We start from the raw sequence: 57,671 nt of genomic DNA on the forward strand, positions 1-57,671 counted from the left end.
GATTTCATGCCACTGCCCCCGCCCCCCAGCCGCAAGGCCGATCGCGTCGATCTCAAAAAATCCCCCCGCGCCACTTCGGCCCAACCGCCCGAGCCCACGGCGGACACCGTTGCACCAGCCGTCGCGCCCTCACCCTCGCCCGCGGCCGCCAGCGCTGCCATTCCCGCCGCCTCGCCCCCATCGCGCAGCCGACGCACCGGGCAGCGCAAAGGCGCGGCCCCCGCCCCCGTGACCGAGGCGCCTGCGGCCGCCGCGCCGACCCCGGCCACCGCAGCGGCAAAGCCCACGCCGCGGCGCCGGTCCACGCACACCGGCCAAAAGCGCCTGTTCGTGCTCGACACCAACGTGCTGATGCACGACCCCAGTTGCCTGTTCCGCTTCGAGGAGCACGACATCTTCCTGCCGATGATCGTGCTGGAAGAGCTGGACAACAACAAAAAGGGCATGAGCGAGGTCGCGCGCAACGCGCGTCAAGCCAGCCGCACCCTCGACGCCCTGGCCGCCAGCGCCAACGGGGACATCCGCCAAGGACTCACCCTCGCCGCCCTGGGCAACGGCGAAGCCAGCGGCACCCTGTTCTTCCAGACCGAGCTGCTGCCGCATGCGCTGCCCGACGACCTGCCGCAGGGCAAGGCCGACAACCAAATCCTGTCGGTGGTGCAGGCCCTCAAGGCCCGCCACCCGGACCGCGACGTCGTGTTGGTGTCCAAGGACATCAACATGCGCATCAAGGCGCGCGCGCTGGGCCTGGCCGCCGAGGACTACGAAAACGACAAAACCCTCGACGACGCCGACATGCTCTACACGGGGGCGTTGGCGCTGCCGCCGGACTTCTGGACGCGACAGAACAAAACCGTGGAGAGCTGGCAGCAGGGCGGCCACACCTTCTACCGGATCGGCGGCGCCATCGTCGAGCAGTTGCTGCTCAACCAGTTTGTGTATTACGAGGCGCCGGGCGAGCCGCCGCTGTACGCCCGCGTCGTCGAGCTGCGCGGCAAGACCGCCGTGCTGCGCACGCTCAAGGACTACACGCACCTGAAGAACGCCGTCTGGGGCGTGGCCGCGCGCAACCGCGAGCAGAACTTTGCGCTCAACCTGCTGATGGACCCGGACATCGACTTCGTCACGCTGGCCGGCACCGCCGGCACCGGCAAGACGCTGATGGCGCTGGCCGCGGGCCTCACGCAGGTGCTGGACGAGCGCCGCTACGGCGAGATCATCATGACGCGCGCCACCGTCAGCGTCGGCGAGGACATCGGCTTCCTGCCCGGCACGGAGGAAGAGAAGATGGGCCCGTGGATGGGCGCGCTGGACGACAACCTGGAGTTCCTGGCCCAGGGCGCGCGCAACAGCGCCGGCGAATGGGGCCGCGCCGCCACCAACGACCTCATCCGCAGCCGCGTCAAGATCAAGAGCATGAACTTCATGCGCGGCCGAACCTTCCTGAACAAGTACGTCATCATCGACGAGGCGCAGAACCTCACGCCCAAGCAGATGAAGACGCTGATCACCCGCGCCGGCCCCGGCACCAAGCTGGTCTGCATGGGCAACCTGGCGCAGATCGACACCCCGTACCTGACCGAGGGCTCCTCCGGCCTGACCTACGTGGTGGACCGCTTCAAGGGCTGGCCGCACGGCGGCCACGTCACGCTGGCGCGCGGCGAGCGGTCACGGCTGGCGGATTTTGCGAGTGAGGTGTTGTGAAAGAGCAAAGGTCCGTGTCGCTCGAAAACAATCGTCCGGGATATGACATGTAGTGCAAACCAGGACGATCAGGCAGCCCCTCCTTCCACCACCGTCCGATCCGGCCCCGGCACGCGCCGGCGGGCCAGCAGCAGGTACATCGTCGGCACGACGAAGATGGTCAGCAGCGTGCCCACGCTCATGCCGCCGACGATGACCCAGCCGATCTGCTGGCGGCTCTCCGCCCCGGCGCCGGTGGCCAGGGCGAGCGGGATCGCGCCCAGCACCATCGCGCCGGTGGTCATCAGGATCGGGCGCAGGCGCAGCTCGGCGGCACGGCGCACCGCGGCCAGCGTCTCCAGGCCCTGCTGGCGCAGCTGGTTGGCGAATTCGACGATCAGGATGCCGTGCTTGGTGATCAGGCCCACCAGCGTGACCAGGCCAATCTGGCTGAAGACGTTGAGCGTGCCGCCGCTCCATTTGAGCGCCGCCAGCGCCCCGAGCATCGACAGCGGCACCGACAGCATGATGACGAAGGGGTCGAGGAAGCTTTCGAACTGCGCCGCCAGCACCAGGTAGATGAACAGCAGCGCCAGCACGAACACCAGCGCCAGCGCGCCGGAGGCGGCGCGGAATTCGCGGCTCTGGCCGTTGAGGTCGGTGGTGTAGCCCTCCGGCAGCACCTCGCGCGCGATCTGGTCCATCGTCGCCAGCGCCTCGCCGAGCCCGAAGTCCGGCGCCAGGTTGGCGGAGAGGGAAGCACTGCGCCGCTGCGCGAAGTGGTTCAGCTCGCGCGGCGCCACCACCTCCTGCACCTTGACCAGGGCCGACAGCGGCACCATCGCGTTGTTGCGCCCGCGCACGTAGAGCCGCTCGATGTCCTGCGGCACGCTGCGATCGCTGGCCGCGGTCTGCACGATGACGTCGTACTGCTCGCCCTCGCGCTTGTAGCGGCCGACCACGCGGCCGCCCAGCATCGTCTCCACCGTGCGCGCCACCGCGTCGACGCTGACGCCCAGCGCCGCGGCGCGCTCGCGGTCCACCTCCAGCCGCAGCTCGGGCTTGTTCATGCGCAGGTCGGTGTCCACCTGCAGGAAGCCCGGAACCTGCGCCATGCGGCGCTGGAACTCGCCGACCACGCGCGCCAGGTTGGCGTAGCTGTCGTTGGTGGTGATGACGTAATTGACCGGCCGCTCGCGAAAGCCCTGCCCCAGCGACGGCGGCGTGATCGGAAACGCCGTCACGCCCGGCAGGCCGGCGACCTTCGGCGCGATCTCGCGCGCCAGCTCCAGCGTCGAGCGCTGGCGCTCCTCCCACGGCTTGGCGCGGAAAAAGACGGTCGCCTGCGACACGGTGGGGTTGCCGACCAGCGCGAAGATGCGGTCGAACTCCTCGTACTGCGCGCCGATGCGCTCGATGGCGGCGGCGTAGCGCGAGGTGTAGGCGGCGGTGGCGCCGTCCGGCGCGTTGACGATGGTGAGGATGACGCCGCGGTCCTCCAGCGGCGCGAGTTCCTGCTTGGTGGTGCGCAGCAGCCAGACGCTTGCCGCCGCGCTGGCCAGCATCACCCCCACCACGGCCCAGCGCCAGCGCAGCGCCACCGCCAGCGCCGCGCCGTAGCCGCGAGTGAGCGCCTGCAGCGCTCGCTCCATCGTGCGGTCGAACCAGCCCGGCTGCGCCTGATGGCGCAGCAGCTTGGCGCACATCATCGGGGAGAGCGTCAGCGCCACGAACCCCGACACCAGCACCGCCCCGGCGAGCGCCAGCGCGAACTCCGCGAACAGCCGCCCGGTGCGCCCCGGCGTGAAGGCCAGCGGCGCGTACACCGCCGCCAGCGTCAGCGTCATCGCCACCACCGCGAACGCGATCTCGCGCGAGCCCTTGATCGCCGCGGCCAGCGGCGTCATGCCCTCCTCGATGTGGCGGTGGATGTTCTCCAGCACGACGATGGCGTCGTCCACCACCAGCCCGATGGCCAGCACCAGCGCCAGCAGCGTCAGCGTGTTGATGGTGAAGCCGAACAGCGCCATCAGCGCGAACGCCCCGATCAAGCTCACCGGAATCGTCACCAGCGGGATGATGGAGGCGCGCGCGCTGCGCAGGAACACCACGATGACCAGGGTCACCAGCACCACCGCCTCCAGGATCGTCGCGTAGACGGCCTTGATCGAGCGGTCGATGAACACCGAGTTGTCGTTGGCGACCTGCACGTCGATGCCGGGGGGCAGGTCGGCGCGCACCTTGTCCAGCAGCGCACGCACCGCGGCCGACATCTCCAGCGGGTTGGCCGTGGCCTGGCGGATGACGCCGAGCGACACGGTGTCGCGGCCGTTGAGGCGCACGAAGGAGCGCTCGTCGGCCGCGCCCTGCTCGACGCGCGCCACATCGCCGACGCGAATCGGCAGGCCACCCACTTCGCGGATCACCACCGCGCGGAACTGCTCCGGCGTCTGCAGGTCGGTGGCGGCGGTGACGTTGAATTCGCGCAGGCGGCTTTCGACGCGGCCGGCCGGCACCTCCAGATTGGCGCGACGCAGCGCGTCCTCCAGATCCTGCACCGTCAGGCCGTAGGCCGCCAGGCGATCCGGGTCCGGCCACAGCCGCATCGAGAAGCGCCGCTCGCCGAAGATGCGCACCTCGGCCACGCCGGTGGCGGTCTGCAGCACCGGCTTGGCGATGCGGTTGGCCAGATCCGTCAGCTCCAGCGGGCTGTAGCGATCGGACGACAGCGCGATCCAGATGACCGGAAAGGCATCCGCCTCCACCTTGGCCACCACCGGCTCGTCCACCGTCTGCGGCAAGCGGCCGCGCACGCGCGCGACCTTGTCGCGCACCTCGGCGGCGGCGGCGTCGGGGTCGCGCTCCAGCCGGAAGCGCACCGTGATCTGGCTCTGCTCCGGCCGGCTGATCGAGGTGATGACGTCCACCCCCTCGATGCCGGCCAGCGAATCCTCCAGCGGCTTGGTGACGGTGGATTCGATCACCTCGCTGGAGGCGCCGGCCAGCCGCGTGGTGACGGTGACGACCGGCTCGTCGATCTTCGGGTACTCGCGCACCGCGAGCTGCTGGAACGAGACCCAGCCGACCAGCACGATCAGCAGCGACAGCACGGTGGCGAACACCGGGCGGCGAATGGCGATTTCGGGCAACTGCATGGGGCCGCTCCTCGCGCCGCGTCAGGCGCTAGGCCGCGCGGGGGCGCCGCCGCCGGGCTGACCAGCGCCGGGTTTGCCGCCGCCTGAGGCCCCCGCCGGCCCGCCCGGCCCGGGGCGGTTCGGGTCGACGACGCGCACCGGCGTGCCGTCGCGCTGCAGGCGCTGCTGGCCGGCGATGACGATGGTGTCACCGGCCTGCAGGCCTTGGGTGACCTGTACCTGGCCGTCACGGCGCAGTCCCAGCCGCACGGCGACGCGCTCGACCTCCGGCGGAGCTTCCCCTGCCGCCGGGCGCAGCCGCCAGACGAAGAACTGCTGCCCCTGCGGCACGATGGCCTCCTCCGGCACCAGCAGCGCCGCGTCGTCGCGGCCCAGCTCCAGCGCCACGCGCACGAACATGCCGGGCTGCAGGCCGTGGCGGCCGCCGTCCAGCGCCGCGCGCACCACCAGCGCCCGCCCGTCGGCGTCCAGCGCCGGGTCGATGGCGACGATGCGCGCCGGCACCGTCTGCCCGGGGCGCGCGTCCACCTGCAGCCGCAGCGGCTGGCCGACGCGCACGCGCGGCTGCAGCCGCTCGGGCAGGCGAAAGTCCACCACCAGCTGCGACAGATCCTCCAGATGCACGAGCTCCGCGCCGTCCTTGACGTACTCGCCGACGTGCACGGCGCGGATGCCGGCCACGCCGTCGAACGGCGCCACGATGCGCATGCGGGCCAGCCGCGCCTGCGCCAGGTCCACCTGCGCCTGGGCCACCTGCACGGCGGCGCGGCTTTCGTCCAGCACACGCTGCGCGACGAAGCCCTGTGCCACCAGCTCCTCGTGGCGGCGCAGGTTGGCCTGCTGCACCGTCAGCTGCGCCTGCGCCTGGGCCAGCTCTGCGCGTTGCAGCGCATCGTCCAACTGCACCAGCAGCTGCCCCTTGCGCACCGGGGCACCGTCACCAAAACCAATCGCGACGATGCGCCCGGCCACCTCCGGCCGCACGACGACGCGCTGGCGCGCCATCAACGTGCCCACGGCCTGCGACTCCTCCACGATCGGGGCGGTCTCGACCGGCGCCACTTCCACCGCCGGCGGGCCACCGCGGCCGGGGCCGCCCGGTCCCGCCGCGCTGGGACTTCCCGAGCGTCCACCGGGCGCCCCGCCCGACGGGGCCGCCGCCGGACTGCCCGGCGCACCAGTGGCGGCCACGGCGGAAGCAGGCCCTGGGTCAGCGCCCGCCGGCGCCGGCCGCTGCCACCACCAGGCGCCCGCGGCCAAGGCGATCAATGCGGCCCCCGCCAGCGATGCCACCGGTCTGTTGCCTAAAGCCATGCCGTGTTCCCGTCGTGGTCGTCAATGGACATGCACTGTAGCGGAAGCGCGTTTCCGCCGTGTAAACGCGTGGGACGGCCCCGCCGCGGATTAGCGCCCGGGGACGCCGCGGTTGGCCAGCGCGTCGGCACGCTCGTTACCGGGGTCGCCGCTGTGGCCGCGCACCCAGTGCCAGTGGACCTCGTGGCCGCGGCCGTGCACCAGTTCGTCCAGCCGGCGCCACAGGTCGTCGTTTTTGACCGGTTTGCGCTCGGCGGTCTTCCAGCCGCGCGCCTTCCACCCGGGCAGCCATTCGGTGATGCCCTTGCGCACATATTCGCTGTCCAGGTACAGGTGCACGCGGCACGGGCGCTTGAGCGCCGCCAGCGCCTCGATCACCGCGGTCAGCTCCATGCGGTTGTTGGTGGTCTGCGGCTCACCGCCCCAGAGTTCTTTTTCGGCCTGGCCCGCGCGCAGCAGCGCGCCCCAGCCGCCGGGCCCGGGGTTGCCCTTGCAGGCCCCGTCGGTGTAGATGGTGACGTCGGTCATGGTCGGGAGGGGTCGCCGTCGCGGCGCGCCACGACGGCCGGGGCGGCGGCGGCGCGCGTCGGCCGCCACGCCGGCCCGAGCAGATGCATGCCGCGCACGCGCTTGACGGCAACGATGAAATACACGGCACCCAACGGTGCCCAGGCCCACGGGCCCCAGCGGTCCATCCAGGCCCAGCGCTGCAGCCAGCGTTCGCTGCGCACGGTGGGGCGGTAGCAGCCGTAGGCCAGCTGCTCGACTTCCAGGCTCAGCAGCCGCAGCCAGTCCTGCAGCCGCCACGGCCCGATGAAGGCGCCGGCCTCTGGCAGGTACAGCCGCGCCAGCCGCGTCCGCCCAAGGCCGATGCGCGCCATCCAGTGCGCGCGGTGTTGGCGCAGCCCCCACCAACTGGCGGGGTTGAGGCCGGTGATGACCACCCGCCCGTTGGGCACGAGCACACGCTCCACCTCGCGCAAGACGGCATGCGGATCGGCGCTCAGCTCCAGCGTGTGGGGCAGCAGCACCAAATCCAGGCTGGCGGCAGGAAACGGCAGCGCCGCCGCATGGCTCACAAGGTCCACCCGCCGCCCTAGAGGGGTGAGCGCGAGGGGCAATGCGGCGTTGGACGTGCCCGGTGAATCAGGCGCATGAGGCGAGCCTGGCACCTCGGGCAGGGCCAGCCAGCGGTGCGGCATGCGGTTGCCCGCCAGGGCATCGAGTTGGGGCAACCCCAACTGCAGGGCGTGGTAGCCAAAGGCGTCGGCGACGGCTTCGGCAAACCGCGTCCGCTCCCAGTCCAGCAAATACCGGCCCGGCGGGGTCTGGAACCACGCGGCCAGCTCCCACCCCAGGGTGGAGGGGGCCCGTGCGGGGGCGTCGGTGGATGGGGCGCCGTGCAGCGGTCCGCTCACGATCGGGGGCGATCAATCCGGGGCCACATCCACCGCAGCGGGTGCTGGGGCCTCGCCCAGGACGGTGGCGCGCACCATTTCGCGCATCAGGCGCTTTTCCGGGAAGCTCAGGTTGCGGCCCAGCTCGCGCCGGATCTGCATCAGGATGCGCCGGTCGGTCTCCGGCGGCACGCCGTGCTGGCTGCGCATGGCATCGGCCAAATCCAAGCGGTCGTCTTCCGGCTCGTCGGCCCACCAGTCCTGGATGATGCGGCCGACCTGCGCGCGCCATTGCTCGTCGGGTTCGGCCTGCGCATCGGCGGGCGGTGCCCCCGCGCCGTCCGGCTCGTCACCCTCGGGTTGGCCGGCGCGCTGGGCATAGTAACCGGCGCCCGGCGTGGTCAGCGAGTCCCACGCCCCCACTGGCACGGCCACGCGCCGGTCGGCCTGCATCAGCAGGCGGGCCCAGCTCGGGTCGTCGGCGGCCAGCCGGCTAAAGTCGTGCACCGCGTCGTCGGCCACCAACACCACGCGCGCGCCACGCGCCTGGGCCTCGTCGATGTAGGGGATCAACCGCTCGTCGTCGCTGGCCACGAGCAGCCAGGCGGCCCCGTGGCGGGCCAGTTGGATCAACTCCTGGCCCAGGGCGCGGACCAAGCTCAGGCCGCCATCCGTGGCATGCGGCGGCACCAGGCGCAGCACCACATCGTCGTACAGATCGGTCGGCGCGGCATCGGTGTAGAGCACCGTGCGCAGCAGCGGGGATTCGGCCCCGGCCAATCGCGCCAGATGGGCCAGCACCGCCGCCAACGGGGCGCGCTGGATGGCCGTGCGCGGATTGCCGGTGACCTGCGAGGCCAGCCACGCCAGATAACGTTCGTCGACCAGCGCGACGACGGATCCGCCCCCCGACTGGGGCTGCGCGCCCGCGCTGCTATGACGGCCAGAGGAACGTTTGTTGAGGTGAAATTTGGTTTTCATAAACGGGGATACTCCGGCTAAAGGCCGGGGGCGGCCAGGGCTGCCCCAAAGTCGATGCGGTAAGAAGGTGTCCGTGCCCACATTGTGCCGCAAGCGCGCGGACCGTCACGGCGTGCCCGTGGCAGCCGGCCCCAACACCCAGTCCAGCCGGCGCCGGGCGCGCGTGGCGGCTTCGGTGTCACCGGCGGCCTCGGCCAATCGCGCCTGCACGCCCAGCCACACCGCGAGTGGCCGCCGCCACCCCTGCTGCGATGCGGTGTCGACCATCAGCGACACGCCCGCGGCATCCAGACGGCCTGCCTGCCAGACCACCCCGCCGGCCACCAGCCGCGCCAGGGGATCGTCGATGGCCGCGAGCAGCCGCGCCAGCTCGGCCGGCGTGGCACCGGCTTCCAGCGCGCGGGCAATGGCTTGATGCGGGCCGGGCAGGTCGCTGGCCGTCGGACGGGCGGGGGATACGCCCCCCTCGCCCGCCTGCGCGAGCCCCAGGTAGGCGGCATACGCCCGTTCTTGGGGGCCGGCATCGGCCAGATAGGGCTGGGCCGCCGCGCAGGCATCGCGCGTCAAGGCGGCCTGCTCCACGGCACAGCGCGCCAGCGCGACACGCGCCAGCACGTCGGCCCGACCGGCGCTGGCCGCGGCCTCGTGCGCGGTGCGCCACTGCTGTTGGGCCGCGCGGCTGCGGCCGGTGAGCGTGGAAGTCACCGCCTGCTCGACGGCACGGCTGGCCTCGATGCGCCAGACCGGCACGGCTGGCGCGGCGCATCCGGACAGGACTGCCGCCACGGCGGCCAAGGCCACCATTGAGGCGATCCGAAACGCCATGGATGCCGCCGCGGACACCCCCTCGGACGACCGCTCGGCCCCGCCTCCCCATGAGAACCTCCCGTGTCGGCTCATGGCAGCTTCACCTCGGCGTCGCGGCTGAAGGGCCAACGGCGCTGGATGTCGAGGATCATGCCGTCGACGCGGCGCAGCGTCGCTTCCACTTCGACGCGCAGGGCGTCGAGGTCCTGCGTCGCGGACCGGGTGTTGACCGCGATGCCATGCACCTCCGCCAGCACGCCGTCCACCCGCTGCAGGGTCGCGCGCAGGCCAACCAGCAGGTCACGGGCCTCGCGTGCGCTGGCCTGCACATCGTCGGCCAGCCCTTGCGCGCCAAACACGCGCTGGTCGGTGCGCTGGACCAGCGCATCGGCACGGTCGGCCACGCCCTGCAGGCGCTGCAGCAGGCGGCGCACATCGTCCAGCGCGGCCGTGACGCGCGTCCGGTCGGCCTCGTTGCCCATGAGCACACCGAGCACGCCGTCGCGCCCGTTGGCCTTTTGCAGGAGCTGGCGCACCTCGCGCAGGCTGGCGTTGAGCGGGGCGTCAGGGTCGGTCATGGCCTTGAGCTGCTCCAGCAGCTCGCGCGCGGCGTTGACCATGCGCGGCAAATCCGCCAGCGCGTCGCCGCGCAGCACCTGGCGCTGGGCACCATCGGGCAGCAGCGGCCCCTCCAACACGCCGGTGTAGGCGCGCAAGCGGGTGCCGCCGACCAAGCCCCGCTCCATGGTGAAGACGCTGCTTTCGCGCAGCCAGTGGGCGTCGCGCCGCGCCACATCCACCAGGATGCGGGCGTAGCCGTCCCCGCCCAGCTCGATGCGCCGCACACGCCCGATGGGAAAACCGGAAAACGTCAAATCCATACCGACGCTCACCCCTTCGGCGTCGTCGGCCACCAGCACCAGGGTCTGCGTAGGCTCGAACACCCCACGGGCGTACAGCAGATAGGCGGCCGAGGCGACCAGCAGCCCGGCCAGCAGCACCAGCAGCCAGCGGGCGCGGCGCTCCACACCGGACGCACTGGCCTCGGCAGCCTCGGGGGGAAGATCGGACGCGTTGCGCATGCCTCAATAGTAGTTGCCAATGAGGGACGCGAGTTCCACGAGCAGCAGCACCGCCGCGGTGCGCACCAGGGCCCGGAGCTCGCCCTGCGGTACGGGCTCGAAGGCGGCGGCCATCGGCACGAGCGAGACGGCCAGCGCACACCCCAGGGTCTTGAGGGCAAAGATCAATGTGACTGCCGGGTCGAAGATCTGCCCCACGGCACGCGTATAGCTCCCCAGCGCCCACGGGGTGAAGCCGTACAGATTGAGATACGCGAGAACCAGCGCCAGCACGCAGCTCAGTGCCACCAGCAACAGCGTCGCGAACACCCCGGCCAACACGCGGGGCAGCGCCAGTTCGCGCATGGGGTCGCCACCCGCCCGGCGCACGTCGTCGAAAGCGCCCTCGTCACGCAGCCGCTGCAGGGCCAGGCCGTGCCCCAGGGTGACCCGCAGCAGCACGAACAACGCGGCGGTCAGCGGGATCAGCTCCAGCACCAGCACGCGCACCACCATCTCGACCGCGTACTGGGTGAGCCCATAGCCGATGGCGGTGACGACGACGATGCGTATCAGCACCTGCCCGAACAGGGCGGACAGCACCGCGTACCACCAGACGGCCGGGACGGCGGCGGCCACGAGCTGCTCGGCCAGTGCCCGCCAGCGCGCGCCGCGGTAGCTGGAGCGCATGCAGGCCCATGCCAACACCCGCCCCGTCAGCCGCAACAACGCCCCCCAGTGCCCCCAGGCATCGCCCCAGACCTGACCCCAAACCCGGGGCCAGACGTGCCCGACCCCGCGCTCGGTGCGCGGTCGGTCTGGTGGGGGCGGGGGTGGCGCAGCCATGACCGCATGTTAGTCCAGCAGCGCCCAGTCGATGTGCTCACGCACCAGGGGCGGCGTGGCCGGGTCGTCGCGCGCCGTGGCCAGCGCCGCCGCCAGCGCCGCCTGCGCCGCCCCGTCACCGCGCGCGCGGGCCGCTGCCCGCGCATTGCCCAGGGCCACGGCGAGGTTGCGCCGCCAGCGCTCGTAACCGATGCGGCGGATGGCGCTGCCCTCGGTGTGGCGCAAAAAATCCGCCTCGCTCCACGCCCACAGGTCCAGCAGGCGCGGCGCGGCCAGCGCCTCGCGCGCGTCGAAGTCGGGCAGCGGGCTGCGGCGGGCGTATTTGTTCCACGGGCACACGAGCTGGCAGTCGTCGCACCCGTAGATGCGATTGCCCAGCGCGCGGCGCAGGGGCACGGGGATCGGGCCGTCGTGTTCGATGGTCAGATACGAGATGCACCGCCGCGCATCCAAGCGGTAGGGCGCGGCGATGGCCCCGGTCGGACAGACGTCCAGACAGGCGCGGCAACGCCCGCAGTGCGCAGCCACCGGCGGCGTGGGGGGGAGCGCTCGGTCGATGAAAATCTCGCCCAGAAAAAACATCGAACCCGCGTCGCGGTGCAGCGCCAGCGTGTGTTTGCCGCGCCAACCCAGGCCGCTGCGCGAGGCCAGCTCCACCTCGAGGACGGGGGCGGAGTCGGTGAAGGGGCGCAGCACGGGTCGCGCGTCGCCACCCGCGGGGCCGGCCAGCTCGGCCTCGATGCGCTGCGCGAGCTGCTGCAGCCGCCGGCGCAGCACCTTGTGATAGTCCCGCCCGCGGGCGTAGAGCGAAACCGTCGCCGCGTCCGGATCGGCCAGGCGCGCCCATTCGCGATCGCGCCAATCGGGCGGCGCCCCCCGGGGCAGATAGTCCATGCGTGCGGTGATGACGCTCAGCGTCCCTGGCACCAGCTCGGCCGGCCGGGCGCGGCGCAGGCCGTGCCGCGCCATGTAGGCCATGCCCCCGTGAAAGCCGGCCGCCAGCCACGCCTGCAGGCCGGGCTCGGCGCTCGAGAGGTCCACGCCGCTGACGCCGATCTGGGAAAATCCCAAGGCATGCGCCCACCCCCGGATGCGCTCGACCAGCCCCTCGCCCGAGGCCCCCGCGGGCTCGGATGGTAAATCGGGCTGCGGGCCCAAAGCGGGTGGCGGCTGCATGCCGCGCCATTGTAGAAAGTCCATGCCCTCGACCCCACCGCATCCGTCCCTTGCCCCCATGTCCGCTTGGGTTGCCACCAGCGAAGACGAAACCGCCCGGCTGGCCCAGCGGCTGGCCGCGGCCATGCGTGCCGATCCGTCGCTGGCCGACGCCCTGCTGACCCTGCGCGGCGATCTGGGCGCCGGCAAAACCACCTTCGTGCGGCACCTGCTGCGCGCGCTGGGGGTGACGGGGCGCATCAAAAGCCCGACGTATGCGCTGGTGGAGCCCTACGACTTGCCAGCACCGGCGGGTGGCCCCACGATGCCGCCCGCCTGGCATGCGGACCTGTACCGCTTCGACGACCCCCGGGAGTGGGAGGACGCCGGTCTGCGGGAACTGTTCGCATCCCCCGGGCTCAAGCTCGTCGAATGGCCCGAGAAGGCCGGATCGCTGCTGCCCATGCCCGACCTCGACCTGCTGTTCCACCACGACGGGGACGACACCCGCCGCATCGTCCCCACCGCGCACACGCCGCGCGGGTTGGCCCTGCTGGCGGCCCTGTCATGACGACGGGGCCGAACCCCCACCGCCGCGCCGCGCTACGGTGGTTGCGCGCACTGGCGCTGCTGGCGGGCGGCGCCGGGGCCTGGCCGGTCTGGGCCGCGCGGGTGGTGGGCGTGCGCGTGTGGCCCGCGCGGGATTACACGCGCGTCACCATCGAATCGGACACCGCACTGCAGATCACGCCGGTGTATGTGGCCGACCCTCCCCGGCTGGCCGTGGACATCCGCGGGGCGGATCTGCTGCCCAGCCTGCAGGAGCTGGTGCAGCGGGTGCAGCCGGACGATCCGTTCGTGGCCCGGGTGCGGGTCGGCCTGTTCACGCCGGACACGGTGCGGCTGGTCATCGACCTCAAACAACCGATCGGCCCGCAGGTCTTTCAGCTCGACCCCGTGGCCGCCTATCAGCACCGCCTGGTGTTGGACCTATACCCCCTGGCGCCGCCCGATCCGCTGGAGGAACTGATTGCGCGACACGTGGGCCGCGGCTCCGACAGCCCACCGCCGCCAGCCGCGGATCCGATCGCCGAGTTGATCGCCCGGCGCGAGCAGCGCGAGATGGCCCCACCCCCTGCCCCGCCCGCGCGCACCGCGGCGGCTGGCGCACCCGCCCCGGCATCGCCCCCTGCACCGACATCGGCCCCAGCCCCCGCCCCGCCGACCGCGGCCGCCCCCGCGACCCGGCGGCCGACGACCGAGCGGCTGATCGTGGTCGCCCTCGACCCCGGCCACGGGGGTGAAGACCCGGGCGCTATCGGCCCCAACGGCACGCGCGAGAAGGACGTGGTGCTGGCCATCGCGCACCGGCTGCGCGACCGGCTCGATGGCACGCGCATCAACGGCAACCCGGTGCGCGTGTTCATGACGCGCGACGACGATTACTTCGTGCCCCTGCATGTGCGGGTGCAAAAGGCGCAACGGGTGCAGGCGGACCTGTTCGTCAGCATCCATGCGGACGCCTTTTTCTCCCCGCGACCGCGCGGCGCCAGCGTTTACGCCCTGAGCGACCGCGGGGCCTCCAGCGCGGCGGCACGCTGGCTGGCCAACCGCGAGAATGCGGCCGACCGCATCGGGGGGCTGCCCGTCTCGGTCAAGGACGCGACGGTGCAGCGAACCCTGCTGGACATGAGCATGACGGCGCAGATCAACGACAGCCTCCAGCTCGGCGGGACGCTGCTGCGCGAGATCGACCGCGTCGGCGATCTGCACAAGCCGCGGGTGGAACAGGCGGGCTTTGCCGTGCTGCGGGCGCCGGACATCCCCAGCGTGCTCGTCGAGACCGCCTTCATCAGCAACCCGGAGGAGGAGCGCCGACTGCGCGATCCGGACTTCCAGGCCCGCATGGCCGAAGCGCTGGAGCGCGGCATCCGGCGCTATTTCGAGCGCAACCCGCCGCTGGCGCGCAACCGCGCCGCCTAGAATGGCCGGGTGAACGCGCTGCCGTCCCTTGCCCCCTCCACGCCCCAGCGCCGGGCCATCCGCCCGCTGCCCGATGAGCTGATCAGCCAGATCGCCGCCGGCGAGGTGGTGGAGCGCCCGGCCTCCGTGGTGCGCGAGCTGGTGGACAACGCGCTGGATGCGGGCGCGCGCCAGATCACCGTGCGGCTGGCCGCGGGGGGCGTGCGGCTGATCGCCGTGGAGGACGACGGCTGCGGTATCCCGCGCGACGAACTGCCTGCCGCCCTGCAGCGGCACGCCACCAGCAAGATCCGCGACTTGACCGAGCTGGAGTCGGTCCTGACCATGGGCTTTCGGGGCGAGGCGCTGGCGGCCATCGCCTCCATCGCCGAGGTGACCCTGCTGTCGCGCCCCGCGGACGACCCCAGCGGCCATGCTTGGAGCCTGGACGCGCGCAGCGGCGAGCTGCGGCCCGCCGCCCGTCCCCCGGGCACCACGGTGGAGGTGCGCGAGCTGTTCTACGCCACCCCGGCGCGGCGCAAATTTCTCAAAAGCGATGCCACCGAACTGGCGCACTGCATCGAGGCCGTGCGCCGCCACGCGCTGGCGCGGCCGGACGTGGGCTTTGCCATCTGGCACGACGGCCGGCTGGTGCAGCAATGGCGCGCCTGCAACGACCTGGACGCCACGCTGGCCTGGCAGCGGCGCATCGCCGACGCGCTGGGGGGCGACTTCGTCGCCGAGAGTCTGCCCGTGGACAGCAGCGCCGGCCCGCTGCGCCTGCAGGGGTGGGTGGGGCTGCCCGACGCGGCCCGTGCCCGCACCGACCGCCAGTTTGCCTACGTCAACGGGCGCTTCGTGCGCGACAAGGTCATCACGCACGCGGTGCGCAGCGCCTACGAGGATGTGTTGCACGGGCAGCGCCAGCCGGCCTATGTGCTGTTCCTGACCCTCGATCCGCGCGCGGTGGATGTGAATGTGCACCCGACCAAGATCGAAGTGCGCTTTCGCGACAGCGGCGCGGTACACCAAGCGGTGCAAAGGGCGGTGGAGGCGGTGCTGGCCGCCCCGCGCAGCACCGGGCGCACACCAATGCCCATTGAGGACGCCGGCGCCCCGCCCGAGGCCGTGACCCCATCCCGCGGAGGGCCGGCCGCCGCGGCCCCCGACGCCCCGCGACCGCCATCCGTTTGGGACACCACCCGCTACCAGCGCGCGGCCGCCCTGGACTGGCGCGCGCATGAGCCGCAGGCGTGGCCCCGGCTGCCGGGATGGCCCGATCCGCCCGTCCCCGCTGCCCCTACATCCCCGCCTGCCCCCACGTCAGGCGAGCCGACGTTGGACCGCTCGCAGGACTGGCCGCTGGGCCGCGCACTGGCCCAGCTGCACGGCATCTACATCCTGGCGGAAAACGCGCAGGGTCTGGTGCTGGTGGACATGCACGCCGCCCACGAGCGCATCGTCTACGAGCGGCTGAAAGCGCAGTTCGACCGGCTGGGCGAATCGACCATGCCCTGCCAGCCGCTGCTCGTGCCGGCGACATTTGCCGCCACCCCGCTGGAGGTGGCGACGGCCGAGCGCTGCGCCGACGTGCTGCAAGCCCTGGGCCTGGAGGTGGTGCCGTTTTCGCCGCAAACGCTGGCGGTGCGGGCCGTGCCGGCGCTGCTGGCCCAGGCCGACGCCGTGGCGCTGGCCCGCGCGGTGCTGGCAGAGTTGGACCAACACGGCGGCAGCCGCGTGCTGGAGCGGGCCCGCAACGAGCTGCTTGCCACCCTGGCCTGCCACGGCGCGGTGCGCGCCAACCGCCGCCTGACGCTGGACGAGATGAACGCCTTGCTGCGCCAGATGGAAGCCACGGAACGCAGCGACCAGTGCAACCACGGTCGCCCCACTTGGCGCCAGCTCAGTCTGCGGGAGCTCGACGCGCTGTTTCTGCGCGGGCGGTGACGGGCGGCTTGTTGTTACCATCCATAACCATGCAGACCGCCCCCGCCCGTGCCGAGATGACCCCTGGGTGGGTCGTCGTCTTTCTGTCCCTGCTGCTGGGCATCCAGCCATTGGCGACGGACCTGTATCTGCCCGCCCTGCCAGCGATTACGGCGGCCTTTGCCGCGCCCATGTCGCAGGTGCAGGCCACGCTGACCGCGCTGTTGCTGTCCTTTGGTGCCGCGCAACTGGTGTGGGGGCCAGTGTCGGACCGCTTCGGGCGGCGCCCGGTGCTGCTGGCGGGCCTCGGCGCGTATGTGCTGGCCTCGATCGGCAATGCGCTGGCGGCCAACATCGAGCAGCTCATCCTCTGGCGCATCGTGCAAGGCGCGGCGATGGGGGCGTCGGTGATGGGCGCACGCGCCATCGTGCGCGATCTGTATGCCCCGGCGGACGGTGCGCGCATGATGTCCAAGGGCCTGAGCGGGCTGGGGCTGTTCGCCTGCATCAGCGGCCCGCTGGGCGGCTGGCTGACCGAGCACTATGGCTGGCGCGTCACGCTGGCGGCATTGGCCGTGTTTTCGGCCGTGGCCCTGGCCCTGGTGGTGCTGCGCTTTCGCGAGACGCTGCCCGCGCCCAACCCGCAGGCCCTGCAACCGCGCGAGATGCTGCGCATCTGGGGCCGCATCGCGCGCCACCCGACCTTCTGGGCCTGGGCGCTGCTGGCCGCGACCTCCTATGGCGGGCTGTTCACGTTTTTGGCGACGTCGTCCTTCGTCTTCATCACCGTGCTTGGCTTGAGCAAGACGCACTACGGCCTGCTGATGCTGTCGATGTCGATGGTGTACATCACCGGAACCGTGGTGTGCCGGCGCCTCATCCCCCGTCTGGGGGTGCGCCGCACGGTGGCGGTGGCGGCCGGCTTCACCCTCACTGGGGGCACGCTGTGCGGTGTGCTGGCGCTGCTGGGCCTGCACACCACATGGGCCATCATGGGGCCGTATTACCTGTTCATCCTGGCGCACGGGGTGCACCAGCCTTGCGGGCAGAGCGGCGCGGTATCGCCCTTTCCGCAGGCGGCGGGGGCGGCGTCGGCGCTGTCCGGCTTCGTCATGATGCTGACCGCATTCGGCATGGGCACCTGGCTGGGCACGCGCATGTCCACCGGGGCGGAGACGGGGGTCTATCCGCTGACCAACGGTCTGTGGTTTTGGGCCGTGGTCATCGCCGCCGTGGCGTGGACCCTGGTGCAGCGCCACGGCGAGGTGCGCTCCGCCCCCATGCCGGCGCCGGGGCCGACGCGATAATCGCGCCCCATGCAGCCCGATCACAGCCCCCCGGCGTGCGGCTGGTTGGCGATCGCCGGGCCCACGGCCAGCGGCAAGACCGCACTGGCCCTGGCCATCGCCGCGTGCTGGCCGGTGGAGATCATCAGCGTCGATTCGGCCCTGGTCTACCGCGGCATGGACATCGGCACCGCCAAACCCACCGCGGCCGAGCGGGCCGCGGCGCCGCACCACCTGATCGACATCCGCGACCCGCGCGAGGCCTACAGCGCGGCCGAGTTCGTACGCGATGCGCGCCGGTTGGTGGCCGAGATCCGGGCCCGCGGGCGCTGGCCGCTGCTGGTCGGCGGCACGATGCTGTACTTCAAGGCGCTGTTCGACGGGCTGGACGACTTGCCGCCGGCGCATCCGGCGCTGCGTGCCGCCATCGAAGCCGACGCGCGCCTGCGCGGCTGGCCCGCGCTGCACGCCGAGCTGGCCCGCGTGGACCCGGTAACCGCGGCGCGCCTGCCGCCGACCGACGCCCAGCGCATCGGTCGGGCGCTGGAGGTGTGGCGCGCCACGGGGCAGCCGCTGTCGGCGCTGCAGCGCCGCTGGACCCAGCCCGCGGATGACAAGGCCCCGAACCCGCTGCACATCGATGGCGTGCCCGGGCGGCTGCTGTCGCTGGAGCCCGGCGAGCGGGCCTGGCTGCACCGGCGCATCGACGCGCGCTTTGCCGCCATGCTGGCCGAGGGTCTGGTGGACGAAGTCCGGCGCCTGCGCGCGCGGGGCGATCTGGGCCCCGAACTGCCCTCGATGCGCTGCGTCGGCTACCGCCAGGCGTGGGAGGCCCTGGACGCCGCCGCGGCCCATGGCCACGAGGCGCTGGACGCGCAAGCGCAACGAGCGCTGTGGGAGCGCGGCTGCGCGGCCACCCGGCAGTTGGCCAAGCGCCAGCTCACCTGGCTGCGCTCGATCCCCCAGCGCGAGGTGATCGCCATCGACACCCTGGACGACCCCGTGCCGGCCGTGCTGGCAAAGGTCCGCTCGGCGTGGGGGAATGAGGGCAGCGCCCCATCCCCAGCCACGACCGTCTGACGGGCAGAGCGGATGGCGGCGCGCTCAGACGCCGGCGCACAGCCGCGCGCGGGCCTGCGCGTACTCGCGCTTGAGGCGCGCGACCACTTCGGCCGCCGGCCGCACCGCATCCACGACGCCGATGCCCTGTCCGCAGCCCCAGATGTCCTTCCACGCCTTCTTGGCGCCGTCGCCAAAGTTCATCTTGCTCGGGTCGCTCTCGGGCAAGTGGTCCGGGTCGAGACCCGCAGCGCGGATGGACGGCTTGAGGTAATTGCCGTGCACGCCAGTAAACAGGTTGCTGTAGACGATGTCGTCCGAGTTGCACTCGACGATGCACTGCTTGTAGGCGTCGCTCGCGCGTGCCTCGTCGGTGGCGATGAACAGCGAGCCGATGTAGGCGAAGTCCGCCCCCATCGCCTGCGCCGCCAGCACCGCCGACCCCGTGGCCATCGAGCCCGACAGCGCCAGCGGTCCGTCGAACCACTGGCGGATTTCCTGGATGAGGGCGAACGGGCTCTTGGTGCCGGCGTGGCCGCCCGCGCCGGCCGCCACGGCGATCAGGCCATCGGCCCCTTTGTCGATGGCCTTGTGCGCAAAGGTGTTGTTGATGATGTCGTGCAGCACCACGCCGCCCCAGCCGTGCACGGCCTGGTTGACGTCCTCGCGCGCGCCCAGGCTGGTGATCACGATGGGCACCTTGTACTTCTCGCACAGCGCCATGTCGTGCTCGAGCCGGTCGTTGCTCTTGTGCACGATCTGGTTGATCGCAAAGGGCGCGGCCGGCTGCTCCGGATGCGCGGCGTTGTGAGCCGCCAGCGTCTCGGTGATCTCGGCCAGCCATTCGTCGAGCTGCGAAGCGGGCCGCGCATTGAGCGCGGGCATCGCCCCGACGATGCCGGCCTTGCACTGCTCGATGACGAGCTTGGGGTTGCTGATGATGAACAGCGGCGAGCCGATCACGGGGAACGGCACGCGCTGCAACACGGCGGGCAGTCGTGACATGGGTCCGTCTCCTCAGAATGCGTCGAGCGCCATGTCGGCGATGGGGGTGTGGCCGGCCACGATGCCGTCGCGCCAGCCGCCGCAGCGGGTCAGGATGTGGTCGGCGTAGAAGCGCACGGTGGCGATCTTGGCACGCATGAACGCTTCGTCACGACCGGCGGCCAGCTCCCGCTCGGCGGCGAGCAGCGCGCGCGCCATCTGCCAGCCCGCCATCAGGTTGCCAGCCAACATCAGGTACGGCACGCTGCCGGCATAGGCGGCCACCGGGTCGGCCTTGGCCTGCGCGGCGATGAAGCGAACCACCTCCTCGTACGCCAGCCGCGCGGCCTGCAGGCGCACTTGCACGGCGCGCGCCGCCTCGGTGCCGCTGGCGGCCAGCGCGGCCTCCGTGGCCTGGACCTGGGCGGCAATGGCCAGTGCCGTCGCCCCGCCATCGCGCGCGGTCTTGCGCCCGACCAGGTCGTTGGCCTGGATGGCCGTCGTGCCTTCGTAGATGGTCAAGATCTTGGCATCGCGGTAGTACTGAGCCGCGCCGGTTTCCTCCACAAAGCCCATGCCGCCGTGCACCTGCACGCCCAGGCTCGTGACCTCGTGGCTGATCTCGGTGCTGTAGCCCTTGACCAACGGCACCATGAATTCGTAGAAGGCCTGGTTCTGGCGCCGCGTGGCCTCGTCCGGGTGGTGGTGGGCGGCGTCGTAGGCGGCGGCGGCCACCGCGGCCATGGCGCGGCAGCCTTCGGTCAGCGCGCGCATCGTCATCAGCATGCGGCGCACGTCCGGATGGTGAATGATCGGCGCCGCACCCGCCACGCTGCCATCGACCGGGCGGCTCTGGATGCGATCGCGCGCGTACTGCACGGCCTTCTGATAGGCGCGCTCGGACACGGCAATCCCCTGCACCCCCACGGCGTAGCGGGCGGCGTTCATCATGATGAACATGTACTCGAGGCCGCGGTTTTCTTCACCGACCAGGTAGCCGATGGCGCCGCCGTGGTCGCCGTACTGCAGCACGCAGGTGGGGCTGGCCTTGATGCCCAGCTTGTGCTCGATGCTGACGCAGTGCACGTCGTTGCGCGCGCCCAGCGAGCCGTCCGGGTTGACGAGGAACTTCGGCACGATGAACAGGCTGATGCCCTTGACGCCTTCGGGCGCCCCTTGCACGCGGGCCAGCACCAGGTGCACGATGTTCTCGGCCATGTCGTGCTCGCCGTAGGTGATGAAGATCTTGGTGCCGAAGATCTTGTAGGTGCCGTCCGGCTGCGGCTCGGCGCGCGTGCGCACCAGCGACAGGTCGCTGCCGGCCTGCGGCTCGGTCAGGTTCATGGTGCCGGTCCAGCGCCCCTCGATCATCGGCGGGATGTAGGTGGCCTTTTGCGCGTCGCTGCCGGCCGTCAGCAGCGCCTCGATGGCGCCGTCGGTCAGCAGCGGGCACAGGGCAAAGCTGAGGTTGGCGGCGTTGAGGATCTCGCCACAGGCCGCCCCGATCGTCTTGGGCAGGCCCTGGCCGCCGAACTCGGCGGGGTGCTGCAGCCCCTGCCAGCCGCCTTCGGCGTATTGGCGAAAGGCTTCGGCAAAACCGGGGGTGGTGCGCACCTGACCATCCTCGAACCAGGACGGGTTCTTGTCGCCTTCCCAGTTCAGGGGGGAGATGACTTCCTCGTTCAGGCGCGCGCATTCTTCCAATACGGCCTGGGCGGTCTCCAGGTTGGCTTCCTCGAAACCGGGCATCTGCGCGATCTGGTCCAACTGCGCCAGGTGCTCCATCGCAAAGAGCATGTCCTTGACGGGGGCCTTGAAGGTCATGGGGTGGCTCCTAGGGCAAAAAAAGGGCATCCCTCGGATGCCCGCTTGTCGATGACCGAATCAGAGGGCCTGCACCAGCTCGGGGACGGCCTGGAACAGATCCGCCTCGAGGCCGTAGTCGGCCACGCTGAAGATGGGCGCCTCCGGATCCTTGTTGATCGCGACGATGACCTTGGAGTCCTTCATGCCCGCTAGATGCTGGATGGCGCCGCTGATGCCCACGGCAACGTAGAGCTGGGGCGCGACGATCTTGCCGGTCTGCCCGACCTGCCAGTCGTTGGGCGCGTAGCCGGCGTCGACAGCGGCGCGGCTGGCACCGATGGCCGCCCCCAGCTTGTCCGCCAGCGGGGTGATGACCTCGTTGAACTTCTCGGCGCTGCCCAGCGCACGCCCGCCGGAGACGATGATCTTGGCGGCGGTCAGCTCGGGGCGGTCGCTCTTGGCCAGCTCGCTGGCCACAAAGCGGCTCTTGCCGCTGTCATCCACCGCCGGCACCGACTCGACCACGGCGGCACCGCCGCTGGCCGGCGCCGCGTCGAACGCGGTGGTGCGCACGGTGATGACGTGCTGCGCGTCGCTGCTGCGCACGGTGGCGATGGCGTTGCCGGCGTAGATCGGGCGCTCGAACGTGTGCAGGTCCACCACCGCGGTGATGTCGCTGAGCTGCGCCACGTCCAGCTTGGCGGCGATGCGCGGCGCCACGTTGCGCCCGGCGGCGGTGGCCGGCAGCAGGATGTGGCTGTAGCCGGCGGCCAGCGCCAGCACCTGCGCCGCCAGGTTTTCGGCCAGGCCGTGCGCCAACGCCGCGCCGTCGGCGTGCAGCACCTTGGCCACGCCGGCGATCTGCGCCGCCGCCTGCGCCGCCGGCGCGGCCCCTTGGCCGGCCACCAGCACGTGGATGTCGCCGGCACCGGCGGCTTGCAGTTTCAGCGCCGCCCCAACGGTGTTGAGCGTGGCGCCCTTGAGGGAGGCGTTGTCGTGTTCGGCAATGACGAGGATGGTCATGGTGGCGCGTCCTTTCCTCAAATGACCTTGGCTTCGTTTTTGAGCTTGTCCACGAGCGTGGCCACGTCAGGCACCTTGATGCCGGCGCTGCGCTTGGGCGGCTCGGCCACCCGCAGCGTCTGCAGCCGTGGCGTCACGTCTACGCCGAGGTCGGCGGGCTTGACGGTGTCCAGCGGCTTTTTCTTGGCCTTCATGATGTTGGGCAGCGTCACGTAGCGCGGCTCGTTGAGGCGCAGGTCGGTGGTGATGATGGCCGGCAGCTTCAGCGCCAGCGTCTCCAGGCCGCCGTCGACCTCGCGCGTGACCTCGACCTCGTCGCCCTTGACCTCGACCTTGGAGGCAAAGGTGGCCTGCGGCCAATCGAGCAGCGCGGCCAGCATTTGGCCGGTTTGGTTGGCATCGTCGTCGATGGCCTGCTTGCCCAGGATGACCAGCTGCGGCGACTCGCGCTGCACCAGCGCCGCCAGCAGCTTGGCCACCGCCAGCGGCTGCAGCTCGGCGTCAGTCTCGACCAGAATGGCGCGGTCGGCGCCGATGGCCATGGCGGTGCGCAGCGTTTCCTGGCACTGCGCCACGCCGCACGACACCGCCACGATCTCGGTGGCCACGCCTTTTTCCTTCAGGCGCACGGCTTCTTCCACCGCAATCTCGTCGAACGGGTTCATGCTCATCTTGACGTTGGCGATATCGACACCGCTGCCGTCAGCCTTGACCCGTACCTTGACGTTGTAGTCCACCACGCGTTTGACGGGGACGAGGATCTTCATGCGTTGCTCCTGAAGGTGACCAAAGCGTGTATGCCATGGTTGACGTTTACGTCAACGTCAACCCGGCCCCCATTGTACGGGCCCCGGCGGCGCCGGGACCACAAAAAACGAACGATCGTTCGATTTTTGGCGATTATAGGCACAGCCTCTGCGCGCCACAAGCCCTACCCCGCGCCCGCATCCGTCGCCTGCGCGACGACCGCAGCGGGCGCGCCGCGCAGGTGCAGCACGCGTTGCGGGTAAGGGATCTCCACCCCGTGCTCGCGCAGCAGCGCCAAGATGCGCAGGTTGATGGCCGAGCGCAGCCCGAGCTGGCCGTTTTCCGGGTCGGCGATCCAGTAGCCCAGCGTGAACTCCAGCCCATCGGCGCCAAACGCCGACAGCGCCGCCAGCGGCGCGGGGTCGCGCAGCACACGCGGCTGCTCCAGCGCCGCCTGTTCCAGCAGCCGCCGCACCAGGTCGACGTCGCTGTCGTAGGCGACGCTGACCACCGTGGACTGCCACACGCGCGGGTCGGACAGCGACAGGTTTTCCACCCGCTGCGTGATCAGCATCTCGTTCGGCACGATGGACTCGCGCCCGCTGACGGCGCGGATGACCGTGTAGCGTGCCTTGATGTCGGCCACCACGCCTTCGAAGGCGTCGAGGCGCACCATGTCGCCGATGCGCATGCTGCGCTCGGTCAGGATGACAAAGCCGCTGACGTAGTTGGCGGCCAGTTTTTGCAGGCCAAAGCCGATGCCCACGCCGATGGCGCCACCCAACACCGACAGCGCCGTCAGGTCGATGCCCACTGCCGATAGCGCCAGCATCAACCCGACGGACAGCAACAACGCCCGTGTGGCGTTGCTGGCGACCTTGCGCAGCGACAGCGACTCGCCGCTGGCGTCGCGCAGCAGCCGCGCCTCGATGGCCGACGACACCCACAACGCCACGATCAGCACCACCGCAGCCGACAGCGCGCCTTCCAGCAGCGTGCGCACCGACACCGTGCTGCCGCCCAGCTTCCAGTGGATCTGGTCCAGCTCGGCCAGCACCACCGGCAGCAACCCGGTGATCCAAGCCACTGCCGCCAGCCACGCCAGCCACGACAGCGACCGCTCCACCGGGCGCAGCCAGGGCGCGCCGCGAAACGCCACCTCCAGCACCTTGACGCCGACCCGAATCGCCACCAGCGCGATCAGCGCGGGGATGGCCACGCTCCACACCGCACGCGGCACCCACATCGCCGTCAGCGTCCGCCCGGCGTAAGCCAGCACCAGCCACAGCAGCGGAAACAGCACGCCGTCGATGCCGCGGCGGCCAAACCAGATCGAGCGCTCGGCATCCGGGTTGAACGCGCGCTGCAACCCGCGCACTGCCAACCACCCCAGCGCCCCTGCCAGCGCCAGCACGCCCAGCTCCAGCAGCGCGCCGGGTTGGGCAAAGGCGCGCAGCCACGCCTGCAGATCGTCCAGCGGAACCGGCGAGCGCGCCATCACACCCCCCCGCTGCGCCACGCCGGGGCGCGTTTTTCGACGAACGCCTGCACGCCTTCCTGCGCCACCTCGTGCATCATGTTGCACGCCATCGTCTGCCCGGCCAACTGGTAGGCGGCTTCGATGCCGGTCTCCCGGTGCTGGTAAAACACCGCTTTGCCCATCGCGATGGCCGCACGCGGCTTGGCCAGGATCGACGTCACCAGCCGCTCGACCTCGGCGTCCAGCGCCTCCAGCGGCACCACGCGGTTGACCAGACCGCGCGCGTGCGCCTCGTGCGCGCCGATGAATTCGCCCGTCAACAGCATTTCCATCGCCACTTTGGTGGGTACGTTGCGCACCAGCGGCACGCTGGGCGTGGCGCAGAACAGGCCAACGTCGATGCCGTTGACGCCAAAGCGCGCTTCCTCGGCCGCCACCGCCAGGTCGCACTGCGCCACCAGCTGACACCCCGCCGCCGTGGCCAGGCCCTGCACGCGCGCGATCACCGGCACCGGCAGGCGCTGGATCTGCAGCATCATGCGCGAGCACTGGGCAAACAACTGCTGGTAGTACGCCAGGCTGGGGTTGGCGCGCATTTCCTTGAGGTTGTGCCCGGCGCAAAACGCTTTGCCCGCCGCCGCGATGACCAGCACGCGCCCGGCTTCGTCGGCCGCCACCTCGTCCAGCTTGGCCGACAGCGCCGCCAGCATCGCCTCGCTGAGCGCGTTGAAAGTCTTGGGGGTGTTGAGCGTGAGGGTGTGCACGCCGCGCGCATCACGCTGGTGCAACAAGATGGGCTCTTGCTCGCTCATCGACATGGGTAGGTCTCCTCGTTACGGAGGCGTTCGCCGTCACAGGTCGGCCAGCGTGCGCACGTGCGCCTCGACGCTGCGCGCCAGCGCGCTGAGGTTGTAGCCGCCCTCCAGCACGCTGACGATGCGGCCCTTGGCATGGCGGCGCGCCACGTCCATCAGCCGCTGCGTGATCCAGACGTAGTCCTGCTCCACCAGCGCAAGCTGGCCGAGGTCGTCCTCGCGGTGGGCGTCGAAGCCGGCGCTGATCAGGATCAGCTGCGGGCGGTGCGCCTCCAGCCGCGGCAGCCACATCATCTCGATCAGCTCGCGCACGTCCATGCCTTTGGTGTAGGCCGGCACGGGCACATTGACCAGGTTGGCGTCGTCGCGGTGGTCCCACTCCGGGTAGTACGGGTGCTGGTAGAAGCTGCACATCAGGATGCGCTCGTCGCCGGCGACGATATCCTCCGTGCCGTTGCCGTGGTGCACGTCGAAGTCCACGATCGCCACGCGCTGCAACCCCAGCCGCTGCAACGCGTATTTGGCCGCCACCGCCACGTTGTTGAAGAAGCAGAATCCCATCGCCCGGTTGCGGCAGGCGTGGTGCCCCGGCGGGCGCACGGCGCAGAAGGCATTGGCCAGCTCGCCGTTGACCACCGCCTCGGCGGCGTCGATCGCGGCGCCGGCCGCGGCCAGCGCGGCCTCCCAGGTGTGGGGATTGAGCGCCGTGTCCGGGTCGACGGACAACGTTTGCGGCCCGCCCGCCGCGATGGCATCGCGCAACTCGTCGCTCAACCCGCGGATGGCCGCGACATACAGCCGATCATGGGCCAGCTCCAGCTCAGCGGCCGAGGCCAGGGTGGCGGTGCGCTGCTCCAGGGCATCGAGCAGGCCGGTGATCAGCAGGCGGTCGTCGATGGCCCCGAGCCGCTGGGGGCACTCCGGGTGGCCGGGGCCCATGTCGTGCCGGACGCAGGCGGGGTGGGTGTAGTAACCGGTCGGTTTCATGGCAGACGGATTGGGGGGCGACGCGCCGCAGCGCTTTCCGGTATCGTCGGGGCATGACCGCGTACCGGCCCCTCATTGCCTCCTTGATGCATCAGCTTACCACGGTCATCGTGGGCAAAGACGACGTCCTGCGCGATGCCGTGACCTGCGTGTTGGCGGGCGGCCATTTGCTGATCGAGGACGTGCCCGGCGTCGGCAAAACGACGCTGGCGCAGGCGCTGGCGCGCACACTGGGCCTGCAGTTTGCGCGGGTGCAGTTCACGGCCGACCTGATGCCCAGCGACCTGATCGGCGCGTCGGTGTACGACCGAGCGCGCCAGGACTTCGTGTTCCACCCCGGGCCGCTGTTCACCCAGGTGCTGCTGGCCGACGAGATCAATCGGGCCAGCCCCAAGACCCAGAGCGCGCTGCTGGAGGCGATGGAGGAGCGCCAGGTCAGCGTCGATGGTGCCACGCATGCGCTGCCGCGACCGTTCTTCGTCATCGCGACGCAAAACCCCTTCGAACAATTGGGCACCCACGGCCTGCCCGAGTCGCAGCTGGACCGGTTTTTGATGCGGCTGTCGCTCGGCTACCCCGGCCGCGCGGCCGAGCGCGCCCTGCTGCGGGGCGAGGACCGCCGGCAGATGCTGCAACGGCTGCCGGCGGCGCTCGATGCCGAGGGTTTGCTCGGCTTGCAGCAGGCGGCGGAGGCGGTGGCGGTAAGCGACCCGTTGCTGGACTATCTGCAGGCGCTGCTGGCCGCCACACGCGAGCCGCGCTGGTTTGCCCACGGCCTGAGCCCCCGTGCCGGTCTGGCGCTGCTGCGCGCGGGCCGGGCCCGGGCGCTGGTGCAGGGCCGCGATTACGTGGCCCCGGACGATCTGATCGACGTGCTGGTCCCCGTGGCCGCGCACCGGCTCACACCCGCGGCAGGGGCCGGACGCGATGCGGCGGGCCAATTGCGCGCACTGGTGCAAGCCCTTCCCCTGCCTTGAAAGCGCCCATGGCCCAGCCCCGCGCCCTGGTGCGAAGCCCGCTGGCGCGGCTGCGTGCCTGGTGGCTGGCGCGGCTGCCCGCGGCCGCCGAGCACGCGCTGACCCACCGCAATCTGTACGTGCTGCCGACCCGGCCGGGCTGGATGCTGGGGCTGACGCTGCTCCTGCTGCTGGTGGGCAGCATCAACTACCAGCTCAACCTGGGGTATTTGTTGACCTTTCTGCTGGCGGGCCAGGCGGCGGTCGGGGTGTGGGTCGCGCATCAGAACCTGCGCGGCCTGCGCCTGGGGGTGGACGTCGAAGGCGAGGCATTCGCCGGCCAACCGGTCCGGGTGCGGATCGATGTACACAACCCAGGGCGCCGCGCGCGCTGGGCCCTGACCGTGCGCTGGGCGCGGGCGGATGCGGACACGGCGTCGGTCGACCTCCCCCCCGGTGAGGCGGTGAGCGTGGCCCTGCCCCTGGTGTTTGCCACACGGGGGCGGCAGCCCCTGCCCCCACTGTCCATCGAGACCCGCTACCCGCTGGGCGCTTTTCGCGTCTGGAGCTGGTGGCGCCCGGCAGGCACGGTGACCGTCTACCCGGCGCCAGAAATCGACGCCCCGCCCTTGCCCGGTGCAGCGGCAACGGACGGCCCCACCCCTCCCCCTCTGGTGGCTTCCAGCGCGGCACCCGCCGCGGTGAGCGACGACGTGCCGGACGCCGTGCGCCCCTACCGCACCGGCGATGCCCCCGCACGGGTGCTGTGGAAAAAAGCCGCCCGCAGCGACGGCGACCCCAGCGGCTGGCTGGTGCGCGAGGCCGCCCAGCGGCAGGCCACGGCTGCGCTTTGGCTGGACAGCAGCACCTGCGGACTGCGCGATGCCGAGGCCCAGCGCGGGCGCCTGTGCGCCTGGGTGCTGCAGGCCGACGCCCGGGGCCTGCGCTACGGGCTGCGGCTGCCCCACCTGGTCGTGGAGCCGGACAGCGGCCCCGCCCACCGCCGGCATTGCCTGGAGTCGCTGGCGTGTCATTGACCCCCCAATCCCCACAGCGACCGAACGTCCGACCGCCGTTCGGCGCGCGGCTGCGCCTGCCGACCCTGCCGCGCGAGACGCGCGACACCTTGTTTTTGCTCGGGGTGATTGGCGCGATCGTCGGCATGCAGACCGGCCATATCCCGGTCTGGACGAGCGCCTTGGCCGCCGCCGTGCTGGTGTGGCGCGGTTGGATCGCGTGGCGCGGCCGGCCGCTGCCGGGCTGGCCGTGGCGGCTGGCGCTAACCGTGGCGGCCGCAGGCCTGACGGTGGGCAGCCACCGCACCCTGCTGGGGCCCGAGGCCGGCGTCACGCTCATCGTCGTGCTGCTGACGCTCAAGACGCTGGAGATGCGCACCCGGCGCGACGCCTACGTGATCTTTTTTCTGGGGTTCTTCACGCTGTGGACGCCGCTGTTGCGCTCGCAATCGCTGCTGACGGCGCTGGGCATCGGTCTGGCGGTGTGGGGCCTGCTGACCGCGCTGGTGCTGGCCCACCTGCCCAACGGCCGCCCGCCACTGTGGCAGGCGGCCCGCGCAGCGGGCGGCATGGCGCTGGCGGGCGCGCCGATCATGGCGCTGCTGTTCGCGCTGTTTCCCCGCCTGCCCCCGTTGTGGGGCATCCCCACCGACAGCACCATCGGCCGCAGCGGGCTGTCGGGGCAGATGCAGGTGGGCGATGTGGCCCAGTTGGCGCTGGATGAGCGGGTTGCGCTGCGGGTGGCCTTTCCCGACGGGGCGCCCCCGCGCGAGGCGCTGTATTTTCGCGGGCCGGTGCTGCGCGTGTTCGATGGCCGGCGCTGGCGACCGCTGCACGGCCCGGATGCAGCCGGCGGCATGCCCCCCATGCTGTTGCAGCAGGACACGGCGGGCCGCTTTCAGCCCACCGGCCCCGGCCTGCGCTACCAGGTGACGATGGAGCCCAGCCTGCGCCCCTGGCTGCTGACGCTGGAAGCCACCCCCACGGCCCCGGTGATCACCGCGGCCGGCGCCGGTGTGGGGGGCTGTCGCCCCAGGCGACCGCGGACCGGCAGTGGTGGCTGCCGCGCCCGATCACCGACGTGCTGCGCTACGAGGCCGTGGCCCACCCCGCGCACCGCAGCGGCGCCGACGCCCCGCGCCAGGCGCTGCATGTGGATCGGGAACTGCCGCCGGGCTACAACCCCCGGACGCTGGCATGGGCCCACTCGCTGCGGCGCGAGCTGGGCGAGCCCCCCGCCCCAGTCCTGGTCGAAGCCGTCTTGCGCCACCTGCGCGAGGGCGGCTACCGCTACACGCTGGAGCCGGGCGTCTATGGCCGCGACACCGCGGACGAATTCTGGTTCGACCGGCGGGCGGGTTTTTGTGAACACATTGCCTCGGCCTTCGTCATCGCCCTGCGCGCGCTGGACATCCCGGCGCGGGTGGTAACCGGCTACCAGGGTGGGGAGTACAACTCCATCGACGGGCGGTGGACGGTGCGGCAGAGCGACGCCCACGCCTGGGCCGAAGTCTGGCTGCCGGACGCCGGCTGGGTGCGCATCGACCCCACCGCCTATGTCAGCCCCGACCGCACCGCGGCCGGCGAGCGGCTGCGCCCGCCCCCGGGGCTCATCGCCACCGCCATGGTGCGGGTCGATCCGGCCCTGCTGGAGCGCGTGCGCGCGGTCTGGGACGCGGCCAACCAGCGCTGGAACGACTGGATACTGGACTACGGCCCCACCCGTCAGCTCGATCTGCTGCGGCGGCTGGGGCTGTCGGCGACGGGCTGGCAGGATGCGGCGCGGCTGCTGGGCATCGTGCTCGCCGCCGTGGCGGCGGTCGGCGTGGCCGCCCTGCTCTGGAGCCGGCCGCGGGTGGACCGTTGGCACCGGCTGCTGGCCCAGGCGGCCCGGCGTTGGGAACGCGCCGGCGTGCCCTGTCCGAACCCCCTCACCCCCGCGCGGCTGCGCATGGCCATCGCGCAGCGGGTGGGGGACGACCCCGACGGCGTGTACCCGGCCTGGGCCGAGTGGCTCGCGGCGCTCGAAGCGTCGCGCTACGATCCTGCCTGGTCCCGCTCCACCGATTCGACGATGCCGACGCTCACCCCCCTTGCCCGCCGCCTGCGCGATCTGCCCCCACCCCCTGTGCCAGACGGCGGACGGCGGCGCCTTCTGCTGGGTGCCGCGTGGGGGCTGGCCGTGGGCGCCGGCCTGGGCTTGCCGCCGGCACCGACCCTCGCGCGCAGCAAGGCGGGGCCTGCGCATGCCGCCGCGGCCGCCGCGTATGCCGAGCGCGCGGATGCCCGCGCCCTGGCCGACGCCATCGATGCCGCCGAGGCCTGGGACGACGGCTGGGCGCGCCGCTGGATTGCCCAGGCCCGGCACGACGCGCGCGCCGCGCAGCAGGTCCTGCCGCCGCCGCCCGCGGCGTTCAAGGACTGGGCGGCCTACCGCGCCCGGTTCGTCGAGCCGCGGCGCATCGCGGCCGGCGCTCGCTTTTGGGACGAGCACCGCACGGCGCTGGCGCGCGCACAGGCCGAATACGGCGTACCGGCCTGGCTGATCGTCGGGATCATCGGGGTGGAAACCCTGTACGGCCAACACCTGGGCCGCTACCGGACGCTGGACGTGCTGACCACGCTGGCGCTGGACTTCCCCGCCCAGCACCCGCGCGCCGCCGCCCGGCAGGCGTACTTCCAGGGGGAGCTGCGCGCCTTTTTGCGGCTGGCCCGGCTGTCCGGCTCTGCGCCCGACGCGTGGCGCAGCAGTTACGCCGGGGCACTGGGCTTGCCGCAGTTCATGCCCAGCAGCTGGCTGGCCCATGCGGTGGACTTCGATGGCGACGGCCGCATCGACCTGACCGCGAGCGCGGCGGATGCCATCGGCTCGGTCGCCCAATTTCTGCGGGCACACGGCTGGCAGCGCGATCTGCCCGCGCGCTATGGTGTGACCCCGCCACCCCCCGGCGAGGCGCTGACAGCCTTGCTGGCGCCGGACATCCGGCCCACCTTCACGCTGGACGAGGTGCGCACGCTCGGCGCCCAGCCGGCCGCGGAAGCGGAGGGACACCCGGGCCTGCTGGCCCTGGTGGAGCTGCAAAATGGCGATCCGGCCAATGGCGGCGCGCCGCCCACCTATGTGCTGGGCACCGAAAACTTCTTCGCCCTCACCCGCTACAACCAGAGCAGCTACTACGCGATGGCGGTGCTGGACCTGGGCCTGGCCGTCGAGCGCGCGCGGCAGGCGCGCTGATGCGCACGGGTGTCACGCATGGGTCTGGTCTGCACGGCTTCCGGGGTTTCCCCTGACGGGCGCGCGGGCGGTCGCGCGCTACCATCGGGGACACATTCGTTGATCCCGAGCAGAGGAGACCCCATGCGCATGATCCGCCAACTGGCCGCCGCCCTGGGCATCGGTGCGGCCTTGGTCGCCGGCACCGCCGCCGCCCAGTCCACGCAGTTCGTCAACGTCCTCACGGGCGGGCAAAGCGGCGTTTATTACCCCGTCGGCGTCGCGCTGTCGCAGATCTACGCCAAGGAGATCCCCAACGCCCGCAGCACGGCCCAGGTGACGCGCGCCTCGGCCGAAAACCTCAACCTGCTGCAATCGGGGCGCGGCGAAGTCGCCTTCACGCTGGCCGATGCACTGTCCGACGCCTGGAAGGGCAATGAGGAAGCCGGCTTCAAGCAAAAACTCGACAAGCTGCGCGGCGTCTCGGGCCTGTACAACAACTACATCCAGATCGTGGCCAACGCCGACTCGGGTATCCGCACCCTGGCCGATTTGAAGGGCAAGCGCGTCTCGGTCGGGGCGGCGCGCTCCGGCACCGAGCTCAACGCGCGCGAGATCCTCAAGGCCGCGGGCCTGTCCTACAGCGACCTGGCCAAGGTGGAGTACCTGCCTTTCGGCGAATCGGTGGAGCTGATGAAAAACCGCCAGCTCGACGCCACGCTGCAGTCCGCGGGCATGGGGGTGGCCTCCATCCGCGACCTGGCCACGGCGATCAAGATCGTGGTCGTCCCCGTGCCGGCCGATGTGGTGGCCAAGGTGGGCGACCCGGCCTACCAGCCCGCGGTCATTCCGGCCAACACCTACATCGGCCAGACCGCGGATGTGCCGACGGCGGCCATCCCCAACTTTCTGGTCACCCACGCCGGCGTGCCCGAGGATGTGGTCTACCGCATGACCAAGGCGATGTACGACAACCTGGACACCCTGTACGCCGCCCACAACGCCGCGCGCGCCATCAAGCGCGAGAACGCGCTCAAGGGCATGCCGGTGCCGCTGCACCCGGGCGCCGAGCGTTACTACCGCGAGGTCGGTCTGCTGAAGTGATCGCCGCATGAACGCCGCCACGGACACCCCACCGGCGGCCACCCCCTCCCATCGGGCCGACCTGCGCGGCCCGATTTTTTGGGTGGCCCTCGCCTTCGCCGCTTTTCAGCTCTGGATGGCGGCCTTCCATTCCCTGTCCAGCCAGGTCATCCGGGCCATGCACGTCGGCTTCGTGCTGTGGCTGGTGTTCCTGCTGTATCCGCCGTTCCGGCAGCACCCGGGCTGGCTCGGTCGGGCCGGACGGGCCCTGGGCTGGGGCCTGGGCCTTGCCGGCCTAGGCACGGGGCTCTACCAATGGGTGTTCGAGGCCGACCTCACCCAGCGCGCCGGCGAACTGGCGGGTTGGGACTGGTGGGTCGGCATCGTCGCGATCGCCCTGGTCTTCGAAGCGGCCCGGCGCGTGATGGGCTGGGGTTTGCCCATCATCTGCGCGGTCTTTCTGGCCTATGGCGCGTTCGGGCAACACCTGCCGGGCGCGCTGGCCCACCGCGGCTACGACTGGGAGATCCTCATCGCCACGCTGGGCTTTGGCACCGAGGGGATCTACGGCACACCGACCTATGTGTCGTCGACCTACATCTTTCTGTTCATCCTGTTCGGCGCGTTTCTGGAGCAGGCGGGCATGGTGCGGCTGTTCACCGACTTTGCCATGGGGACGGTGGGCCACTCGCGCGGCGGGCCGGCCAAGGTGGCGGTGATCTCGTCGGGCCTGATGGGCACGATCAACGGCTCCGGCGTCGCCAACGTGGTGACGACGGGGCAGTTCACCATCCCGCTGATGAAGCGCTTTGGCTACAGCCCGGCGTTTGCCGGCGGCGTCGAGGCCACCTCCAGCATGGGCGGACAGATCATGCCGCCGGTGATGGGGGCGGTGGCCTTCATCATGGCCGAGACGATCAACGTGCCCTATCTGGCCATCGTCAAGGCGGCGCTGATCCCGGCGATCCTGTACTTCGTGACGGCGTTTTGGATGGTGCACCTGGAGGCCGGGCGCAAGGGCCTGATGGGCCTGCCCCGGGAGCAGTGCCCCGATCCGTGGGCCGCGGTGCGCGAACGCTGGCACCTGCTGCTGCCGCTGGCCTGTCTGGTCGCGCTGCTGTTCTCCGGCTACACGCCGATGTTTTCCGGGACGGTGGGGCTGGCCCTGACGGTGGTGCTGATCTTTGGGGCCGCGGTGATGCAGGGCGTGCGCGGACTGCCGCTGCGGGTGCTGTTCTGGGTGCTGCTGGCGCTGGCGTGCAGCGGGTTCTTCCGGTTTGGGGTGGGGACCTTTTTCGTGGTGACGGCGGCGCTGGTGGGGCTGACCTATGTGCTGCGCGTCGGGGCGGATGCCCGCTGGACGGCGCTGCAAGCGCTGGTGGACGGCGCGCGCCATGCGCTGCCGGTGGCATCGGCCTGCGCGCTGGTGGGGGTCATCATCGGCGTCATCAACCTGACGGGCGTGGCGGCCGAAATCGGCGGGCACGTCATCGCCATCGGCCGGGACAACCTGCTGCTGGCCCTGTTTTTGACCATGCTGACTTGCCTGGTGCTGGGCATGGGCATCCCCACGATCCCCAACTACATCATCACCAGCTCGCTGGCGGCGCCGGTGCTGCTGGAGCTGGGCGTGCCGCTGATCGTGTCGCACATGTTCGTGTTCTATTTCGGCATCATGGCCGATCTGACACCCCCGGTGGCGCTGGCTGCGTTTGCCGCAGCCCCGATCGCCCGCGAGTCGGGCTTGAAGATCAGCCTCAATGCCGTGCGGGTCGCCGTGGCCGGGTTCGTGGTGCCGTATATCGCGGTGTACAGCCCGGCGCTGATGCTGCAGGGTGACCCGACCTGGCTGGCCGTCGTGTGGGTGGTGTTCAAGGCGCTGGTGGCCATCGGCCTGTGGGGCGCGGGGGCGATCGGCTTTTTGTGGGGCCCGCTGGCGTGGTGGGAGCGGGTCTGGGCCATCGTCGCGGCCAGCCTGCTGGTGATGGCACTGCCGGTCACGGACGAAGCCGGTCTGGCGGGCACCGTGGCGTTGCTACTGTGGCACGGCCTGCGCCGGCGCCGCCGCCCGCCGGTGCGGGCGGGTTGAGCGGCGGCCATGGCCGGGCCCACTGCCTGGGCGCTGTGTCTGCTGTGGGCGGCCTCGGCCGCGGACCTGCCACCCACGGACGGGGGACCGCCGCTGGGCGCCGAAGTCGTGCTGCGAGCGCGCACCGTGACGCTGGCGTGGACGCATTCCATCGAGCGCGTGCGGTGGGAGGAGTCCTACACCCTGCTCGCCCCCACCGACACCGGACAGCGCTGCGCCCCCGCGCGGGACGGCGCCCTGTGCCCGCTGTGGGCCCGGGTGCGGGGATCGGGCGCGGGGATGGAGCCGGCGCCGGACGCCGTGTGGCGCGATGGCGGCTATGAATGGTCGCCGCCCCCCGCCGCCCTGCCCGCCCTGCGGCTGATGCACTCGGCCTACACGGCCGACTACACGCTGTGCCTGGACGGCCGGTGCCGGCCGCTGCGCGAGTGGGCCGGCCCAGTCCCGTCCGGCGCCAGCGCGTCCGACGCAGGCGTAGTGCGGCTGCGCCCGTGCCGGGCAACCGGCGACGGTCCGGCAAGCGGGGGCGTCATCAGGTCGACACCGGCAGCAAAAAGGTCTGACTGATGCGCGTGCCCAGCGCGTTGACCCGCTCCAGAAACTGCGTCAGGAAGGCGTGCAGGCCATTGGCCAGAATCTCGTCGATGCGGGCGAAGCGCAACTCGGCGCGCAGCCGGCCGGCGTGGCGCTCGGTCTCGGCCGAGTGGTCGTTGCGCACAGCCTCCAGGTTGCGCACCACCTCGTCCAGACAGGCCGTCAGGCTGCGCGGCATGTCCCGGCGCAGGATGAGCAACTCGGCCACCCGCTCGGGCGTGATCACGCTGCGGTAGACCTTGCGGTAGATCTCGAAGGCGCTGACGCTGCGCAGTATGCTGCTCCAGTGGTAGAAGTCCAGCGTCGGATCGGCGGCCGACAGGGGGCCGGCGGGTGTGGCCACCTCGGGCGCCGCGGCATGGAACTTGACGTCCAACATGCGCGCGGTGTTGTCGGCCCGCTCCAAAAACGTGCCCATGCGCAGGAAGTGAAAGGCCTCGTCCTGCAGCATGGTGCCGTAGGCCACCCCGCGCGAGACGTGCGAGCGGAACTTGACCCACTCGAAAAAATGCCCCGGATCGCGCTCGAAGTCGCCCGCACGCAACAGGCGCTGCAGTTCCAGCCAGGTCTGGTTTTGGGTCTCCCACATCTCGGTGGTGAGCACGCCGCGCACGGCACGGGCGTTTTCCCGCGCCGCGCGCAGGCACGAGAAGATGCTCGACGGGTTGTGCTCGTCGCGCACCATGAAGTGCAGCACGTCGCGCGCGCTGATCTCGCCATACTGGTATTGGTAGGCGGGCATCAGCTCGCTGATGCGCAACAGCCCCTCCCAGCCTTGCCGCGCCACCGCGTCGGACTGCGGCAGCAGCGAGGTCTGGTAATGCACGTCCAGCATGCGGGCGGTGTTTTCGGCGCGTTCGGTGTAGCGCGCCATCCAGAACAGGTGATCGGCGGTGCGGGACAGCATGTCGGCCTCCAGAAAAATCGGGCAAGGGTTGGGGTCAGGCTTCCAGCACCCAGGTGTCCTTGGTACCGCCGCCCTGCGATGAGTTGACGACCAGCGACCCCTCGCGCAGCGCGACGCGCGTCAGGCCCCCGGGCACCATCTGCACGGTCTTGCCGGACAGCACGAAGGGGCGCAGGTCGATGTGCCGCGGCGCGATCCCCTGCTCGACATAGGTAGGGCAGGTGGACAGCGACAGGGTCGGCTGAGCGATGTAGTGCTCGGGGCGGGCGCGCAGCGCCGCGCGAAAGTGCTCGATCTCCGCCGCCGTGGCCGCGGGGCCGACCAGCATGCCGTAGCCACCGGCGCCGTGCACCTCCTTGACGACCAGCTCGGGCAGGTGGTCCAGGATGTAGGCCAGGTCTTGCGGATCGCGCCCCAGGTAGGTGGGCACGTTGGCGAGGATGGGCGACTCCCCCAAGTAGAACTCGATCATCTTGGGCACATAGGGGTAGAGGGACTTGTCGTCCGCCACACCGGTGCCGATCGCGTTGCACAGGGTCACGTTGCCGCGGCGGTAGGCGTCCAGCAGCCCGGCGCAACCCAGGGTGGAATCGGGCCGAAACGCCAGCGGATCCAGAAAATCGTCGTCGATGCGACGATAGATCACATCCACCCGCTGCGGCCCGCGCGTTGTGCGCATGTAGACGAAGCCGTCGCGCACGAACAGGTCCTGGCCCTCCACCAGCTCCACCCCCATCTGCTGGGCCAGGAAGGCATGCTCGAAATACGCGCTGTTGTAGATGCCCGGCGTCATGACGACGACGGTGGGCTCGGCCGTGTGGCTGGGGGCCACGGCGCGCAGCGTCTCCAGCAGCAGGTCCGGGTAGTGCGCCACCGGGGCGACGCGGTGGTCGCGGAGCAGCTCGGGGAACAGCCGCATCATCATGTTGCGGTCCTCGAGCATGTAGCTCACCCCGGAGGGCACGCGCAGGTTGTCCTCCAGCACGTAGTACTGGGCTTCGCCCGCGCCGCCTGGTATTGGTGCACGCACGATATCAATGCCCGCAATGTGGGCATAGACGCCCATCGGCACGTCAACGCCCACCATTTCGGGGCGAAACTGGGCATTGCGCTCCACCTGCTCGCGCGGCACGACGCCGGCGCGCAAAATCTCCTGCCCGTGGTAGATGTCGTGGATGAAGCGGTTGAGCGCCGTGACCCGCTGCACCAGCCCGCGCTGCAACAACTGCCATTCGTGCGCGGGGATCACGCGGGGGATCAGATCGAAGGGGATCAGGCGCTCCGTGCCCGCGCCGTCCTCGTCCTTGTCGCCGTAGACGGCAAAGGTGATGCCGACGCGGCGAAAGATCATTTCCGCCTCCTCCCGCCATGCGGCCATGCGCTGCGGCGGTTGCTGGGCCAGCCAGCGGGCATAGGCGGCGTAGTGGGGGCGCACGCCGCCGTCGGCGGCGGTCATTTCGTCGTATCCGGTGCGGGGGGCTGGGGTCATGGTCGGGTCCCTGGGCGTTTGCGGCGCGGAACGAAGCCGGCGCTCGCCCCGCGGTCTGCAGTCCATGGTAGCAAGGCGCGGGCCAGCCGGCGCACCGGGTGAGGGTCCACGCAACGGCGCGCCGGCCCACCGTGACGTCTCACCAAGCGGTCACATAAGGCCGGTACGCTGTGGCGCTCTGCCATGAACGCCATGGATACGCCCATCCTGACCCTGCCCGGCGCCTCGGCGCCACCCGACCCGCATAGCGTGCGCACCCTGCTGCGCGCGGGCACGCTGCACATGCACCTGCAACCCATCGTGGACGCCGCGGCGCGCCGCGTCGTCGGGCACGAGGCTCTGGTGCGCACACCCGCCGGCTGCGCCTGGCGCACGCCGGACACGCTGTTTGCCGCCGCCCGGCGCGAAGGCTGCACGCTGGAGCTGGAACACGCCTGCCTGGTCGCGGCCTTGGCGCGCCGTCACGATACGCCCGGACCCAGGCAACTGTTCGTCAACCTGAGCGCGCAGGCGCTGGTGCACGGTGCGCTGCGCATGGGTGGGGGGCCGGGCGCGGCGGATCCGCTGCAGACGGCGGGCTTGGACCTGGCCGGTGTGGTGCTGGAGCTGACCGAACATGAGCGGGTGCACGACCTGGCCGCCGTGCAGGAGGCGCTGTCGGTCTGGCGTGCCGCGGGCGCCGCGCTGGCGCTGGACGATTTCGGCGACGGGCGCTCCAGCCTGCGGCTGTGGTCGGAGCTGCGCCCGGAATACGTCAAGATCGACAAATACTTCGTGCGCCGGGTGCACCAGGAGGGCCACAAGCTCAAGACCCTGCGCGCGCTGCAGCAACTGGCGGACACCTTTGGCTCGCGCCTGATCGCCGAAGGCGTGGAAGAGGCGGACGAGCTGATGGTGCTGCGCGATCTGGGAATCCCGTTCGTGCAGGGCTATCTGCTGGGGCATCCGCGCGCCGAGCCCACCCCCGACGTGCCCGCGGCGGCGCTGGCGGTGCTGGACAGCCGCGAGATCGCCGTGCTGCCGGAAGACCGCCCCGTCATCCACCGCGGGCTGACGGCCCGTACCTTGCTGGTCGATGCGCCGGCCCTGCCCGCCGACGCCACGCACGAGGACGCGCTGGAGCTGTTTCACCAACACCCCGAGCTGGAGGCCGCGGCGCTGGTGGCCGGCGGCTACCCCGTCGGCCTGATCGCCCGGCGCACGCTGCAGGAGCTGTCGATGCAGCGCTACTTCCGGGATTTGTACGGCCGCCGCCCGTGCCTGCTGCACGCCAGCGCCGACCCGCTGTGCGTGGATGTGCACACCCCCATCGAGCAGCTCACGCAGGTGCTGACCTCACCCGATCAGCGCTATCTGCGCGACGGCTTCATCATCACCGAAGGCGGCCGCTACCTGGGTCTGGGCACGGGCGAGCAGCTCGTGCGCCGCGTGACCGAGGCGCGTATCGAGGCCGCCCGCCACGCCAACCCGCTGACCTTCCTGCCCGGCAATGTGCCGCTGACCCTGCACATCGAGCGGCTGCTGGACCACGGCGAGGCCTTCACCGCCTGCTATGCGGATCTGAACCACTTCAAAGCCTTCAACGACCACTACGGCTATTGGCGCGGCGATGAGATGATCCGCCTGCAAGCCCGCTGCCTGACGGGCGCCTGCGATCCGAGGCGGGACTTCATCGGGCATGTCGGCGGCGACGACTTCGTGCTGCTGATGCAAAGCGCCGACTGGCACGCCCGCCTGCTGGCGGCCGTGGAGCGCTTCAACCGTCTGGCCCGCGATCTGTACGACCCCGCGGCCCGGCAGGCCGGCGGCATCCTGGCCGAGGACCGGCACGGGGTGATGCGCTTTCACGGCTTGACGACCGTGAGCATCGGCGTGGTGCGCGTGGCCCCCGGCCGCTACCGCAATGCGGAGCAGGTGGCCAGCGCGGCGGCGGCCGCCAAACACCTGGCCAAGCAGGCCGAGCGCGGCATCCATGTGGTCGCGGAGGACCGGGAGGCCGCCCCGGCCGGCGGTCAATCCGCGCCGGCGTCCGACGCCGCATCGGCGCGGGGGTTTTCGGTGCCGGCGGCGCCCGCGTGTGGCACGGCGTGCCAGTAGCGCGGTGCCCGGGCCCGTTCGCAGGCCAAGGCGGCCGGGTCTGCGCTGCGCCAGGTGACCGCCCCGCAGGTCGGGGTATCCGCCCAGGGAATGCCTCGCGCCTGCAGCCGCTGCAGGACCGCCGGGTGCGGATGACCATAGCGGTTGCGCCAACCCGCCTGAATGACCACCGCGCGGGGGCGAAGCGCATCCAGCCAGACGGCCCCCGTGGAGGTGCGGCTGCCGTGGTGCGCCGCGACCAACAGGCCGGTGCGCAGCGTCGGATCGGCCGCGACCAGGGCCGCTTCCTCCTCCTGGCGGATATCCCCGACCAGCAGGGCCGCGTGCTCGCCCTGACCGATGCGCAGCACGCAGGAGCGGGCGTTGTCGCCTCCCTGTCGCGGCGGCACCCAGTCGGGCGCTGGCGGGTGCAGAAATTCGAAGGACACGCCGTCCCACGCCCACGACACACCGGCCGCACACGTCTGCACCGGGCCCGCATGCCGCGCCCCGGGGTCGAAGGATGCCCACCAGGTGGCGGTGGGGAAGGCCTGGGCCAGCGTCGCCAGTCCCCCCGCGTGGTCGCTGTCGTCGTGGCTGATGACGACCGCGTCGGGCACGCTGCCCAGGGCGCGCAGCCACGGCAGCAGCACGCGCTCGGCCGCATCGCTGCGCCCCATCGGCGGGCCGCTGTCGAACACCAAGGTGTGGCGGGCGGTGCGCACGATGGCGGCACTGCCCTGCCCCACGTCGGGCAGCAGCACCTCGAACGCCCCGGGCGGCGGCGTGGCGGGCCGGAAAGCCAGCACGGGCCACAGCAGCCACAGTCCCCACACCCGCCAGCGCCACGGGGCGCGCCACACCAGCAACACTGCCCCGGCGCAGGCGGCTACGGCCAACGGCAAGGGCGGCGCCGGCCGCTCCCACACGGCCAGGGGCCACGCCGCCAGCCAGCGCAGGACGGCCAGCAACGCCTGGGCCAGCCACGCGGCGGCGTCCCACAAGGGCGCGACGGCGACACCCGCCAGCGCCACCGGCGTCAAGGCCCATGTCACCCAGGGAATGGCGATCAGATTGGCCAGCAGGCCGATGACGGACACCTGGCCAAACAACAACAACGTCAGCGGTGCCAGCGCCACGGTGATGAGGGCCTGCACCCGCAACAGCCCCATGACCGCATGGTGCAGGCGCTGCCCCAGGCCGGTGGGTTGCCACGCCGCCCCGCCCTGGCCAAACAGCACCGCCACGGCGACGAAGCTCAGCCAAAAGCCCGGCTGCAACAAGGCCCAGGGATCGAGCACCACCGCCACCACCATGGCGGCCAACCAGGTCGCGCCCCACGGCCAGCGTCGCCCGCTCAAGCGCAGGGCCACGACCAGCGCGAGCATGCTCACCGTGCGCTGGGCGGGCACGCCCCAGCCCGCGAACAGGGCATAGGCCGTGGCCAGTGCCACGCCCCCCACCCCCGCGGCCACGGGCACCGGCCAGCGCAACAGCACGGCGGGCCAGCGCCGCCCCACACCCCGCCAGACGAGCCCCACCGCCACGGTGGCGATCACCGCGAACATCGTCACGTGCAGGCCCGAGATGGAGACCAAATGGGCCACGCCCGTGGCGCGGATCGCCGCCCACTCCGCGGCAGGGATCGCCCCCTGGTCGCCCGTGACCAAGGCCGCGACCAGCCCGACCGCCGCCAGCTCGTGTCCGGGCTGGAGCCGCTCCACGATCGCATCGCGCACGATCGTGCGGGCCCGCTCCACCGGGTAGCGCCAGGAGTCGTCGGCAAGGCGGCGCGGGGCATCGTGCCGCCCGCCCTCCGACACGCTGCCCGTGGCGACGATGCCCTCGCGCCACAGCCAGGCTTCGGCATCGAAGCCATGCGGATTGGCCAGCCCGCGCGGCGCGCGCAAGCGCAGGCTGCCCTGCCACGTCTCGCCGGGCAGCACCCGCGGCACGGCGGCTTCGCCGCGCACGGCACCAAACGGCCGCCAACTCAGTCGGATCGTGCCCCGAATCGGCAGGTCGTGGCCGTCGCGCGTGCGGGCCTGCAGCACCTGGGCTTCGAACGCCACGCTCTGGGCGCCACGGCTGGGCATGGCCGTCACCTGCCAGACCGCATGCACGAGCGCACCGTCCGCAGCCGGCGGCAACGCCTGGGCGGCAAACCCGACGGCCCGCCCGCCCGTGGCGGCAAAGGCCAGCGCGGCCGCGACCGGCAACCAACCCCACCGGCTGCGGGGCCAGTGTCGCATCGCCCGCATCAGCCCGACGCCCGCCATCAACGCCAGCAGCGCCAGCGCCACATAACCCCAAACCGGCCAGAGCGACGCCTGCGTGAGCTGCAACGCCGTCCCCAGGACCCAGCCGAGCGCGGCCGGCCCCCAGACCCGGCGGACGGCGGCCGCCCCCGTCTGGATCCACGCGCCCTCCGGCATGGCGCGATCTTTGCTTGGTTCTATCGCGGGCGGCCCCGAATGCGCCCGATGCCCGATCGGCATGTCCCCCTCCCTGTTCTTCCCTTCGCCAGAGCACCATGGCCATCCACGTCGCGCTCCGCCACGTCACCCATTATCGATACGACCGGCTCGTCCGCCTGGGCCCGCAGGTGGTGCGTCTGCGCCCGGCACCGCACAGCCGCACGCGCATCCTGTCCTACACCCAGCGCGTCGCGCCGGAGCCGCACTTCATCAACTGGCAGCAGGACCCGTTTGCCAACTACCAGGCGCGGCTGGTGTTTCCCCAACCCACGCGGGAGTTTCAGGTCACCGTCGAGCTGGTGGCCGAGATGGCGGTGTTCAACCCGTTCGACTTTTTTCTGGAGCCGTCGGCGGAGCACTACCCCTTTGCCTACGCGCCAGAGCTGGCGGCCGAACTCGCCCCCTATCTGGCGCGCGCGCCGCTGACGCCGCGGTTGCAGGCCTACCTGGATGACATCGAGCGCGGCCCGCGGCGCACGGTGGATTTTCTGGTCGATCTGAACCGCCGGCTGCAACAGGACATTGCCTACACCATCCGGCTGGAGCCGGGCGTGCAGACCCCGGAGGAGACGCTGGAAAAAGCCAGCGGATCCTGCCGCGACAGCGGCTGGCTGCTCGTGCAACTGTTGCGCCATCTGGGGCTGGCGGCGCGCTTCGTCTCGGGCTATCTGATCCAGCTGGCCCCGGACGTCAAAGCGGTCGATGGCCCGAGCGGCCCCGAGGCCGACTTCACCGACCTGCACGCCTGGTGCGAGGTGTTTCTGCCGGGCGCGGGCTGGATCGGGCTGGACCCCACGTCCGGCCTGCTTGCCGGGGAAGGCCACATCCCGCTCGCCTGCACGCCGCAACCGTCCAGCGCCGCCCCGATCGAGGGTGTGCTGGACGAGTGCGAGGTGGACCTTCAGCACGAAATGTCGGTGGTGCGCATCCACGAATCGCCGCGCGTCACCAAGCCCTACACCGAGGCCCAGTGGCAGGCCATCGACGCACTGGGCCACCGGGTGGACGCCGCGCTGATCGCGGGCGATGTGCGGCTGACGATGGGCGGCGAGCCGACGTTCGTCGCCACGCGCGACCGCGACGCCGCGGAATGGAATACCGATGCGCTGGGCCCCACCAAGCGGACTTATGCGACCGAGCTGCTGCACCGCTTGCGGGACCGCTATGGCCGCGGCGGTTTTCTGCACCTGGGACAGGGCAAGTGGTATCCGGGCGAGCAACTGCCGCGCTGGGCGCTGTCGCTGGGCTGGCGCGCGGACGGCGAGCCGTGCTGGCGCAATCCCGACCGGCTGGCCGACGAACGCATGCCCGCCGCCTACACCGCCGAGGACGCCCGCCGGTTTGCCGTCGCGCTGGCGCGGCGGCTGGGGTTGACGACGCAAACCCTCCAGCCGGCCTACGAGGACACCTGGTACTACCTGTGGCGCGAGCGGCGCTTGCCGGTCAATGTGGACCCCTTCGACGCCCGGCTGGACGATCCGCTGGAGCGGGCGCGCCTGCGGCGCGTGTTCCAGCAGGGGCTCGCGGCCGAGGTGGGCTATGTGCTGCCCCTGGAGGCGACCGAGCGGGGCTGGCGCACAGGACCCTGGTTCGTGCGTGACGAGCGGCTGTACCTGGTGCCCGGCGACTCCCCCATGGGCTACCGGCTGCCGCTGGATTCCCTGCCCTGGGCGGCGCCCAGCGACCAACCGCTGTGGATCCCCGCCGACCCCTTTGCCGCCACCAGCCCGCTGCCTGGTGCGACGGCACTGCGGCGACAGTTCGCCACTGCCGTCCAGAGCCGCAGTACAGCGGAGCCGCACCGATACCCCCTGCCGGGCGAATCGGCCGCCGGCGTGGTGCGCACCGCGCTGTGCGTGGAGGCGCGCGATCCCCAACGCGCCAACGGCCCAGCTGCCGAAGCCACCGCGGGCGGGCACAGCCGCCACCTGTACGTATTCATGCCGCCCCTGGCGCGGCTGGAGGACTACCTGGCCCTGCTGGCAGCCGTGGAAGCGACGGCCGAACAGCTCGATGTGCGCATCGTCCTCGAAGGCTATCCCCCGCCGCGTGACCCGCGCCTGAAATGGCTGCAGGTCACGCCGGACCCCGGCGTCATCGAGGTCAACATCCACCCCGCCCACGACTGGGACGAACTGGTGGAACACACCGAGTTTCTGTACGACGCGGCGCACCAAACCCACCTGTGCGCCGAGAAGTTCATGACCGACGGTCGCCACAGCGGCACGGGCGGAGGCAACCACTTCGTGCTGGGCGGGGCGACGCCGGCGGACTCGCCCTTTTTGCGCCGCCCCGAACTGCTGGCCAGCCTGATCGCCTACTGGCACAACCACCCGTCGCTGTCGTATCTGTTTTCGGGCTTGTTCATCGGCCCGACCAGCCAAGCCCCACGGGTGGACGAGGCGCGCGACGACCAGCTCTACGAGTTGGAGATCGCGCTCGAGGCGATGGCCCGCGCGCGCACGATCTACGGCGACGCCATGCCGCCCTGGCTGGTCGATCGCACCCTGCGCAACATCCTGATCGACGTCACCGGCAACACCCACCGCAGCGAGTTTTGCATCGACAAGCTGTATTCGCCCGACGGCCCCACGGGCCGGCTGGGCCTGCTGGAACTGCGCGCCTTCGAAATGCCACCGCATGCGCGCATGAGCGTGGTGCAGCAGCTGCTGCTGCGCGCGCTCGTGGCGCGCTTCTGGGACGATCCGTGGCAAGGGCGGCTGACGCGCTGGGGCACCGCGCTGCACGACCGCTTCCTGCTGCCCACCTTCGTGCGCATGGACTTCGAGGACGTGCTGGCGGATCTGGCGCGTCACGGCTTTGCATTCGAGATGGCCTGGTTCGAGCCGCATTTCGAGTTCCGCTTCCCCCTGGTCGGCGATCTGCAGGTGCGCGGCATCGAGCTGACGCTGCGCCACGCGCTGGAGCCCTGGCATGTGATGGGCGAAGAAGGCGCCATCGGTGGGACCGTGCGCTACGTCGATTCGTCGCTGGAGCGGCTGGAGGTGCGCGTCAGCGGCTGGAACGACCACCGCTACGTGGTGACGGTCAACGGCCATGCCTTGCCGCTGCAGCCCACGGGCACTGCGGGCGAGTATGTCGCGGGCGTGCGCTACAAGGCGTGGAATCCGCCGTCGTCGCTGCACCCCACCATCGGCGTCCACGCCCCGCTGACCTTCGACGTGGTCGACACCTGGAACGGGCGCTCGCTGGGCGGCGGCCAATACCACGTGGCCCATCCCGGCGGACGCAACTACGAGACGCTGCCCGTCAACGCCTACGAGGCGGAGAGCCGGCGGCTGGCGCGCTTCTTCCGCTTCGGGCACACGCCCGGCCCGATCACGGTCACCCCCGCCACCCCGAGCCGCGAGTTCCCCTTCACGCTGGATCTGCGGCGCGTCTGACGTTTGCACCGCCTAGGCGCGTGGTTCGGCGATACTCCCGGTGGTGAATCGTGTGACCCTTCCCTCCTCCTCGAACCGCCCGCTGCACGGCCACGCCGGCGCCCTTGCGCGGCCCAGCGAACAGGCGGCCGCCTGGGGGGAGCCGTTTCCGCCCGGTCACTTCGACGAGTGGCGCAGTGGTGCGCTCGATGCCTGCGGCCTGTCGCCGGCCTGGGCGCAGTTCTTTGACGAGCTGGGCCCCGGCGGGCTGGACGAGTTGCCCGCGCTCGCCAGCGCCCTGGAGCGGCAGATTCGCGACAACGGCATCACCTACAACGTCTATGCGGATGCGGACAACCCCCAGCGCCCGTGGTCGCTGGATTTGTTTCCCTTCATCGTCGCGCCGCAGGACTGGGCGCACCTGGAGGCCGGCATCCTGCAGCGCGTACGGCTGCTGGACGCCGTGCTGGCCGACCTGTACGGCCCGCGCACGCTGCTGCGCGACGGGCTGATTCCGCCCGCGCTGGTGCAAGGGCACCCCGGCTACCTGCGCGCCATGCACGGCGTGCGCCCGCCCGGGGACACCTGGTTGCACATCGCCGCCTTCGACCTCGCCCACGGCCCCGACGGGCAGTGGTGGGTGGTCTCGCAGCGCACCCAGGCCCCGTCCGGGCTTGGCTATCTGCTGGAAAACCGCCTCGCCATCGGTCGCCTGTTTTCCGGGGCCTTCGAGGGCCTGCGGGTGCAGCGGCTGGCCGCGAGTTACCGGGCGCTCATGCGCGGGCTGGCGGCGCTGTCGCCGCGCGGGGCCGAATCGCGCATCGCCCTGCTGACGCCCGGCCCGTACAACGAAACTTACTTCGAACACGCCTTCCTGGCGCGCTACCTGGGCCTGCCGCTCGTCGAGGGCAGCGATCTGGTCGTGCGCGACCGCCGGCTCTACCTCAAGACCCTGCAGGGGCTGGAGCCGGTCGATGTGCTCATCAAACGGCTGGACGACGAGTGGCTGGACCCGCTGGAGCTGCGCGCGGACTCCACGCTGGGCGTGCCGGGTCTGCTGCAGGCCGTGCGCGCCGGCCACCTGCTGCTGGCCAACGCCCCGGGGTCGGCGCCGCTGGAGTCGCCGGCGCTGCTCGGCTTTCTGCCGGCGATCCACGAGCGCTGGTTCGGCGCGCCGCTCAGCCTGCCGTCCTTGCCCACCTGGTGGTGCGGCGAGGCGGCCGCGCTGGCGGATGCGCTGCCCCGGCTGGATCGGGCCGTGGCCAAGCCCACCCGCCCCGACCGCGACATCGAGACCCTGCTCGGCCCCAGCCTGTCCCCGAGCGAGCGGGAGGCACTGGCCGAGCGCATCCGCCAACGGCCCGAGGACTTCACGCTGCAAGCCTATCTGCCGCTGTCGCAACAACCGGCGTGGCGCCAGGGCCGCATCGTGCCGCGCTCGGCCATGCTGCGCGTGTTCGCCCTGGCCGACGGTCCGCGCTCGTGGCGGGTGCTGCCCGGCGGGCTGGTCCGGCTGGCCCCCGGCGGGCAGCAGATCGTCTCCATGCAGCGCGGGGGCAGCAGCGCCGATTGCTGGGTCCGCACCCACGGTGACATCGACCGCACGAGCTTGCTGCGCCAGGCGCCCAGCACCCTGTCGCTGGCGCTGCACAAGCGGCCCGTGACCAGCCGCGCCGCGGAGAACCTGTTCTGGCTGGGGCGCTACAGCGAGCGCGCCGAAAACACCGTCCGGCTGGCCCGCATCGCGCTGCAGGGCCTGCGCGGGGAGGACGCGAGCGACCCCGCCGTACTGGCCTGGCTGACCGCCTGCGTGCGGCACAGCGGGCTGGTGCTGCCCCAGGTGCCGGATGCCACCCAGGCCCCACGGGTGTTTGCGCGCGCCCTGGTGGCCCAGTTGGGCGCCGACAGCGGCGCCACCAGCGTCGGCTTCAACCTGCGGGCGCTGCGCCGCGCCGCCGATCAGGTGCGCGAGCGCCTCTCGCAAGAGCAGCGCAAACTGATCGATGCGCTGGCCACGGATTTCGACGACCGCTGCCGGGCGTGGGCACGACGGGCCGATGGCGGCGAGGCCGAGGTCTTCGCCGTTCTGGAGGACACGAGCGAACGCCTGTCCGCCATCACCGGCGCGCAGGTCGATCGCATGGTGCGCGACGACGGCTGGCGGCTGCTGAGCATCGGACGGCTGATCGAGCGCGTCGCCGCGCTGGCGCACGCGCTGGCCGCCGCCCTGCAAACCGGTGCGATCGACAGCGACGCCGGCTACGAGGCCCTGCTCGGGCTGTTCGACAGCACCATCACCTTCCACGCCTTGTACCAGCAGCGCCGCGATTTGGTGGCGCTGCTCGACCTGCTGGTCACCCACCGCGACAACCCGCGCGCGCTGGCCTGGGTGCTCTCGACGCTGCGCGCGCGGGTGCGCAAGCTGCCGCAGAGCGAACGCGCGGCGGGGCAGGATCTGCTGGCGATGTTGCCGGACCCGGACGGCTGGGACCTGGTGACGCTCAGCGGGGCCAAGGGCGGGTACGGCCCCGCGGCGGCGACCACGCATTTGCGCCTGATCGAGCTGCTGCAGACCTGCGAGTCGTCCGTGTTGGACCTGTCGGAGCGGCTGGGGCGCACCTACTTCAGCCACGCGGACGCCACCGCGCAGACCCTGCTGGCCTGACCGCTGCCATGCGCCTGCACATCCGCCACCACACCCAGTACCGCTACCACAGCCCGGTGGTGTCGTCCCACCACATCGCCATCCTGCACCCGCGTGACGCGGCCGGCCAGCGGGTCGTCTCCCACCGCCTGACCGTCGACCCCGTACCGGCCTATCAAACGCAGGAGGTGGACGTCTACGGCAATCGGCGCACGCTGTTTGCCATCGACCGGCCGCACACGGCCCTCGAGGTCGTGGCCGAGTCCGTGGTCGACACCCAGGCGCCGGAGCAACCCCAGACCGACGAGCCCTGGGAGCAGGTGCGCGACCGGCTGCGCTACCGGGCGGGGGCGCCGTATCGCCCGGAGGCGGAGTTCGTTTACGCCTCCCCCCACATTCCCCGCGAGGCGCTGGTCGATACCGACCTGATCGCCTACGCCCGGGCCAGTTTCCCCCCGGGCGGTGGGTGGCTTGCGGGCTGCCGCGATCTGACCGCCCGGCTGCACGCGGATCTGGCCTACGCCCCGGCGAGTACCGAGGTGCACACGCCGCTGCTGGCGGCGTTTCGCCAGCGTCGCGGGGTGTGTCAGGACTTCGCCCATGTGCTGATCGCTGCGTTGCGCGCGCTGGGCCTGCCCGCACGGTACGTCAGCGGCTATCTGCTGACCCAGCCGCCGCCGGGCCAGCCCCGCCTGGTGGGGGCCGATGCATCCCACGCCTGGGTTGGGGTGCCCTGGGGCGAACGCTGGTTCGACCTCGACCCGACCAACCGGCGCTGGGGCTGCGACCGGCCCGACGAGGGCTATGTCACCGTCGCCACGGGCCGCGATTACGGCGACGTCTCACCGCTGCGGGGAGTGATCCAGGGCGGTGGCGCGCACGCGCTGCGCGTGGCCGTCACCGTCGCGCCTCCGCAGGAATGGGCGGCGCTCGACTGGGCCGCGCCGGGCGCCGGCTGACTAGAATGCAAGCCCTTCACGGAGCCCCCACATCATGAGCGTTTACGATCGTTTGCAAGCCCTCGACATCCAACTGCCCGCCGTGGCGACGCCCGCGGCCGCTTATGTGCCGTTCGTGCACACCGGCAAGCTGGTGCTGCTCAGCGGCCACATCGCCAAGCGCGACGGCAAGCCCTGGGTGGGTCAACTGGGCCTGACCATGACCACCGAAGAAGGCAAGGCCGCCGCCCGCGCCGTGGCCGTGGACCTGCTGGGCACGCTGCACGCCGCTTGCGTGGCCGCGGGCACCGACCTCGATGGCGTCAAGCGCATCGTCAAGGTGCTCAGCCTCGTCAACTCCACCAACACGTTCACCGAGCACCACCTGGTGACCAACGGTTGCTCCGAGCTGTTGGGGCAGGTGTTCGGCCCGGAGATCGGCGCGCACGCGCGCAGCGCCTTTGGCGTGGCGCAACTGCCCTTCGGCGCGTGCGTCGAAATCGAGCTGATGGCCGAACTGGCCTGACGGCCCGCCTCGCCGATCGGCTCAAGCGGGCGGCGGCAGGGCCAGCCCGCTTTCCTCGTAGATGGTGGCAAAGTCCGTGGTCAGCTCCACACTGTTCCACTCCACCGGATCGCCCGGCGTCAAGGTGATACGCTGCCAGCCGATGTCGCCCTGGCGCCGGTAGATTTCGATCAGCGCCTCGTCCTGCGCGATCAACACATATTCCTGCAAGCTGGGCAGGGTGCGGTAGGCCATCAGCTTCTCGCGCCGGTCGGTGGCGGCGGTGGATTCGGAGAGCACCTCCACCACCAGGCGCGGTGATTCGACCAGAAAATCCTCGCTGCCGACCTGCTGGTGCTGCGGGTGGCAGGTCACCATCACATCGGGGTAGTAGATGCTCTGCTGCTTGGCCACGCGCAGCTTGGCATCCGCCATGAACGTGCGGCACGGGCTGCCGCGCAAGTGGTGGCGCAACAGCGTGTAGACATTGCCTGCGATGATGTTGTGCCGCAGCGACGCGCCGGTCATGGCGTAGATCTGCCCGGCCACGTATTCGTGGCGCACGGGGCTGCGGGCTTCGAGGCGGAGGTACTCTGCCTCGTCCAGGGGCCGGTACAGTTCTGCTTTCATGGCGGGCCGTCTCCCCACGCTGAGCGCGTGACGGCCCCATTATCGTCAAAGCAGCCGGTCCCCAGGGCCCTTCACAGCACGCGCCACACGTGCAGGGGCTTGAAGCCGAAGCTGGCGTCGCGCCCCTTGCGGCCACGGGCCGCCCGGGCGTTGTTGAGGCTGCGGATCTCCAGCACCTCATCCCGCCATTTGCCACCCCGCCCCACGCCGTCGATGCGCACGCTGCGCAGGTAGGCCACGGCGCCGGCCAGGGTGTCTTTGCCCTCCAGCCCCATGAGCATGAGGCCACGCCCGCCCTTGGGCTGGTGCTTGAGGTCGCTCAGATCGAAGGTGAGGATGCGCCCGCCGCTGGAGACACAGCACACCTGGGTGGCCGGGGCCAGCGCGGCCTGGCCGTCCCCGCCCTCCGGGGCCGTGGGCGGGGCGAGCACGGTGCCGTCCGGGGCGGCCAGACGCACCACCATGCCGCCGCTGACGAGTGCGGGGCGGCACACGGTCTCGCCCTCGTTCAGGGTGACGAAGGCCTTGCCGCCCTTCAAGCGGCTCGTCATGTCCTCCACCGTGGCCAGGAAACCATAACCGCCCGAGCCGCTGAGCAGCCACATGGACGACGCGGGCCCCGCTAGGTAATGCACCGGCTGCGTGCCTGGCTCCAGGTCGATCAGCGTGGTGATGGGCTGGCCGTCGCCGCGCGCGCCCGGCAGGCTGGCCACCGGCACGCTGTACACCCGGCCGTTGCTGCCCAACACGATCAGCGTGTCCACCGTGCGGCATTCAAACGTGCCGTACAGGCCGTCGCCCGCCTTGAAGGCAAAGCCCCCCGCGTCGTGCCCGTGGCCGGTACGCGCGCGCACCCAGCCTTTGGCCGACACCACCACCGTCACCGGCTCGTCCACCACCTTGATTTCGGCCACGGCTTTCTTCTCGGCCTGGATCAGCGTGCGGCGCTCGTCGCCAAAGGTCTTGGCATCGGCCTCGATCTCTTTGACCATCAGCCGGCGCAGGCTGGCCGGGTTGGCCAGAATGTCTTCCAGCTTGCCCTGCTCTTCGCGAAGCTCTTTGAGTTCCTGCTCGATCTTGATGGCTTCCAGCCGCGCCAACTGGCGCAAGCGGATTTCCAGAATGTCCTCGGCCTGCCGGTCGCTCAAGGCAAAGCGCGCGATCAGCGCGGCCTTGGGCTCGTCGCTGGCGCGGATGATGGCAATCACCTCGTCGATGTTGAGCAGCACGATCTGCCGCCCTTCGAGGATGTGGATGCGATCCAGCACCTTGTCCAGCCGGTGGCGAGAGCGGCGGGTGATGGTCGTCTGGCGGAAGGCGATCCACTCCTCCAGCATCTGCCGCAAGCTCTTGGGCACGGGCTTGCCGTCCAGGCCCACCATGGTCAGGTTGATGGGGGCCGACGTTTCCAGGCTGGTGTGGGCCAGCAGCGCGGTGATCAGCTCCTGCTGTTCGATGCGGCTGCTCTTGGGCTCGAACACCAGGCGCACGGGCGATTCTTTGCTGGACTCGTCGCGCACCCCGTCCAGCACCGCCAGCAGGCTGGCCTTGAGCTGCGTCTGCTCCTGCGTCAGCGCCTTCTTGCCGGCCTTGACCTTGGGGTTGGTGATGTCTTCGATTTCCTCCAGCACCTTCTGCGCGCTGACGCCGGGCGGAAGCTCCGTCACCACCAGCTGCCACTGGCCGCGGGCCAGGTCTTCGATCTTCCAGCGCGCGCGCACCTTCAGGCTGCCGCGGCCGCTGCGGTAGGCGTCGTGGATGTCGGCAGTCGGGCTGATGATCTGGCCGCCACCGGGGTAGTCCGGCCCCGGCAGCAGGGCGAACAGGTCGTCGTCGGACAGTTGCGGGTTTTTGACCAGCGCCACGCAGGCGTCGGCCACTTCGCGCAGGTTGTGGCTGGGGATCTCGGTGGCCATGCCGACCGCGATGCCGCTGGCGCCGTTGAGCAGCACAAACGGCAGCCGCGCCGGCAACTGGCGCGGCTCCTCGGTGGAGCCGTCGTAATTGGGCACCCAGTCCACCGTGCCCTGGTCGATTTCGTCGAGCAGCAGGGTGCTGATGCGGCTCAGCCGCGCCTCGGTGTAGCGCATGGCGGCGGCGCCGTCGCCGTCGCGGCTGCCAAAGTTGCCCTGCCCGTCGATGAGCGGGTAGCGCTGCGCGAAGTCCTGCGCCATGCGCACCAGCGCGTCGTACGCGGCCTGGTCCCCGTGCGGGTGAAAGCGCCCCAGCACGTCACCCACCACGCGGGCGCTCTTGACCGGCTTGGCCGGCGTGTTGGCATTGGGGCCGCTGTAGCCCAGCCCCATGCGCTGCATCGCGTACAGGATGCGCCGCTGCACGGGCTTTTGGCCGTCGCACACGTCGGGCAGCGCCCGGCCCTTGACGACACTGAGCGCGTATTCCAGATAGGCCCGCTGTGCGTAGGCGGCCAGGCTGTCGGGGTCGGCCACCGGCTCGGCGGGCGACCGGTCGGAAGGGGGCAACACGTCTAGACTCATGTGCGGATTGTCGCTCGCCCCGGGGCCTTTCCCCCGCCCCGCGTCGCGCGGTGCGCGGGGGGGGCCGACAATAGCGGGCGACAGCGTCATTCCCTTTTTCGACAGGAGACCTCCGATATGTTCAGCCATGTGATGGTGGGCACCAACGACATCGACCGAGCCAAACGCTTCTACGACGCCGTCTTGGGCGTGCTGGGGGCCCCCGCGGGCGTCCGCAACACCGCAGCCAGCGGTCATGAGCGGGTGTTCTACCGCCACGGGGGCGGCACTTTCGGGGTGTCGCAACCGATCAATGGCGAACCCGCCACGTGCGCCAACGGCGGGACGATCGGCTTCAGATGCGAATCGCCCGAGCAGGTGCAACGCTTTCACGACGTGGCCGTGGCCCACGGCGGCACCTCCATCGAGGCCCCGCCCGGCCCGCGCCACGGGCCCAGCGGCACGCTCTACCTGGCATATGTGCGCGACCCGGACGGCAACAAACTGTGCGCCCTGCACCGGCCCGCGTGAGTCGTCGCCCGCCCATGTCCCCGCCCGTTGTCCCCAAGCGCCGGGGGGTGGCCCGACTCTGGCACGCCGCGGGCCACTCCCTCGATGGGCTCCAAGCCGGCTGGCACGAGCCGGCCTTCCGGCAGGAAGTGCTCTTGGCCGCAGTCCTGGTGCCCGCCGCCTTTTGGCTGGGCCGGGACTGGGTTCAGATCGCCCTGCTCGTCGGCTCGGTGATGCTGCTCATGGTGGTGGAGCTGCTCAACACCGCGGTCGAATCGGTCGTGGACCGCGTGGGCCCCGAATGGCATGCCCTGTCCAAGCGCGCCAAGGACCTGGGCAGCGCCGCCGTGCTGCTGTCCCTGCTGTTTGCCGGCGGGGTCTGGGGCGCCGCGCTGTGGACGTGGTGGCGCGGCTGACGGTCGATCAGCCCGCGCGGCGGCACGCCGCCAGCAGATCGCGCTCGGCGTCCAATACCGCGCTGCGCACGCCGAACAGCCCCGCGACGGTGTGGAACACATGGTCGTGGGAGGACGGCTCCTGCGCGCGCCGCTGCAGGCAGGCCCAATCCAGCCCCAGGCGCCGCTGCATGCCGCCGTTGGCCCACAGCAGCATCGGAACATCCTTCTGCTCGCGCGGGGCCACGGCATACGGCATGCCGTGCAGGTACAGCCCGCCCTCGCCGAGCGACTCCCCGTGGTCGGAGACGTACAGCAGCGCCGTAGGGCCGCGCCGCTGCGCCAGCCAGCCGATCAGCTCCGCCAGCACATGGTCGGTGTAGAGCAGCGTGTTGTCGTAGGCGTTGACGATGTGCGCCGGCTCGCACGCCTGCAGCTGCGCCGTCGTGCACTCCGGCTGGAAGCGTTTGAACGCCGCCGGCGTGCGCTTGAAGTAGGCCGGCCCGTGGCTGCCCATCTGATGCAGCACCGCGAGCGTGCCGACCTGGCGGGCAGGCTCGGGCAAGGCCTGCAGCGCGCCGGGCAGCTCGCGCAGCAGGATTTCGTCGTGGCATTCGTCGCCACGGCACAGGCCCGGGACCTGCAGATGGTCGGTCTGGCGCGACGGCACGCGCGCGCACACGCCCTTGCAGCCGGACTGGTTGTCCAGCCACGTCACCGCCAGCCCCGCGCGCTGCAGCAGGTCGAGCAGGTTTTCCTGCGCGCGCGAGGGGTTCCAGCGCGCCCGCCCCCCCGGCGCGAACAGGCAGGGCACCGACGTCTGCGTGTTGGTGCCGCACGAGGTGACGGCGGCGAACGACACGATCGGCTGCCCCTGCTGGATGAGCGCGCGCAGGCGCGGCGTGGTGTCGCGCGCGTAGCCGTTCAAGCCCCAGTTGGCCGCGCGCGCCGTCTCGCCGACCACCAACACCACCAGCGGCGCCTCGTCCTCGCGGGCCGCTGCGGGCAGCGGCTGTACGTCCAGGCCGATGGGCTGCGGCGGCTCGGACGCGAGCGCCCGCTGGCCCACGCCGTGGCGCAGCGCGGCGTAGACGCTGTTGTAGGGATTGATCAGGTAGCGCAGCGCGCGGTCGTTGCGCATCAGCGCCGCCAGATCCTGAAACGTCAACCACAGCAGGGCGACGGCCAGCCCCAGCGCCGCCGCGCCAACGCCGACGCGAACCAGCACCGCACGGCGCGCCGGCCACCGCCGCACCGGCAGGCGCCACCACAGCCATCCCGGCAGCGCCACGCCCAGCGCCAGCGCGACCAGCAGGCCCGGGGTCAGCAGGTCGCGCGCCTCGCGCAGGTCGGTCTGGAACACGTTGGCCGCCATCGACGCATCGACGACGATGCCGTAGGCCAGCATGAAGTAGCTCGCCCCCCCCGCCAGCGCCAGCAGCGCCACCCCCACCGGTCGGCGCAGCGGCCCGACGGCCAGCCACGCCAGCACCGCCAGGTTGACCAGCGCCAGCACCAGCGCCCACGCGAGCGCCACGGCCCAGCCACGCGCGCCCAGCGGCCCCTGCACCGGCCACACCGCCGACCACAGCGGCACGTTGCCGACCGTGGCCAGCCAGCCGGCCAGCAGGGCGAGCGCCGCCAAGGGGTGCCAGCCGGCCGCGCTGTCCGCCGCGGTCGAGCCCTCGGCGCCGTCTGCCATTCGTATTCCCGTGCGGATGCCTCTCATGGCCGCGCACGATGACACCCCAGGATTAGCGCAGCCTTAAACCCCCGATCCGCGGCGGCGGACGGGGTCACCGCGACGCGGCACCGGTCTCGGGTCCGGTCGGCGCCGAGGGCCACACCAGCGCGTAGCCGGTGGCCCACGGCGGCGAAGGACTTGCCAGCCGCTCCAGCCGCGCCCCCTCGTGCTCGGCGATGCGCTGCACCAGCGTCAACCCCAGACCCAGGCCGCCGCGGTCGGCGGGTGCCTCGCCGCGGCCGCCGCCCTCGTCCAGCACCTCGACCGCCACCGCCCCGTCGGTGCGCGGGCCGACGCGCACCGCCACCCGTGCCTGCGCCGGGGTGTGGCGCAGCGCGTTGTCGACCAGGTTGCGCAGCGCCAGCCGCAGCAGCGTCGGCCGGCCGCGGACGACGGTCGGCGGCCCCTGCACCTCGGGCGGGGTACGCCCGCCGCCCATCGCCGTGGCGCACTCGTCCGCCACCTCCTGCGCCAGCGCGTGCAGCGCCACCGGCTGCGCGGCCTCGCCGCCCGGGGCGTCGGCACGCGCCAGCGCCAGCAGCTGGGTCAGGATCTCGCCGGCGCGCAGCGCCTCGCGCTCCACCGTCTGCAGGGCCGCCTCGCCGGCGGGCGTGCCCACCTGCAGCCGCGCCAACCGCGCCTGCCACACCAGTGCCGTCAGCGGCGAGCGCAGCTCGTGCGCGACGTCGGAGGTGAAGCGCCGCTCGCGTTGCCACAGTGTGTGCAGCCGCTCGACCAGCGCCTGCAGCGCCCGCTGCACGCGCTGCAATTCGTCGTAGCGCTGTGCCGGGGGCAGGCCACGCGCGGTATCGGCATCGAAGCGCTGCAGGGCCTCGGCCAGCGCCGACAGAGGCGCCAGCCCGCGCCGGATCGCCCACCCCAGCAGCAGCGCGACCAGCGGCAGCAACACCACCGCCGGCCGCACCAGGTGCTCGGCCACGTCGCGCCCCAGCTCCGCATGGCGGCTGACATCCAACCCAACGGCCACCCGGCGCGCGCCATGCCCGGCGACGAACCAGCGCCACGTGCGCACCTCGCCCGCCAGCGGCAACACCAGCGTGTGATAACCCTCGGGCAACGACGGCGGCAGCCGCGCTGCCCAGGCTTGCGGATCCCAGCGCAGCGCCCCGCTCTCCCAGACCACCACATGCAGCTCGGGCGCATAGCGCGGCTCCGCCCGCACCGGCAGCGCCGCCGCATCCACCGCAGGGACCGGGCCTTGTACCGGAGCGGTCAACAGCAAGCGCGCAGCGGCCGTCAATTGCCCGTCGCTGATCTCCTTCGCCTCATGAACCGCGGTCTGATAGGCGCTGGCCACGAGCACCAGCCACACCCCCAGCAGCGTGGCCAAGGTCCATGCCAGCAGCCGCCATGCCAGCCGGGGGGCGCGTTCAGCCGTGGCCATCGTCCCCCTCCGCCCGAGGCGGGATGGTGTAGCCGACCCCGCGCACGGTCTGGATCAGGTCCTCGCCGAGCTTGCGCCGCAGGTGGTGCACATGCACCTCCAGCGCGTTGCTCTCCACCGTGTCGTCGAAGCCGTACAGCGCCTGCTCGAGCTGCGCGCGCGTCAACACACGGCCGCGGGCGCGCAGCAGCGCCCACAGCAATGCAAACTCCTTGGCGCGCAGCGCCACCGGCTGACCGTCGCGCCACACCGCGCGCGCGGCCGGGTCGACCCGCAGCGCGCCATGGCGCAACACCGCCTCGGCCTGCCCGGCGCTGCGGCGCAGCGCCACGCGCATGCGCGCCAGCAGCTCCTCCGGTGCAAACGGCTTGACCAGGTAGTCATCCGCCCCGCTGTCCAGCCCCGCCACGCGGTCGGCCAATGCGTCGCGGGCGGTCAGCACCAGCACCGGCGCATGCAGCCCGGCCGCGCGCCGCGCGCGCAGCCAATCGATGCCGTCACCGTCCGGCAATCCGCGGTCCAGCAGCACCAGGTCGAACGGCTCCGCCTGCAGCGCACGGCTGGCGCAGGCCAAGGTCACGCAGACATCGCAACCATGCCCCTGCGCGCGCAGCAGCGCGGCCACGCCCTCGGCAATGGCGGTGTCGTCTTCGACGATCAGGATG

The 57,671-nt window shown here is 71.4% G+C and carries 43 protein-coding genes and 1 pseudogene (1 of these 44 running past the window's edge); 20 read left to right on the top strand and 24 right to left on the bottom strand.

The genetic code is table 11. The features are described 5' to 3' along the window. The first annotated feature begins 6 nt into the window (after nt 1-6). Nucleotides 7-1,704 (top strand): PhoH family protein, encoded by a 1,698-nt coding sequence (locus tag A9O67_RS12170; RefSeq protein ID WP_068610818.1) that lies wholly within the window; start codon nt 7-9, stop codon nt 1,702-1,704. 68 nt (nt 1,705-1,772) lie between these two features. Here A9O67_RS12170 and A9O67_RS12175 read toward each other — a convergent pair whose 3' ends face one another. The 9 genes from A9O67_RS12175 to queG all read right to left on the bottom strand — a co-directional run bounded on the left by A9O67_RS12175 (nt 1,773) and on the right by queG (nt 12,444). Further along, complete coding sequence (locus A9O67_RS12175; protein ID WP_068610724.1) at nt 1,773-4,838, bottom strand: efflux RND transporter permease subunit; 3,066 nt, start codon at nt 4,836-4,838, stop codon at nt 1,773-1,775. A gap of 21 nt (nt 4,839-4,859) precedes the next feature. Beyond that, nucleotides 4,860-5,906 (bottom strand): efflux RND transporter periplasmic adaptor subunit, encoded by a 1,047-nt coding sequence (locus A9O67_RS12180; RefSeq protein ID WP_068610726.1) that lies wholly within the window; start codon nt 5,904-5,906, stop codon nt 4,860-4,862. Between the two features lie 336 nt (nt 5,907-6,242). Next, complete coding sequence (gene rnhA / locus A9O67_RS12185; protein ID WP_068610729.1) at nt 6,243-6,680, bottom strand: ribonuclease HI; 438 nt, start codon at nt 6,678-6,680, stop codon at nt 6,243-6,245. Next, nucleotides 6,677-7,498, bottom strand: coding sequence for a class I SAM-dependent methyltransferase (locus tag A9O67_RS12190; RefSeq protein WP_068610819.1), 822 nt, complete (start codon nt 7,496-7,498; stop codon nt 6,677-6,679). Before A9O67_RS12190 ends, rnhA begins: the two co-directional genes overlap by 4 nt. Before the next feature lie 84 nt (nt 7,499-7,582). After that, entirely contained in the window at nt 7,583-8,530 is a 948-nt protein-coding gene (locus A9O67_RS12195; protein ID WP_082955570.1) for a hypothetical protein, read from the bottom strand. Nucleotides 8,531-8,635: 105 nt separating this feature from the next. After that, nucleotides 8,636-9,334 carry a hypothetical protein gene (locus tag A9O67_RS12200; RefSeq protein WP_082955571.1) on the bottom strand — a complete coding sequence of 233 codons (699 nt, stop codon included), beginning with the start codon at nt 9,332-9,334 and terminating at the stop codon, nt 8,636-8,638. A 92-nt stretch (nt 9,335-9,426) separates the two neighbouring features. Continuing rightward, a complete protein-coding gene (locus tag A9O67_RS12205) occupies nt 9,427-10,419 on the bottom strand; it encodes an MlaD family protein (RefSeq protein ID WP_068610733.1) in 993 nt (330 codons plus the stop codon). A 3-nt stretch (nt 10,420-10,422) separates the two neighbouring features. Continuing rightward, a complete protein-coding gene (locus A9O67_RS12210; protein ID WP_082955572.1) occupies nt 10,423-11,244 on the bottom strand; it encodes an MlaE family ABC transporter permease in 822 nt (273 codons plus the stop codon). A gap of 9 nt (nt 11,245-11,253) precedes the next feature. Then, nucleotides 11,254-12,444, bottom strand: a complete 1,191-nt coding sequence (queG, locus tag A9O67_RS12215; RefSeq protein WP_231960346.1) for a tRNA epoxyqueuosine(34) reductase QueG — start codon at nt 12,442-12,444, stop codon at nt 11,254-11,256. A gap of 34 nt (nt 12,445-12,478) precedes the next feature. Here queG and tsaE point away from each other — a divergent pair, with 34 nt between their 5' ends. The 5 genes from tsaE to miaA are packed head-to-tail and all read left to right on the top strand — an operon-like array spanning nt 12,479 to nt 18,653. Further along, complete coding sequence (tsaE, locus tag A9O67_RS12220) at nt 12,479-12,970, top strand: tRNA (adenosine(37)-N6)-threonylcarbamoyltransferase complex ATPase subunit type 1 TsaE (protein WP_231960347.1); 492 nt, start codon at nt 12,479-12,481, stop codon at nt 12,968-12,970. Next, complete coding sequence (locus A9O67_RS12225) at nt 12,967-14,382, top strand: N-acetylmuramoyl-L-alanine amidase (protein ID WP_068610737.1); 1,416 nt, start codon at nt 12,967-12,969, stop codon at nt 14,380-14,382. Before tsaE ends, A9O67_RS12225 begins: the two co-directional genes overlap by 4 nt. Nucleotides 14,383-14,391: 9 nt before the next feature. Then, the gene (mutL, locus tag A9O67_RS12230) at nt 14,392-16,308 is read left to right on the top strand and encodes a DNA mismatch repair endonuclease MutL (protein ID WP_068610739.1); all 1,917 of its coding nucleotides are present in this window, start codon (nt 14,392-14,394) and stop codon (nt 16,306-16,308) included. Between the two features lie 29 nt (nt 16,309-16,337). Beyond that, entirely contained in the window at nt 16,338-17,594 is a 1,257-nt protein-coding gene (locus A9O67_RS12235; protein ID WP_068610741.1) for a multidrug effflux MFS transporter, read from the top strand. Nucleotides 17,595-17,603: 9 nt separating this feature from the next. Next, nucleotides 17,604-18,653: a tRNA (adenosine(37)-N6)-dimethylallyltransferase MiaA gene (gene miaA, locus A9O67_RS12240; RefSeq protein WP_068610743.1), complete on the top strand. Its 1,050-nt coding sequence runs from the start codon at nt 17,604-17,606 to the stop codon at nt 18,651-18,653. A gap of 24 nt (nt 18,654-18,677) precedes the next feature. Here miaA and A9O67_RS12245 read toward each other — a convergent pair whose 3' ends face one another. From A9O67_RS12245 to A9O67_RS12275, 7 genes are all read right to left on the bottom strand, one after another. Further along, on the bottom strand, nt 18,678-19,637 hold the full coding sequence (locus tag A9O67_RS12245) for an NAD(P)H-dependent flavin oxidoreductase (RefSeq protein WP_068610745.1): 960 nt from the start codon (nt 19,635-19,637) through the stop codon (nt 18,678-18,680). A gap of 12 nt (nt 19,638-19,649) precedes the next feature. Beyond that, nucleotides 19,650-21,440: an acyl-CoA dehydrogenase gene (locus A9O67_RS12250; RefSeq protein ID WP_068610747.1), complete on the bottom strand. Its 1,791-nt coding sequence runs from the start codon at nt 21,438-21,440 to the stop codon at nt 19,650-19,652. Nucleotides 21,441-21,500: 60 nt separating this feature from the next. After that, on the bottom strand, nt 21,501-22,445 hold the full coding sequence (locus A9O67_RS12255; protein ID WP_068610749.1) for an electron transfer flavoprotein subunit alpha/FixB family protein: 945 nt from the start codon (nt 22,443-22,445) through the stop codon (nt 21,501-21,503). 17 nt (nt 22,446-22,462) lie between these two features. Next, nucleotides 22,463-23,212, bottom strand: coding sequence for an electron transfer flavoprotein subunit beta/FixA family protein (locus tag A9O67_RS12260; protein ID WP_068610751.1), 750 nt, complete (start codon nt 23,210-23,212; stop codon nt 22,463-22,465). 164 nt (nt 23,213-23,376) lie between these two features. Continuing rightward, the gene (locus tag A9O67_RS12265) at nt 23,377-24,690 is read right to left on the bottom strand and encodes a mechanosensitive ion channel family protein (protein ID WP_068610825.1); all 1,314 of its coding nucleotides are present in this window, start codon (nt 24,688-24,690) and stop codon (nt 23,377-23,379) included. Further along, nucleotides 24,690-25,490, bottom strand: coding sequence for an enoyl-CoA hydratase (locus A9O67_RS12270; RefSeq protein ID WP_068610755.1), 801 nt, complete (start codon nt 25,488-25,490; stop codon nt 24,690-24,692). The genes A9O67_RS12265 and A9O67_RS12270 overlap by 1 nt, the downstream gene beginning before the upstream one ends. 33 nt (nt 25,491-25,523) lie before the next feature. Next, on the bottom strand, nt 25,524-26,474 hold the full coding sequence (locus A9O67_RS12275) for a histone deacetylase family protein (protein WP_068610757.1): 951 nt from the start codon (nt 26,472-26,474) through the stop codon (nt 25,524-25,526). 53 nt (nt 26,475-26,527) lie between these two features. On the opposite strand from A9O67_RS12275, the gene A9O67_RS12280 reads away from it, so the two are divergent. From A9O67_RS12280 to A9O67_RS12310, 7 genes and pseudogenes are all read left to right on the top strand, one after another. Next, nucleotides 26,528-27,451 carry an AAA family ATPase gene (locus A9O67_RS12280; protein WP_068610759.1) on the top strand — a complete coding sequence of 308 codons (924 nt, stop codon included), beginning with the start codon at nt 26,528-26,530 and terminating at the stop codon, nt 27,449-27,451. Between the two features lie 8 nt (nt 27,452-27,459). Further along, entirely contained in the window at nt 27,460-28,467 is a 1,008-nt protein-coding gene (locus A9O67_RS12285; protein ID WP_068610760.1) for a DUF58 domain-containing protein, read from the top strand. A gap of 125 nt (nt 28,468-28,592) precedes the next feature. Continuing rightward, nucleotides 28,593-29,372: pseudogene (locus tag A9O67_RS13880) on the top strand (DUF3488 domain-containing protein); the annotation flags it as partial. A gap of 155 nt (nt 29,373-29,527) precedes the next feature. Then, entirely contained in the window at nt 29,528-31,681 is a 2,154-nt protein-coding gene (locus A9O67_RS13885; protein WP_231960348.1) for a lytic murein transglycosylase, read from the top strand. Between the two features lie 123 nt (nt 31,682-31,804). Next, nucleotides 31,805-32,764: a TAXI family TRAP transporter solute-binding subunit gene (locus A9O67_RS12300; RefSeq protein WP_068610766.1), complete on the top strand. Its 960-nt coding sequence runs from the start codon at nt 31,805-31,807 to the stop codon at nt 32,762-32,764. 7 nt (nt 32,765-32,771) lie between these two features. Next, nucleotides 32,772-34,832: a TRAP transporter permease gene (locus A9O67_RS12305; protein ID WP_082955574.1), complete on the top strand. Its 2,061-nt coding sequence runs from the start codon at nt 32,772-32,774 to the stop codon at nt 34,830-34,832. Nucleotides 34,833-34,841: 9 nt separating this feature from the next. Further along, nucleotides 34,842-35,399, top strand: a complete 558-nt coding sequence (locus A9O67_RS12310) for a DUF1850 domain-containing protein (protein ID WP_068610769.1) — start codon at nt 34,842-34,844, stop codon at nt 35,397-35,399. Here A9O67_RS12310 and A9O67_RS12315 read toward each other — a convergent pair. Beyond that, on the bottom strand, nt 35,365-36,333 hold the full coding sequence (locus A9O67_RS12315) for an alpha-E domain-containing protein (protein ID WP_068610771.1): 969 nt from the start codon (nt 36,331-36,333) through the stop codon (nt 35,365-35,367). The genes A9O67_RS12310 and A9O67_RS12315 overlap by 35 nt on opposite strands. A gap of 34 nt (nt 36,334-36,367) precedes the next feature. Continuing rightward, nucleotides 36,368-37,822, bottom strand: coding sequence for a circularly permuted type 2 ATP-grasp protein (locus A9O67_RS12320; protein WP_068610773.1), 1,455 nt, complete (start codon nt 37,820-37,822; stop codon nt 36,368-36,370). Between the two features lie 183 nt (nt 37,823-38,005). On the opposite strand from A9O67_RS12320, the gene A9O67_RS12325 reads away from it, so the two are divergent. After that, on the top strand, nt 38,006-39,919 hold the full coding sequence (locus A9O67_RS12325; protein WP_068610775.1) for an EAL domain-containing protein: 1,914 nt from the start codon (nt 38,006-38,008) through the stop codon (nt 39,917-39,919). Here the strand turns inward: A9O67_RS12325 and A9O67_RS12330 are convergent. Then, nucleotides 39,835-42,333 (bottom strand): DNA internalization-related competence protein ComEC/Rec2, encoded by a 2,499-nt coding sequence (locus A9O67_RS12330; RefSeq protein ID WP_068610777.1) that lies wholly within the window; start codon nt 42,331-42,333, stop codon nt 39,835-39,837. The genes A9O67_RS12325 and A9O67_RS12330 overlap by 85 nt on opposite strands. Before the next feature lie 98 nt (nt 42,334-42,431). On the opposite strand from A9O67_RS12330, the gene A9O67_RS12335 reads away from it, so the two are divergent. The 4 genes from A9O67_RS12335 to A9O67_RS12350 are packed head-to-tail and all read left to right on the top strand — an operon-like array spanning nt 42,432 to nt 49,866. Further along, nucleotides 42,432-45,779, top strand: coding sequence for a transglutaminase family protein (locus A9O67_RS12335; RefSeq protein WP_068610779.1), 3,348 nt, complete (start codon nt 42,432-42,434; stop codon nt 45,777-45,779). A gap of 52 nt (nt 45,780-45,831) precedes the next feature. Beyond that, nucleotides 45,832-48,423, top strand: a complete 2,592-nt coding sequence (locus A9O67_RS12340; protein WP_068610782.1) for a circularly permuted type 2 ATP-grasp protein — start codon at nt 45,832-45,834, stop codon at nt 48,421-48,423. A gap of 8 nt (nt 48,424-48,431) precedes the next feature. Then, complete coding sequence (locus tag A9O67_RS12345; protein ID WP_068610784.1) at nt 48,432-49,361, top strand: transglutaminase family protein; 930 nt, start codon at nt 48,432-48,434, stop codon at nt 49,359-49,361. Nucleotides 49,362-49,395: 34 nt separating this feature from the next. After that, nucleotides 49,396-49,866 (top strand): RidA family protein, encoded by a 471-nt coding sequence (locus tag A9O67_RS12350; RefSeq protein ID WP_068610786.1) that lies wholly within the window; start codon nt 49,396-49,398, stop codon nt 49,864-49,866. A gap of 21 nt (nt 49,867-49,887) precedes the next feature. Here A9O67_RS12350 and A9O67_RS12355 read toward each other — a convergent pair whose 3' ends face one another. Together A9O67_RS12355 and parC are read right to left on the bottom strand one after the other, a co-directional pair. Then, nucleotides 49,888-50,475, bottom strand: a complete 588-nt coding sequence (locus A9O67_RS12355) for a Uma2 family endonuclease (RefSeq protein ID WP_068610788.1) — start codon at nt 50,473-50,475, stop codon at nt 49,888-49,890. A 71-nt stretch (nt 50,476-50,546) separates the two neighbouring features. Beyond that, complete coding sequence (gene parC / locus A9O67_RS12360) at nt 50,547-52,973, bottom strand: DNA topoisomerase IV subunit A (protein WP_082955576.1); 2,427 nt, start codon at nt 52,971-52,973, stop codon at nt 50,547-50,549. Nucleotides 52,974-53,090: 117 nt separating this feature from the next. On the opposite strand from parC, the gene A9O67_RS12365 reads away from it, so the two are divergent. Both A9O67_RS12365 and A9O67_RS12370 read left to right on the top strand, forming a co-directional pair. Then, nucleotides 53,091-53,483 (top strand): VOC family protein, encoded by a 393-nt coding sequence (locus A9O67_RS12365; RefSeq protein WP_068610790.1) that lies wholly within the window; start codon nt 53,091-53,093, stop codon nt 53,481-53,483. Between the two features lie 14 nt (nt 53,484-53,497). Then, on the top strand, nt 53,498-53,878 hold the full coding sequence (locus tag A9O67_RS12370; RefSeq protein ID WP_068610792.1) for a diacylglycerol kinase: 381 nt from the start codon (nt 53,498-53,500) through the stop codon (nt 53,876-53,878). A 7-nt stretch (nt 53,879-53,885) separates the two neighbouring features. On the opposite strand, the gene A9O67_RS12375 is transcribed toward A9O67_RS12370, so the two are convergent. From A9O67_RS12375 to A9O67_RS12385, 3 genes are all read right to left on the bottom strand, one after another. Then, entirely contained in the window at nt 53,886-55,559 is a 1,674-nt protein-coding gene (locus A9O67_RS12375) for a phosphoethanolamine transferase (protein ID WP_082955577.1), read from the bottom strand. Between the two features lie 94 nt (nt 55,560-55,653). Beyond that, complete coding sequence (locus A9O67_RS12380) at nt 55,654-57,006, bottom strand: ATP-binding protein (protein ID WP_068610796.1); 1,353 nt, start codon at nt 57,004-57,006, stop codon at nt 55,654-55,656. Then, a protein-coding gene (locus A9O67_RS12385) for a winged helix-turn-helix domain-containing protein (RefSeq protein WP_068610798.1) crosses the window boundary here: on the bottom strand, nt 56,993-57,671 show its 3' portion. 5 nt of this gene lie beyond the right edge of the window; only the last 679 of its 684 coding nucleotides appear in the window; the start codon falls outside the window, past its right edge — the gene reads right to left on this strand; it ends in the stop codon at nt 56,993-56,995. The genes A9O67_RS12380 and A9O67_RS12385 overlap by 14 nt, the downstream gene beginning before the upstream one ends.

The sequence above is a fragment of the Tepidimonas fonticaldi genome (genome assembly GCF_001675355.1).
Taxonomy (GTDB): Bacteria; Pseudomonadota; Gammaproteobacteria; order Burkholderiales; family Burkholderiaceae_C; genus Tepidimonas; species Tepidimonas fonticaldi.

Excerpts from the sequence above, each read along its gene's own strand:
- A9O67_RS12170 (WP_068610818.1), top strand. The coding sequence starts at position 7 with ATGCCACTGCCCCCGCCCCCCAGCCGCAAGGCCGATCGCGTCGATCTC.
- A9O67_RS12175 (WP_068610724.1), bottom strand. The coding sequence starts at position 4,838 with ATGCAGTTGCCCGAAATCGCCATTCGCCGCCCGGTGTTCGCCACCGTG.
- rnhA (WP_068610729.1), bottom strand. The coding sequence starts at position 6,680 with ATGACCGACGTCACCATCTACACCGACGGGGCCTGCAAGGGCAACCCC.
- A9O67_RS12195 (WP_082955570.1), bottom strand. The coding sequence starts at position 8,530 with ATGAAAACCAAATTTCACCTCAACAAACGTTCCTCTGGCCGTCATAGC.
- A9O67_RS12200 (WP_082955571.1), bottom strand. The coding sequence starts at position 9,334 with ATGGTGGCCTTGGCCGCCGTGGCGGCAGTCCTGTCCGGATGCGCCGCG.
- A9O67_RS12205 (WP_068610733.1), bottom strand. The coding sequence starts at position 10,419 with ATGCGCAACGCGTCCGATCTTCCCCCCGAGGCTGCCGAGGCCAGTGCG.
- A9O67_RS12210 (WP_082955572.1), bottom strand. The coding sequence starts at position 11,244 with ATGGCTGCGCCACCCCCGCCCCCACCAGACCGACCGCGCACCGAGCGC.
- queG (WP_231960346.1), bottom strand. The coding sequence starts at position 12,444 with ATGGACTTTCTACAATGGCGCGGCATGCAGCCGCCACCCGCTTTGGGC.
- tsaE (WP_231960347.1), top strand. The coding sequence starts at position 12,479 with ATGTCCGCTTGGGTTGCCACCAGCGAAGACGAAACCGCCCGGCTGGCC.
- A9O67_RS12225 (WP_068610737.1), top strand. The coding sequence starts at position 12,967 with ATGACGACGGGGCCGAACCCCCACCGCCGCGCCGCGCTACGGTGGTTG.
- A9O67_RS12235 (WP_068610741.1), top strand. The coding sequence starts at position 16,338 with ATGCAGACCGCCCCCGCCCGTGCCGAGATGACCCCTGGGTGGGTCGTC.
- miaA (WP_068610743.1), top strand. The coding sequence starts at position 17,604 with ATGCAGCCCGATCACAGCCCCCCGGCGTGCGGCTGGTTGGCGATCGCC.
- A9O67_RS12245 (WP_068610745.1), bottom strand. The coding sequence starts at position 19,637 with ATGTCACGACTGCCCGCCGTGTTGCAGCGCGTGCCGTTCCCCGTGATC.
- A9O67_RS12250 (WP_068610747.1), bottom strand. The coding sequence starts at position 21,440 with ATGACCTTCAAGGCCCCCGTCAAGGACATGCTCTTTGCGATGGAGCAC.
- A9O67_RS12255 (WP_068610749.1), bottom strand. The coding sequence starts at position 22,445 with ATGACCATCCTCGTCATTGCCGAACACGACAACGCCTCCCTCAAGGGC.
- A9O67_RS12260 (WP_068610751.1), bottom strand. The coding sequence starts at position 23,212 with ATGAAGATCCTCGTCCCCGTCAAACGCGTGGTGGACTACAACGTCAAG.
- A9O67_RS12265 (WP_068610825.1), bottom strand. The coding sequence starts at position 24,690 with ATGGCGCGCTCGCCGGTTCCGCTGGACGATCTGCAGGCGTGGCTGCGC.
- A9O67_RS12270 (WP_068610755.1), bottom strand. The coding sequence starts at position 25,490 with ATGTCGATGAGCGAGCAAGAGCCCATCTTGTTGCACCAGCGTGATGCG.
- A9O67_RS12275 (WP_068610757.1), bottom strand. The coding sequence starts at position 26,474 with ATGAAACCGACCGGTTACTACACCCACCCCGCCTGCGTCCGGCACGAC.
- A9O67_RS12280 (WP_068610759.1), top strand. The coding sequence starts at position 26,528 with ATGACCGCGTACCGGCCCCTCATTGCCTCCTTGATGCATCAGCTTACC.
- A9O67_RS12285 (WP_068610760.1), top strand. The coding sequence starts at position 27,460 with ATGGCCCAGCCCCGCGCCCTGGTGCGAAGCCCGCTGGCGCGGCTGCGT.
- A9O67_RS12300 (WP_068610766.1), top strand. The coding sequence starts at position 31,805 with ATGCGCATGATCCGCCAACTGGCCGCCGCCCTGGGCATCGGTGCGGCC.
- A9O67_RS12305 (WP_082955574.1), top strand. The coding sequence starts at position 32,772 with ATGAACGCCGCCACGGACACCCCACCGGCGGCCACCCCCTCCCATCGG.
- A9O67_RS12310 (WP_068610769.1), top strand. The coding sequence starts at position 34,842 with ATGGCCGGGCCCACTGCCTGGGCGCTGTGTCTGCTGTGGGCGGCCTCG.
- A9O67_RS12315 (WP_068610771.1), bottom strand. The coding sequence starts at position 36,333 with ATGCTGTCCCGCACCGCCGATCACCTGTTCTGGATGGCGCGCTACACC.
- A9O67_RS12320 (WP_068610773.1), bottom strand. The coding sequence starts at position 37,822 with ATGACCCCAGCCCCCCGCACCGGATACGACGAAATGACCGCCGCCGAC.
- A9O67_RS12325 (WP_068610775.1), top strand. The coding sequence starts at position 38,006 with ATGAACGCCATGGATACGCCCATCCTGACCCTGCCCGGCGCCTCGGCG.
- A9O67_RS12330 (WP_068610777.1), bottom strand. The coding sequence starts at position 42,333 with ATGCCGGAGGGCGCGTGGATCCAGACGGGGGCGGCCGCCGTCCGCCGG.
- A9O67_RS12335 (WP_068610779.1), top strand. The coding sequence starts at position 42,432 with ATGGCCATCCACGTCGCGCTCCGCCACGTCACCCATTATCGATACGAC.
- A9O67_RS12345 (WP_068610784.1), top strand. The coding sequence starts at position 48,432 with ATGCGCCTGCACATCCGCCACCACACCCAGTACCGCTACCACAGCCCG.
- A9O67_RS12350 (WP_068610786.1), top strand. The coding sequence starts at position 49,396 with ATGAGCGTTTACGATCGTTTGCAAGCCCTCGACATCCAACTGCCCGCC.
- A9O67_RS12355 (WP_068610788.1), bottom strand. The coding sequence starts at position 50,475 with ATGAAAGCAGAACTGTACCGGCCCCTGGACGAGGCAGAGTACCTCCGC.
- parC (WP_082955576.1), bottom strand. The coding sequence starts at position 52,973 with ATGAGTCTAGACGTGTTGCCCCCTTCCGACCGGTCGCCCGCCGAGCCG.
- A9O67_RS12365 (WP_068610790.1), top strand. The coding sequence starts at position 53,091 with ATGTTCAGCCATGTGATGGTGGGCACCAACGACATCGACCGAGCCAAA.
- A9O67_RS12370 (WP_068610792.1), top strand. The coding sequence starts at position 53,498 with ATGTCCCCGCCCGTTGTCCCCAAGCGCCGGGGGGTGGCCCGACTCTGG.
- A9O67_RS12375 (WP_082955577.1), bottom strand. The coding sequence starts at position 55,559 with ATGGCAGACGGCGCCGAGGGCTCGACCGCGGCGGACAGCGCGGCCGGC.
- A9O67_RS12380 (WP_068610796.1), bottom strand. The coding sequence starts at position 57,006 with ATGGCCACGGCTGAACGCGCCCCCCGGCTGGCATGGCGGCTGCTGGCA.